Annotated in this window: 48 protein-coding genes, 1 tRNA gene and 1 pseudogene; 24 read left to right on the top strand and 26 right to left on the bottom strand. The window is 65.0% G+C overall.

The annotated features are described in order from the left end of the window. Positions 1-116: 116 nt before the first annotated feature. Positions 117-329: a hypothetical protein gene (locus ACFC25_RS20420; RefSeq protein ID WP_337349175.1), complete on the bottom strand. Its 213-nt coding sequence runs from the start codon at positions 327-329 to the stop codon at positions 117-119. A 394-nt stretch (positions 330-723) separates the two neighbouring features. Between ACFC25_RS20420 and ACFC25_RS20415 the strand changes: the two genes are divergently transcribed. Beyond that, entirely contained in the window at positions 724-987 is a 264-nt protein-coding gene (locus tag ACFC25_RS20415) for a hypothetical protein (protein WP_337349168.1), read from the top strand. A 76-nt stretch (positions 988-1,063) separates the two neighbouring features. Here ACFC25_RS20415 and ACFC25_RS20410 read toward each other — a convergent pair whose 3' ends face one another. The 6 genes from ACFC25_RS20410 to ACFC25_RS20385 form a co-directional block, all read right to left on the bottom strand. Continuing rightward, a complete protein-coding gene (locus ACFC25_RS20410; RefSeq protein ID WP_376048509.1) occupies positions 1,064-3,553 on the bottom strand; it encodes a glycoside hydrolase family 2 TIM barrel-domain containing protein in 2,490 nt (829 codons plus the stop codon). A gap of 227 nt (positions 3,554-3,780) precedes the next feature. Beyond that, the gene (locus tag ACFC25_RS20405; RefSeq protein WP_337352270.1) at positions 3,781-4,077 is read right to left on the bottom strand and encodes a winged helix-turn-helix domain-containing protein; all 297 of its coding nucleotides are present in this window, start codon (positions 4,075-4,077) and stop codon (positions 3,781-3,783) included. 13 nt (positions 4,078-4,090) lie between these two features. Next, the gene (locus ACFC25_RS20400; RefSeq protein ID WP_376048507.1) at positions 4,091-5,401 is read right to left on the bottom strand and encodes a dicarboxylate/amino acid:cation symporter; all 1,311 of its coding nucleotides are present in this window, start codon (positions 5,399-5,401) and stop codon (positions 4,091-4,093) included. A 223-nt stretch (positions 5,402-5,624) separates the two neighbouring features. Then, positions 5,625-7,070: an aspartate ammonia-lyase gene (locus ACFC25_RS20395; protein WP_337352272.1), complete on the bottom strand. Its 1,446-nt coding sequence runs from the start codon at positions 7,068-7,070 to the stop codon at positions 5,625-5,627. A 120-nt stretch (positions 7,071-7,190) separates the two neighbouring features. Continuing rightward, entirely contained in the window at positions 7,191-7,919 is a 729-nt protein-coding gene (locus ACFC25_RS20390; protein WP_337349163.1) for a FadR/GntR family transcriptional regulator, read from the bottom strand. Between the two features lie 67 nt (positions 7,920-7,986). Continuing rightward, entirely contained in the window at positions 7,987-8,985 is a 999-nt protein-coding gene (locus ACFC25_RS20385) for a LacI family DNA-binding transcriptional regulator (RefSeq protein ID WP_376048502.1), read from the bottom strand. A gap of 126 nt (positions 8,986-9,111) precedes the next feature. Here ACFC25_RS20385 and ACFC25_RS20380 point away from each other — a divergent pair, with 126 nt between their 5' ends. From ACFC25_RS20380 to ACFC25_RS20370, 3 genes are all read left to right on the top strand, one after another. Further along, the gene (locus tag ACFC25_RS20380; protein WP_376048498.1) at positions 9,112-9,444 is read left to right on the top strand and encodes an ArsR/SmtB family transcription factor; all 333 of its coding nucleotides are present in this window, start codon (positions 9,112-9,114) and stop codon (positions 9,442-9,444) included. Between the two features lie 12 nt (positions 9,445-9,456). Then, positions 9,457-9,954 carry an SRPBCC domain-containing protein gene (locus ACFC25_RS20375; RefSeq protein ID WP_376048496.1) on the top strand — a complete coding sequence of 166 codons (498 nt, stop codon included), beginning with the start codon at positions 9,457-9,459 and terminating at the stop codon, positions 9,952-9,954. Between the two features lie 181 nt (positions 9,955-10,135). Beyond that, a complete protein-coding gene (locus ACFC25_RS20370) occupies positions 10,136-10,720 on the top strand; it encodes an adenylate kinase (protein ID WP_376048570.1) in 585 nt (194 codons plus the stop codon). Between the two features lie 63 nt (positions 10,721-10,783). On the opposite strand, the gene ACFC25_RS20365 is transcribed toward ACFC25_RS20370, so the two are convergent. Then, positions 10,784-11,455, bottom strand: coding sequence for a GntR family transcriptional regulator (locus tag ACFC25_RS20365; protein WP_337352274.1), 672 nt, complete (start codon positions 11,453-11,455; stop codon positions 10,784-10,786). A 157-nt stretch (positions 11,456-11,612) separates the two neighbouring features. Between ACFC25_RS20365 and ACFC25_RS20360 the strand changes: the two genes are divergently transcribed. Next, on the top strand, positions 11,613-13,286 hold the full coding sequence (locus ACFC25_RS20360) for a DUF222 domain-containing protein (protein WP_337352275.1): 1,674 nt from the start codon (positions 11,613-11,615) through the stop codon (positions 13,284-13,286). 50 nt (positions 13,287-13,336) lie between these two features. On the opposite strand, the gene ACFC25_RS20355 is transcribed toward ACFC25_RS20360, so the two are convergent. Beyond that, positions 13,337-13,410 (bottom strand) — tRNA-Cys (locus ACFC25_RS20355). A 302-nt stretch (positions 13,411-13,712) separates the two neighbouring features. Between ACFC25_RS20355 and ACFC25_RS20350 the strand changes: the two genes are divergently transcribed. The 5 genes from ACFC25_RS20350 to ACFC25_RS20330 all read left to right on the top strand — a co-directional run bounded on the left by ACFC25_RS20350 (position 13,713) and on the right by ACFC25_RS20330 (position 16,780). After that, positions 13,713-14,231 (top strand): flavin reductase family protein, encoded by a 519-nt coding sequence (locus tag ACFC25_RS20350; RefSeq protein WP_337352276.1) that lies wholly within the window; start codon positions 13,713-13,715, stop codon positions 14,229-14,231. After that, positions 14,228-14,539 (top strand): hypothetical protein, encoded by a 312-nt coding sequence (locus ACFC25_RS20345; RefSeq protein WP_337348809.1) that lies wholly within the window; start codon positions 14,228-14,230, stop codon positions 14,537-14,539. Before ACFC25_RS20350 ends, ACFC25_RS20345 begins: the two co-directional genes overlap by 4 nt. Before the next feature lie 105 nt (positions 14,540-14,644). After that, positions 14,645-14,980 (top strand): hypothetical protein, encoded by a 336-nt coding sequence (locus ACFC25_RS20340; RefSeq protein ID WP_376048492.1) that lies wholly within the window; start codon positions 14,645-14,647, stop codon positions 14,978-14,980. Positions 14,981-15,436: 456 nt separating this feature from the next. Then, positions 15,437-16,036 carry a DUF1992 domain-containing protein gene (locus ACFC25_RS20335; protein ID WP_337352278.1) on the top strand — a complete coding sequence of 200 codons (600 nt, stop codon included), beginning with the start codon at positions 15,437-15,439 and terminating at the stop codon, positions 16,034-16,036. A 132-nt stretch (positions 16,037-16,168) separates the two neighbouring features. Then, entirely contained in the window at positions 16,169-16,780 is a 612-nt protein-coding gene (locus ACFC25_RS20330) for a PadR family transcriptional regulator (RefSeq protein ID WP_337352279.1), read from the top strand. Positions 16,781-16,832: 52 nt separating this feature from the next. On the opposite strand, the gene ACFC25_RS20325 is transcribed toward ACFC25_RS20330, so the two are convergent. From ACFC25_RS20325 to ACFC25_RS20315, 3 genes are all read right to left on the bottom strand, one after another. Further along, positions 16,833-17,372 carry a GNAT family N-acetyltransferase gene (locus ACFC25_RS20325; RefSeq protein ID WP_337352280.1) on the bottom strand — a complete coding sequence of 180 codons (540 nt, stop codon included), beginning with the start codon at positions 17,370-17,372 and terminating at the stop codon, positions 16,833-16,835. Positions 17,373-17,413: 41 nt separating this feature from the next. Further along, on the bottom strand, positions 17,414-19,588 hold the full coding sequence (locus tag ACFC25_RS20320) for a transglycosylase domain-containing protein (RefSeq protein WP_337348814.1): 2,175 nt from the start codon (positions 19,586-19,588) through the stop codon (positions 17,414-17,416). 130 nt (positions 19,589-19,718) lie between these two features. After that, entirely contained in the window at positions 19,719-21,038 is a 1,320-nt protein-coding gene (locus ACFC25_RS20315) for an ammonium transporter (protein ID WP_337348815.1), read from the bottom strand. Between the two features lie 353 nt (positions 21,039-21,391). Between ACFC25_RS20315 and ACFC25_RS20310 the strand changes: the two genes are divergently transcribed. Beyond that, complete coding sequence (locus ACFC25_RS20310) at positions 21,392-22,186, top strand: alpha/beta hydrolase (protein WP_337352281.1); 795 nt, start codon at positions 21,392-21,394, stop codon at positions 22,184-22,186. 22 nt (positions 22,187-22,208) lie between these two features. Here the strand turns inward: ACFC25_RS20310 and ACFC25_RS20305 are convergent, their stop codons facing one another. After that, complete coding sequence (locus ACFC25_RS20305) at positions 22,209-23,003, bottom strand: carbon-nitrogen hydrolase family protein (protein ID WP_376048486.1); 795 nt, start codon at positions 23,001-23,003, stop codon at positions 22,209-22,211. Between the two features lie 32 nt (positions 23,004-23,035). On the opposite strand from ACFC25_RS20305, the gene ACFC25_RS20300 reads away from it, so the two are divergent. Continuing rightward, entirely contained in the window at positions 23,036-23,692 is a 657-nt protein-coding gene (locus tag ACFC25_RS20300) for a GntR family transcriptional regulator (RefSeq protein WP_376048484.1), read from the top strand. Positions 23,693-23,761: 69 nt separating this feature from the next. Here ACFC25_RS20300 and ACFC25_RS20295 read toward each other — a convergent pair whose 3' ends face one another. Further along, positions 23,762-25,153 (bottom strand): MFS transporter, encoded by a 1,392-nt coding sequence (locus tag ACFC25_RS20295; RefSeq protein ID WP_376048481.1) that lies wholly within the window; start codon positions 25,151-25,153, stop codon positions 23,762-23,764. Between the two features lie 150 nt (positions 25,154-25,303). Between ACFC25_RS20295 and ACFC25_RS20290 the strand changes: the two genes are divergently transcribed. Both ACFC25_RS20290 and ACFC25_RS20285 read left to right on the top strand, forming a co-directional pair. Continuing rightward, positions 25,304-25,990: a DUF2848 domain-containing protein gene (locus ACFC25_RS20290; RefSeq protein ID WP_376048479.1), complete on the top strand. Its 687-nt coding sequence runs from the start codon at positions 25,304-25,306 to the stop codon at positions 25,988-25,990. Positions 25,991-26,023: 33 nt separating this feature from the next. Next, complete coding sequence (locus ACFC25_RS20285) at positions 26,024-26,422, top strand: DUF3592 domain-containing protein (protein ID WP_337348821.1); 399 nt, start codon at positions 26,024-26,026, stop codon at positions 26,420-26,422. A 19-nt stretch (positions 26,423-26,441) separates the two neighbouring features. On the opposite strand, the gene ACFC25_RS20280 is transcribed toward ACFC25_RS20285, so the two are convergent. The 3 genes from ACFC25_RS20280 to ACFC25_RS20270 all read right to left on the bottom strand — a co-directional run bounded on the left by ACFC25_RS20280 (position 26,442) and on the right by ACFC25_RS20270 (position 27,630). Continuing rightward, positions 26,442-26,780, bottom strand: coding sequence for a DUF202 domain-containing protein (locus ACFC25_RS20280; protein WP_337348822.1), 339 nt, complete (start codon positions 26,778-26,780; stop codon positions 26,442-26,444). Between the two features lie 3 nt (positions 26,781-26,783). Beyond that, positions 26,784-27,188, bottom strand: a complete 405-nt coding sequence (locus tag ACFC25_RS20275) for a DUF202 domain-containing protein (protein WP_337348823.1) — start codon at positions 27,186-27,188, stop codon at positions 26,784-26,786. An 82-nt stretch (positions 27,189-27,270) separates the two neighbouring features. Beyond that, on the bottom strand, positions 27,271-27,630 hold the full coding sequence (locus tag ACFC25_RS20270) for a YnfA family protein (protein WP_337352283.1): 360 nt from the start codon (positions 27,628-27,630) through the stop codon (positions 27,271-27,273). A 54-nt stretch (positions 27,631-27,684) separates the two neighbouring features. Between ACFC25_RS20270 and ACFC25_RS20265 the strand changes: the two genes are divergently transcribed. The 4 genes from ACFC25_RS20265 to ACFC25_RS20250 all read left to right on the top strand — a co-directional run bounded on the left by ACFC25_RS20265 (position 27,685) and on the right by ACFC25_RS20250 (position 31,525). Further along, positions 27,685-28,719 (top strand): LLM class flavin-dependent oxidoreductase, encoded by a 1,035-nt coding sequence (locus ACFC25_RS20265; RefSeq protein ID WP_337348880.1) that lies wholly within the window; start codon positions 27,685-27,687, stop codon positions 28,717-28,719. 100 nt (positions 28,720-28,819) lie between these two features. Beyond that, complete coding sequence (locus ACFC25_RS20260; protein ID WP_337348825.1) at positions 28,820-29,023, top strand: hypothetical protein; 204 nt, start codon at positions 28,820-28,822, stop codon at positions 29,021-29,023. A gap of 221 nt (positions 29,024-29,244) precedes the next feature. Then, a complete protein-coding gene (locus ACFC25_RS20255) occupies positions 29,245-30,342 on the top strand; it encodes a ferredoxin reductase (RefSeq protein ID WP_337348826.1) in 1,098 nt (365 codons plus the stop codon). Positions 30,343-30,355: 13 nt separating this feature from the next. Then, entirely contained in the window at positions 30,356-31,525 is a 1,170-nt protein-coding gene (locus ACFC25_RS20250; protein ID WP_337348827.1) for an acyl-CoA desaturase, read from the top strand. A gap of 80 nt (positions 31,526-31,605) precedes the next feature. Here the strand turns inward: ACFC25_RS20250 and ACFC25_RS20245 are convergent, their stop codons facing one another. The 3 genes from ACFC25_RS20245 to ACFC25_RS20235 all read right to left on the bottom strand — a co-directional run bounded on the left by ACFC25_RS20245 (position 31,606) and on the right by ACFC25_RS20235 (position 33,053). Next, the gene (locus tag ACFC25_RS20245; RefSeq protein ID WP_376048472.1) at positions 31,606-32,442 is read right to left on the bottom strand and encodes an alpha/beta fold hydrolase; all 837 of its coding nucleotides are present in this window, start codon (positions 32,440-32,442) and stop codon (positions 31,606-31,608) included. 107 nt (positions 32,443-32,549) lie between these two features. Next, positions 32,550-32,747: a hypothetical protein gene (locus ACFC25_RS20240; protein ID WP_337348829.1), complete on the bottom strand. Its 198-nt coding sequence runs from the start codon at positions 32,745-32,747 to the stop codon at positions 32,550-32,552. 99 nt (positions 32,748-32,846) lie between these two features. Next, positions 32,847-33,053 carry a hypothetical protein gene (locus ACFC25_RS20235; RefSeq protein ID WP_376048575.1) on the bottom strand — a complete coding sequence of 69 codons (207 nt, stop codon included), beginning with the start codon at positions 33,051-33,053 and terminating at the stop codon, positions 32,847-32,849. Here ACFC25_RS20235 and ACFC25_RS20230 point away from each other — a divergent pair. Then, positions 33,012-33,260, top strand: a pseudogene (locus ACFC25_RS20230) (DUF488 family protein); the annotation flags it as partial. The gene ACFC25_RS20235 and the pseudogene ACFC25_RS20230 overlap by 42 nt on opposite strands. On the opposite strand, the gene ACFC25_RS20225 reads toward ACFC25_RS20230, so the two are convergent. The 5 genes from ACFC25_RS20225 to ACFC25_RS20205 all read right to left on the bottom strand — a co-directional run bounded on the left by ACFC25_RS20225 (position 33,207) and on the right by ACFC25_RS20205 (position 37,303). Further along, positions 33,207-33,389 (bottom strand): hypothetical protein, encoded by a 183-nt coding sequence (locus tag ACFC25_RS20225; protein WP_376048572.1) that lies wholly within the window; start codon positions 33,387-33,389, stop codon positions 33,207-33,209. The pseudogene ACFC25_RS20230 and the gene ACFC25_RS20225 sit on opposite strands and share 54 nt — an antisense overlap. A 146-nt stretch (positions 33,390-33,535) precedes the next feature. Beyond that, positions 33,536-34,171: a methyltransferase gene (locus ACFC25_RS20220; RefSeq protein WP_376048469.1), complete on the bottom strand. Its 636-nt coding sequence runs from the start codon at positions 34,169-34,171 to the stop codon at positions 33,536-33,538. Positions 34,172-34,173: 2 nt separating this feature from the next. Further along, on the bottom strand, positions 34,174-35,184 hold the full coding sequence (locus ACFC25_RS20215; protein ID WP_337352286.1) for a tripartite tricarboxylate transporter substrate binding protein: 1,011 nt from the start codon (positions 35,182-35,184) through the stop codon (positions 34,174-34,176). Continuing rightward, positions 35,181-36,704 carry a tripartite tricarboxylate transporter permease gene (locus ACFC25_RS20210; RefSeq protein ID WP_337348832.1) on the bottom strand — a complete coding sequence of 508 codons (1,524 nt, stop codon included), beginning with the start codon at positions 36,702-36,704 and terminating at the stop codon, positions 35,181-35,183. The genes ACFC25_RS20215 and ACFC25_RS20210 overlap by 4 nt, the downstream gene beginning before the upstream one ends. Positions 36,705-36,706: 2 nt before the next feature. Continuing rightward, positions 36,707-37,303: a tripartite tricarboxylate transporter TctB family protein gene (locus ACFC25_RS20205; RefSeq protein ID WP_337348833.1), complete on the bottom strand. Its 597-nt coding sequence runs from the start codon at positions 37,301-37,303 to the stop codon at positions 36,707-36,709. Between the two features lie 153 nt (positions 37,304-37,456). Here ACFC25_RS20205 and ACFC25_RS20200 point away from each other — a divergent pair, with 153 nt between their 5' ends. Together ACFC25_RS20200 and ACFC25_RS20195 are read left to right on the top strand one after the other, a co-directional pair. Continuing rightward, positions 37,457-38,299 carry a MurR/RpiR family transcriptional regulator gene (locus ACFC25_RS20200; protein WP_376048465.1) on the top strand — a complete coding sequence of 281 codons (843 nt, stop codon included), beginning with the start codon at positions 37,457-37,459 and terminating at the stop codon, positions 38,297-38,299. Then, the gene (locus tag ACFC25_RS20195; protein ID WP_337352288.1) at positions 38,296-39,492 is read left to right on the top strand and encodes an MFS transporter; all 1,197 of its coding nucleotides are present in this window, start codon (positions 38,296-38,298) and stop codon (positions 39,490-39,492) included. Before ACFC25_RS20200 ends, ACFC25_RS20195 begins: the two co-directional genes overlap by 4 nt. Positions 39,493-39,554: 62 nt before the next feature. Here the strand turns inward: ACFC25_RS20195 and ACFC25_RS20190 are convergent, their stop codons facing one another. Then, positions 39,555-40,298 carry a GAF and ANTAR domain-containing protein gene (locus ACFC25_RS20190; RefSeq protein ID WP_337348882.1) on the bottom strand — a complete coding sequence of 248 codons (744 nt, stop codon included), beginning with the start codon at positions 40,296-40,298 and terminating at the stop codon, positions 39,555-39,557. A gap of 551 nt (positions 40,299-40,849) precedes the next feature. Here ACFC25_RS20190 and ACFC25_RS20185 point away from each other — a divergent pair. The 3 genes from ACFC25_RS20185 (at position 40,850) to ACFC25_RS20175 (ending at position 44,382) form a co-directional block, all read left to right on the top strand. Continuing rightward, positions 40,850-41,446 carry an adenylate kinase gene (locus ACFC25_RS20185; protein ID WP_376048462.1) on the top strand — a complete coding sequence of 199 codons (597 nt, stop codon included), beginning with the start codon at positions 40,850-40,852 and terminating at the stop codon, positions 41,444-41,446. Then, complete coding sequence (locus ACFC25_RS20180) at positions 41,443-42,315, top strand: NAD-dependent epimerase/dehydratase family protein (RefSeq protein WP_376048459.1); 873 nt, start codon at positions 41,443-41,445, stop codon at positions 42,313-42,315. The genes ACFC25_RS20185 and ACFC25_RS20180 overlap by 4 nt, the downstream gene beginning before the upstream one ends. A gap of 243 nt (positions 42,316-42,558) precedes the next feature. Continuing rightward, complete coding sequence (locus ACFC25_RS20175) at positions 42,559-44,382, top strand: S8 family serine peptidase (RefSeq protein ID WP_376048456.1); 1,824 nt, start codon at positions 42,559-42,561, stop codon at positions 44,380-44,382. The last annotated feature ends 53 nt before the right edge of the window (positions 44,383-44,435 follow it).

Here is a 44,435-nt window from a genome sequence, read left to right as displayed (position 1 = left end):
TTTTTTGTTTTTTTTGGCCTATATTTTGGGGGCGTTGGGTTTTTTGGGGGCTAAATCTCTATAACCAATCGTTGGGGGGGGGGGGGGGCCCCCCCCCCCCACCCCTGTAATGGTTCCTAGCGGGTGACTTCCTCGAACGTGGCTCCCTGCGGAACGTTGCGGCTCAGGCCAACCGTGAAGGTGTTGGGTCCGCTGCGGGTGACGGCGATTCCGCATTTGGCGGCCTTGGCGCGGGGAGTCAGGTCCTGGACGGCGGCGTCGATGGTGTGATCGATGGCCGAGCGGTCCCAGATTTTCAGCGTTACGGAATCAGTGGTTTCAAACATCATTGTCAGTACTTTCACTCATGCAGTCGACGGCCCCACGTCGTTGTTTGGAGCCGCATCCTCGTCGGTGAGGATTGCTGGTTCAGGTAGGCGGGAAACGAATTCCCTCATTCATGGTTCACGGTTGCGAGAGGGGTTGACAACCGAAATGCCCAAAGTGTGACCGATTACACGCCCGCCATGGACGCAAAAATTCAACGGCGGTAATCTTTCCCAAGGGCACGCCAAACCAGTGCCCTGTCTGCAAAGGCGCCGCCGTAGCGGCGGGCGCCGCGTTTCGGCCCACGCCCTGGGGGCAACGGTCAGGCCATCCTGCGCCGAGCCGGCGAAGCCGCGGCCCGGCCGCACAAACTGCCACACATCCTTTGATGGAAACCGATCTTTCCAGGGGCAAACAATGAACACTTACGTCCGTCGATTCGCCATGTTGTCCGCAGCGACGCTTGTCGCCCTCACGATGGGTCTGCCGGCAGCACAGGCAGCCAACCACCACGCCAGTTGCGTAGGGCTCATCGTCTCCGCGGAGGCCACCGCCGGTGTGCTCGACGTCAACACCTACAAGGCAATCGCCGAAGCTGGCGGGTTCGCCACATTCGGGGAGTTCGTCAAAGGCGGAGCGCAAATCCACCTCGGCTCCGCGGAGGCCTGCTTCCCGCAGTAGGCCCTCCCATGGAGACTGACGACGGCGGGAATATCCCGCCGTCGTCCCGTTCCTGTTTGCCTCGTGGCCCGGTTTCTCAGGCGAGGGCGCCCACCTCGTTGCCGAGGACGGCGGCTTCGCCGGCGTCAGCTGCGGAGGCAAGCAGGCTGACGGTGACGGGCTCAAACCCATCTGCGCTGACGTGCACGGTAATCGCGCCCGCCATCGTGGGCCGGACGACGGCGAGCAGCCGGCCGTCGAATGACGTGTGGCTCGTCCCGGTGTAGGTTTCGGTAGTGTCGGGCCGGGCGCTGCCCAGCCCCTGCAGCACGCCGGCGCCCTCCACCGTCACAGCGACTCGACGTTCAACGTTCGTGGCCAGCGTGCCGTTGGCATCACGGAACTCGATGGCCACATAGCTGAGGTCCGAGTGATCGGCGTGCAGCTCGGTGCGGTCGGCATTGGCGGTCAGGCAGACATCCGCGGTGGCCGTGCAAAGCGTAGTGCGGCCCTGCTCGGCACCGCCGACGTAGCCGACCGCCACCAGTTCGCCGGGCTCATATGTGAGCTCGAAGTGCGCCCGGAACCGGTGGTTCGGTCCGGCAGGGACGCGGCCCACGGGGCTTCCGTTCAGGAGCAGCTCCACCTCGTCGGCGTCGCTGTAGACCTCCACCTTGATGGGTGAGCCCGCCGGGACATCCCAGCTCCAGCTGGAGATGCTGTCCGTCCACGTCCAGGGGCCCATGCCGTGTTCGCGGGCGTAGTTCCCGGGGCGCTGGACGGCAATGTAGGGCTCGTGGCGCAGCCCAAAGACCGTCTGGCGGTAGTAGGAGGCGGGCCGGCGGTAGCCGGTGATGTCGATGTCACCGCACCAGGCCAGCAGCCACGGATACGGCGCTCCCAATGCGGGTGCCCCCTCGCTCTCATCGGTGTACTGCACCCGGCCGATGCCTGCTTCGCCGAGGTAGTCCCAGCCGGTCCAGGTGAAGTCGCCGATCACGTGCGGGTTTTCATCCACAAGCTTCCAGAGGACATCGATGCGATCCGGGAACGTTTCGGTTCCAACGATGATCCTGTTGGGGAAGAGTTCCTTGTCCTGGACATAGCGCCCGTCGCCGTAGTTAATGCCGGCAACATCCACCGCCGCATGCGATTCCGCGGTCCGTTCCGAGACGAGGGCAGAGGCGCTGATGCGGCCCATCGCTTCGCCGGCCTCGCTCATCATGGCGTTAACGCCCTGGCTGTCGTCTCCTGCTCCAGCCTGCTTCATCATCTCCGCAGCATCTGCGATGACCGATACGAAACCGTTGATGCCGTTGGTGGTGTACCGGGTGGGATCAAGGGACCTGATCTTCTCGGCGATCCGGCGTCCCCAGCCGGAGCCCAGTCCGCTGCCGGTTTCCGGGATCTCGTTGCCGATGGAGTAGAGCACCACGGACGGGTGGTTGAAGTCTTTGGCCACCATGGCCTCGACGTCGCGTTCCCACCATTCGGGGAAGGATAGCGAGTAATCGAAGGAGGACTTTCCTTCAGTCCACACGTCGAAGGTTTCGTCCATGACCAGCATGCCGTGTTTGTCGCAGGCGTCCAGCATCGCCTGGCTGACAGGGTTGTGGGCGCTCCGGATGGAGTTGAAGCCGGCCTCCTTGAGCAGCTGGATCCGGCGCTCCTCCGCGCGGGCGATGGTGGCCGCGCCGAGGACGCCGTTGTCGTGGTGGATGCAGGCGCCGCGCAGTTTGACGGTCTCGCCGTTGATCTGGAGGCCGTTGAACGGGTCAAGCTGGAGGGACCGGATGCCGAAGATGGTGGTGTCTTCGTGCAGCACCTCCAGGACGTCGCGCAGTTTGGTCCGCGCCGAATAAAGATGCGGGCTGTCCACGCCCCACAGTTTTGGTTCGGTGACGTAGAGGCGTTGGCGGACGACGGCGGTGCTGCCCGCCTTCAGCGTCACGGGGGCGGAGCCGACGGCGACCACCTTGCCATCGCCGTCGTGCAGTTCCGTTCCCACCGTCACGGTGGCGGTAGACAGTCCCTCGTTCTCCACGGTGGTGGCGACGTCGACGACGGCACGCCCGGCCGTGATGTCCGGCGTCGCGATCCGGACCCCGTTAGGCGCGAGGTGCACCAGTTCGGTCACTGACAGGAAAGTGTCCCGGTAGATGCCGGCGCCGGAGTACCAGCGTGAGTCCTGGTGGACGCGCGCATCAACGCGGATGGTGTTGGGCTGGCCGTACTTCAGGAATGGGTCCAGCCGGATGTTGAACGTTGAGTAGCCGAAGGGGCGCTGGCCGGCGAAGTCCCCGTTGACGAAGACCATCGCATCCCGGTAAACGCCCTGAAACTCGAGGGCGATGCGCTTTCCCCGGTAGTCCTCGGGCACGTCGAAAGTCTTGGAGTACTCGAAGGTGCCGTCAGGGAAGTAGCCGGTGTGCGAACCCTGGGCGGAATCGGCCGAACGCGGCAGCCCGATCAGCGCATCGTGCGGCAGCGTGACGGGCTGCGGCGGGGCGAGGGGGCCCGAAAACTCAGCGAAGAGGCTGACCTTCGGCCGTACGGCCCATCCTGCATTGAACGAAGCGCGGGTCATCGGTTTCTCCCTTGTAAGCGATGTGGGTCCAGCCCGCGGGAAGCAGGTGGCGGTCCAAAGTCTGTTTCGGTGATTCCTGGATTTAGTATCACGTGTCAATGAAGGAGATCATTGATTGGTATCACGTGTCAACCATCCGGAAAGAGAGTCTGGCGTTCCGGGCCATACCTCCGGCGGTCCCCAAATGCAGATGAGCTGCCAGCAACCGCTGGCAGCTCATCTGGGGTCTAGGTGGACGTCTTGTCCGCAACCCGGTTTCCCGGGACCAGCGCGTAAAAGGGCGTGCAGCCCTCCCGGGTCCCGGGGGAGATGTTGGAACGGACGATGGCTGCGCGTTCCAGCGCAGCCAGGTGGTACCTGACGCAGTTCCGCGAAGCCGTGACTGCGGCGCTGATATCGGCCACCTTGCTGGCCCCGTTGCTTGCAAGGTAGTCGATGATGAGGGATCTGACCGTGGTGCGCCGCCCATCGTTGCTGCTGTCGGCGGGGCGTACCAGTGTTCGGGTCTGAACTTCGAGGGACATGTGCCGCAGCCTTTCAGCGAACTGTCGCGTGCTCGCGTTCCTGGTGCTCTGCCGCCGTATCGGTGGGAGGGGCGCCGTCGGCGGATGCCGCCGTCGTGCTGTCCACGAGTGCGGATTCCCGATCGTGGTTCCGGCCGATCACCGCGGTGGCGATCGCGTTGCCAAGGATGTTGGTGGCCGTGCGGCCCATGTCCAGGAGCTGGTCGATCACCAGCAGAACGCCGGTGCCTGCTGCGGGAATGCCAAAGGCAGGCACGACGGCGGCAACCACCACGAGTGAGCCGCGCGGCACACCGGCCATCCCCTTGCTGCTGAGCAGCAGCATGGCGGTCATCGCGATCTGCTGGCCCAGGTCCATGTCGATGCCGTAGGCGTTGATCAGGAAGACCGACGCGAACGTCATGTACATCATGGAACCGTCCACGTTGAAGGAGTAGCCCAGGGGCAGCACAAAGCCGGTAGTGCGCTTTTCGATGCCAAACCTGGTGAGGCCCTCGATGAGCTTAGGCAGGGCGGCCTCGCTGCTGGACGTGGCGAAGGCGATGACCATCGGTTCGCGAACAATGCGGACCAGCCGGAAGGCGGCCTTACCCAGGAAGGCGACTGCCACGGCGATCATGACCACCCAGAGTGCGGAGAGTGACACGTAGAAGCCGCCGATGAACGACGCGTACGTGGCGAAAGCGTCCAGGCCCTCGGCGGTGAAGGCCGCTGCGATACCGGCGAAGACACCAACCGGGGCCGCCTTCATCACGTAGCCGGTGACCTTGAGCATGACGCCCATCAGTTCATCGATGGCATCCGCGATCGAGGAGCGGCCCTTCTTCCGGAGGTTCAGCAGGGCGATGCCAAAGAGCGCGCCGAACACCAGGATCTGCAGGGGGTTGTTGGCCGTCAGGGCCGCGAAGACGCTCGTGGGGATGATGTTGGTGACGAACTCCGCGTAATCGAGGGTCTTCGTTTCCATCCCAGCATCGCCGCCCGCCACGAGGTTGAGGCCGTCGCCCACATTGAGCACGTGCGCGGTGATGAAACCGAAGGCGCCCACCAGGACGGAGGCGGAGAGGAACCAGATCATCGATCGGCCGAAGAGCTTCCCCACACCGGCGGACTTGGCAGCGCCGGCGATGCCGGAGACCAGGGTGGCGAAGATCAGCGGGGCGATGATCATCTTGATCAGGTTCAGGAACATGTGGGTCACGGTGTCCAGGACAGATACCACCGATCCGCGGGTGGCGTCCGGCAATAGCCAGTGGAACACCAGCCCGGTGATGATTCCGATAACGAGTGCTGCCAGGATCCACATGGTTGATTTGTTTTTCATGATCACTCCTTGGGTGAGGCCGGGCTGGTGGCCCGGTAGCGGAACGGCCTTCATCATTGAGTGCCGCTTTCTCTCTGGCCGGTCCGGGAATCTGGGCACGTCGGTGTGCCCCTGCTCCCTGGATGGGCGGGGTTGTGATGGGTGTTGTTCCTAAGCGGGCCCGCGGGTCAGCGGGCGGTTGATGGGCCCACGACCGCTGGGTTCCCTGGCCGAGCTTGCGAGGTTAGGGGGCGGTTGGGGACTCTTTGCTCAGGTTGGCGAGGCGTTCGGGGCTGAGGAGTTCCAGGAGTTGGGTGTGGGTGAGGAGGCCGTGTTCGAGGACGAGTTCGGCGACGCCTTTGCCGGTGGCAAGGGCTTCCTGGGCGATCGCTGTGGCGGTGGCGTAGCCGAGGTGGGGGTTCAGGGCGGTGACCAGGCCGATGGATTGTTCGACCGTGCGGCGGAGGTGATCGGTGTTGGCGGTGATGCCGCGGATGCAGCGTGCGGTGAGGGTGCGGCTGGCTGCTTCCAGGTGCGAGATGCTCTTGTGGAGGCTGTGGACGATGATGGGTTCGAAGGCGTTGAGCTGGAGCTGCCCGGCTTCGGCGGCCATCGTAATGGTGACGTCGTTGCCGATGACCTCATAGGCAACCTGGGAGACCACTTCCGGGATGACCGGGTTGATCTTGCCGGGCATGATCGAGGAGCCGGACTGCACGGCCGGGAGGTTGATTTCGCCGAAACCGGCCCGGGGGCCGGAGGAGAGCAGGCGCAGGTCGTTGCAGATTTTGGAGAGCTTCACGGCGACGCGTTTGAGGACTCCGGAGAGGTGGACGAAGGCGCCGACGTCCTGGGTGGCTTCGATCAGGTCCGGCGCGGTGAGCAGCGGCAGGCCGGTGATGTGGGCCAGGTGCCGGCAGGCGGTTTCGGCGTAGCCGGCGGGGGCGTTCAGGCCGGTGCCGATGGCGGTGGCGCCAAGGTTGATCTCATGGATAAGGAGCTCGGCTTCGGCGAGGCGCAGGCGGTCTTCGCCGATAGTGACGGCGTACGTACCGAATTCCTGGCCCAGGGTCATCGGGACGGCGTCCTGGAGCTGGGTGCGGCCCATCTTGACGACAGTGCGGAATTCCAGGGCCTTTGAGGCGCAAGCTTCCTCGAGTTCGGCGAGGGCGTCGAGCAGTTCCCGGGCGGCGAAAATAGTGCCCAGTTTCACCGCGGTGGGGTAGACGTCGTTGGTGGACTGGGAGAGGTTCACGTGGTCGTTGGGGTGCAGGCGTGTGTAGTCGCCTTTGGGGTGGCCAAGGATCTCCAGGGCGCGGTTGGCGATGACCTCGTTGGCGTTCATGTTCGAGGAGGTGCCGGCGCCGCCTTGGATGACGTCGACGACGAATTGGTCGGCCAGGTGCCCGTTCATGACGTCCGTGCAGGCGGCTTCGATGGCTGTGGCCCGTTCGGTGTCGAGGAGGCCAAGTTCGTGGTTGGTGCGGGCGGCTGCAAGTTTGACGGCGGCAAGGCCGCGGACCAGGTGCATGTTGGAGGACAGCGGCTGGCCGGTGATGGGGAAGTTTTCGACGGCGCGAAGGGTGTGGACGCCCCAGTAGGCGGTGGCGGGGACATCGCGGTCACCGAGGAGATCGTGCTCGGAGCGGGTCTCCGGAAGGGCATCAAGGGTGGGCAGGTCGGTGGTCATGGGGTCCTCACAGGGCTTCGTTGACGGGCGTGGACGGCATGCTGGGAGCCGTTTTGGGGCGTAGTTGATGGCACCGCGGGATGGCGGAGGCATGGGTGGACTGCGGAATAGCGGGCGTATTTAGCCGGTACGGCCTGCCCCGGTGGGACCACCGCCCGGGACGATGGTGCCGAGGGCACACTCCACCCCGTGCAGGTGCATGGTCATCGCTTGGGACGCATCCTCGGCGGAGCCGCGCTCAATGGCCTCGAAGATTCGGGCGTGTTCATCGCCTGATTCCTTGCGCCGGTCGGCAACGAGGTTGAGGGTGTTGGACTGGTTCGCCATCGCCTCACAGATGTCCGAGAGGAATGATTCGAAGACGCCGTTGCCGCTGGACCGGGCGATGGTGACATGGAACTCGGTGTTAAGCTGCACCCACTGTTGCAGGTTCTCAGCTTCCGACATTTCGCGGAGAATTTCCCGGAGGGCTTCCAGGTCCTCGTTGGTGCGGCGTTGGGCGGCCAGGCCTGCGGCCGGAACCTCTACATGGGGGCGGGCCTCAACGAGGGCGCTGGCGGAGTACTTGCCGAGCTTGAGGTCCTGGGCCACTTTGTCGGCGATGACAAAGGTGCCCTTGCCGGTGTGGGTGGCGGTCAGTCCGAGGGCCGTGCAGGAACGCAGGGCCTCGCGGACCATGGTCCGGCTGACTCCGTACTGCTTGGCCAGGGATGCCTCTGAATCCAACCGCGTACCGACAGGGATTTTGCCGGCTTCGATGGCACCGCGGAGCGAAGCAAAAACCGCTTCGGCCGCACCGACGCGTACCACCCGGTCTTGTCTAGCTGTCCAGCTGTCCAACAGGTCCATGTAACGAGCATGTCACTAGTAACACCGCATGTCAACGCACCGCCGGAGTGTTGCCGAAAATGAGGCCTCAGGTGGTCTCGCCCTGGATGATTCTGACCATCGGCCGCGGGTCATGCACCTGCTGCGTTGCCTCTTTCTGGTGCAGCTCAGCCAGGTCTGCCGCGATCTGCTCCATGAGTGCGTCGTCCTGCATGAGCACAGTTGTCAGTCGGGGGGAGACGAGCTGTCCCACCTCCGTCGCATCCACGCCAACCACCGAGAGATCGCCCGGGGTCTTGAGCCCGAGAGCCCGGCCGGCGGCCAGAACGGCGATGGCAACGTCGTCGTTGTAGCAGCCAATTCCCATCGGCGTGCCCTGCGCTGCGAAGGCTTCGAGGGCCGCCTTCGCCCCTGCCAGCTTGAGTGGAATGTCCAGCCGTTCCGGCGTTGGCAGTCCCCGGGCGCGCACCGCAGCTTTCATCCCCGCATAACGTGGCGGCCCGAAGGGGTCCTGCCGTTCGTCAACCAAGGCGGCGAAGGCCAGTCGGCGGGGTCCGTCGCGAAGCAGTTCATCCGCCATGGCCCTCCCCACGAGGAAGTTGAGGTCCCCTTCAGGTTCCCGTGACTGCCTGTACCGCGGAATGGCCACCGCTCCGGTCGCCTCCAGCGTTTCGCGGTCTTCGGGGGACAGGACTCCAATGTCCACCACGGCCACCGGCCGGAAGTGCAGGATGGCGGCAAGGGTTTCCGCCGCATCGCGCCCGGCGAAGCGCACCACCACGCTCAGGCCGTGGCGGGCCGCCTGGGCGCTGACGCTGTCCACGAGATCCTGCAAGTTCGTGCCGAAAGTCGCGTTTGGTATGAGTACCACAAGGATGTCGCTGCGTCCGGTCACCAGGGCTCGTCCGGCGGGCGACGGTTTGTACTGAAGCTCAGCTGCGGCCTTGAGCACCTTTTGCTGGGTCTGCTCCGGGAAGCGGGAACCCTGGCCGTTCAGCACGTGGCTGACCGTGGCGCGGGAAACCCCGGCCCTCTTGGCGACATCAAAGCTGGTGGGTCGCTTGTTGGGTTTCGTCTCCGCGGTCACAGTCCGATCATCGCATAGATCCCATTGACACGTGATACCCCGAAACGCAGCTGCCGGAGCCAGGTTCCGCCACGGAGCAAAAATATCCGTTGACACCCCTCAGCGGCCGGCGTATCGTACAACCAAATGGTTGTAGATCAGATGAGTGATGCCGACGTCGACCGCCTCTTCCAGGCGTTCGCGGACGCCACCCGCCGGGACATTGTCCGCAGGGTCACGGTGGCGGAGTATTCGGTGTCCGGCCTCGCGGCCCTCTACGCCATGAGTTTCGCCGCCGTCCAAAAGCATGTGGCGGTGTTGGAGCGCGCTTCCCTGGTCACCAAGGAGAAGCGCGGAAGGGAGCAGATCGTGCGGGGCAATCACGAAGGTTTGGCGAAGGCCCGCCGCCTGCTGGACGAGTACGAGAAGATCTGGCGGCAGCGTGCCGAACGGATCGCGGACATCCTGGCTGAAGGATAGGAAGGTACGGCCATGCCTGTTATCAGTTCCACCACCAATCTCGAGGCACTCAGCCTCACCCTCGTTGCCGAGTTCGATGCCGCCGTCAAGCGCGTCTGGCGGATCTGGGAAGACCCCCGGCAGCTCGAGCGCTGGTGGGGGCCTCCTGGCTACCCCGCTACGTTCGAGGGCTTTGATTTCCAGCCCGGCGGGAAGGCCAGCTATTACATGACCACTCCTGAAGGGGAGAAGCCCAGAGGATGGTGGAAATTCACCGCCATCGACGCGCCCCGGAAGCTCGAGTTCGATGACGGTTTTGCCGACGACTCCGGCGCTCCGGTGGATGCCTTGGGAAGCGCCCATGCCAGCGTGGACCTCGAAGACATCGGCGGCCGCACGCGGATGACCATCATGTCCACCTTCGAATCCGAAGAGCAGATGGAAGAAATGATCAAGATGGGCATGGAGGAAGGCATGAAGGAGGCAGCCGGCCAGATCGATGCCGTGCTCGCCGAGCACGCCCGGACCTGACCGCCCACTGCGCCAGGACTACCGGTAACAGCACAAAAGGAAAGAGTACGACGGCGGGTGCGTCCCGCCGTCGTACTCTGCTCTCAGGTGCCGATGCAGCCCGTTCGCAACCTTTGGATCCGTAGCATCGGGCCAGGACGACGACGTCCCATAACCCAGTGAGGGGTACTGAATGACGAGAATGCTGATTATCGGGCCGCCCGGTTCGGGCAAGGGAACGCAGGCCGAAAGGATCTCCGAGCGCCTCGGTGTTGCCGCGATCTCCACCGGAGATATCTTCCGCGCCCACGTCAAGGGCGGGACCCCGCTCGGGGTCGAGGCTATGAAGTACATGGACAATGGCGATTTCGTACCGGACACCGTCACCAACGAAATGGTCCGAAACCGCCTTTGCCAGGACGACGTCGGGAGCGGCTTCCTACTGGACGGCTACCCGCGCACATCCGCGCAGGTGGACTACCTCGACGGGCTCCTGGCCGCCCGCGAGCAGGAACTGGGCGTAGTGCTCCAGCTGACGGCCGACGACGAGGAGCTTGTCCGCCGACTCCTCTTCCGGGCCAAGGAAGCCGGCCGGAGCGACGACAACGAAACCGTCATCCGCCACCGGCTGGACCTGTATCACCAGCAGACCGAAGCTGTGGTGGCCAGGTATGCCGGACGCGGGATCCTGGCCCAGGTGGACGGAATTGGCGGAATCGACGAGGTTACGGACAGGATCCTTGGCGCCTTGGCGAAAATGCTTGGCGTGCCCGTCAACGGACGGTAAGCAACGGCAACTGCAAGAACACACGGCTGAAGGACGACGGCGGGACTTCCCGCCGTCGTCCTCTTACGTCAGGCGGGCGACGCTCCGCCGTATGGGCCGACGTACTGCGCCGTCGGAAAAGAGCTCCGGAGTTTTCTCCTGGATGCGCTGAACGTCCTCGAAGACGCCCCGCAGGTGGAGGCGCAATGAGCTGTCCGCATCCGTCAGGTTGTTGGCTTCCAGCGCGTCCACCACGGCCGTATGCTGCTCAATCAACGTGGCCACAGGCCTGGTATCCAGTAGGCTCAAGCGCCGCGCGCGGTCCAGGTGGGCCTTGGCTGAGTTGACGGCTGCCCAGGCGGACTCATGACCCGCCTGTCGCAGGAGTTCGCGGTGGAAGTCCTCGTCCAGGCGGAAGAATTCCTCGACATCTCCGCTGGCTTCTGCATCTGACTGGCTCCGCAGTATTTCGCGGAGGCCCGCGAGGCCGGCCGCATCCACGGCAACGTCCTTGAGGGACGCGCATTCGATGGCCTCCCGGACGAACTGGGCCTCCGAGACCCGTCCAAGATCCACCAGCGAGACGAATGAGCCGATTTGGGGGAAGACCTGAACCAGCCCTTCCTCCCGGAGGAGTATGAGGCTTTCCCGCACCGGAGTCCGGCTCACGCCCAGTTCCTGCGCCAGTTCATTCTCTGAGAGCGGCTCACCCGGAGGGAGCGCTGGCTTTCCCTCGTTTTTTCCCCTCCGTTTCATTCTTCATCGCCTGCAAAGGAGCAACTGATGAGCGCAAGCATCGCGCCGGCGGCCCGGCCGGAAACAGTCCCGAGGTTCGGGTAGCGGGGCCGGGAGGTTATCCACATAGGCGATGTGCTGTGGTGTTCTTGTTGGCGCCTCGCTGGATGATGGGGGTATGGGGATCCCGGGTGTTGACGAGGCGGTTGAGGCTTTCGAGGCTGCTGCTGCGGAGTTTGCTGCCTGTATGCGCCGGGGGCTGGGTGGCCGCGGTTCCCAGACGGGTTTCCAGACGGGTTCCGGGGGTGGTGATCCTTTGCGGGGGCAGGCGGATGCTTGCTTGGACGGGCTGGGCGGTTCGGTCCGGGTGGACGCGATGGTGGCGGCGTTCAGGGTGCGCCTGGCCGCCGCGTACGCGGGAAAGGCTGCGGCCCTGGACGGCCCGGTCAGGAGCCCTGGGGAGCACACGGCCCAGGAGATGGGTGTGGTGTCCGAGGTCGCGTGTGCGCTGACGGTGAGTGAACGCTCGGCCTCGGCGCTGTTGGCGCAGGCCCATGAGCTGACCACTGCCTTGCCGCTGACGCTGGCTGCGCTGCAGTCCGGGGATCTGTCGTGGCAGCACGCGCGGGTCATGGTCGATGAAACCACCGGCCTGGATGCGGCCGGGGCGGCGGCGTTGGAGGCCCGTTTCCTGGGCCCGGACGTTCCGGACCGGGCCCGGGAGTGCCCGGCCGGTGACCTGGTCCCGTCCCGGTTCCGGCACAAGGCCAGGACCTGGCGGGAACGGCACCATCCGGTGAGTATCGAAAAGCGCCACGCCAGGAGTGTGTTGGACCGGCGGCTGGAGTACGTCCCGGACCGGGACGGCATGGCCTGGCTTTCGGCTTACCTGCCCGCGGACCGGGCAGCCGGGATCTGGAACGGCATCACCGCCACCGCCCGCACCCTCCAGGGCCCGGCCGAGACCCGCACCATGACCCAGCTCCGCGCCGACATCGCCGCCCAACTGCTCCTCAGCGGTGGATTCCCCACGGGCAGCCCCGCCGAGGCCCGCACAGACACAGCAGCTGGCAACAGCGCCGGCACCAGCAGTGTGAGCGTCAATAGTGGCGGGGCCCGCAGCACCAGCGACGGCACCAAAACGAGTACCGGCTTCAGCGACGGAACTGCCCCCAGCTCCAGTGATGTCGTGGCTGGTGGCGTTCCGGCCGCCGACTCGGCCACCGCCAGTGATGTCATGACGGGCCGGGTCCCGTTACCGGCGGCGCAGGTCCTCGTGACCGTGCCGGTGTTCGCGCTGATGGGCCTCACCGACGAACCAGCCACCCTCGACGGGTACGGGCCGATCCCGGCGTCGATGGCCCGCAACCTGGTCGCCGACGGCGCCGGCTCGTTCCACCGCGTCCTGACCGACCCCCGCAACGGGGCGCCGCTGGAGATCGGCCGCCAAAGCTACCGGATCCCCGCCGCGATGCGCCAATGGCTCCGGCTCCGGGACGGCAAATGCCCCTTCCCCGGCTGCAACAACCAATCCCTGGACAACGAAGCAGACCACCTCCTGGCCTGGGCCGACGGCGGCACCACCGGCATCAGCAACCTCGGCCAGCCCTGCCCCAAACACCACCGGCTGAAACACACCACCGCCTGGACACCCACCGAAGCCAGCATCGACAAACCACCCGGCTGGACCTCACCCACCGGACGCCACTACCAAAGCGAACACCAAGACTGGGAACCACCCCAATGGCCACCCCGCATCATGGACGAACTGGCGCGCCACGAACCAGATCCGTCACCAGTTGACGGCAGGCTGCCCGGCGATGCTCTCCCTGATGACGCGCTGCGTCTGTGACCCTTTGCTGGACTGCCGGCAGCCACCTGAGATCCGCGCGGCTTGCGGAGTGGACGTGATGGCGGGATTCGAACCCGCGTCAGCGGTTTTGCAGACCGCTCCCTGGCCTCTCGGGCACATCACGTAGCAGTAGCTTAAGCACCAGCCGCGGCATTGTCCCGCTCTGTTAACCAATCCTGCGGACGATTGCGGTGTACGACGTTTGGCGTCGCTCGATGAACCGGCCACCGCTGACTGACGCGATGGGGCCCGAATCCGCAACGGTGGTGAACGCACTGGTCAAGGCAGTGTTTCCAGGCTTTTTCGTTACCCCATGCTTCGGGCCGTGAAGCCAGGTTTCTCTGCGCGTCGGTGCGTTTCACCTGTGGTTGAAAGGGTCGTGGACGGGTGGTTGGTTTGGATTATCGGCCTTGAAAGGAAAAGAACATGACGGAACATTTTGATCTCAGCCCCCAGCGCCTGCGTCACGTCCTGGGCCACTTTGCCTCCGGTTTGACGGTGATCACCGCGGTGACGGACAACGGCCCGGCCGGCTTCACTTGCCAGTCCTTCTCCTCCCTCTCCCTGGATCCGGCGTTGGTTACTTTCAGCCCCGCCCGCAGTTCCGGCACCTGGCCGCAACTCCGGAAAGCCGGACGGTTCACGGTGAACATCCTGCCCGCCGGGCACCAGCACCTCGCCGCCCAGTTCGCCCGGTCCGGAACCGACAGGTTTGCCGGCGTCGACTACACCGCCTCGCCGCTGGGCAGTCCGGTGCTGGATCAGGCCCTCGCATGGGTGGATTGCGAACTGCATGATGAATACGACGGCGGTGACCACACCATCGTGGTGGGCGCGGTGCGCGCACTCGGTGCCAGGGATGGCGCAGAGCCGCTGCTCTTCTTCAAGGGCGGCTACTTCGAGGGCGTGCCGTCCCGGGCCAAGTTGCTGGAGAGCGTTGCATGACGCCGGTCAAGTCAGGCTCCCGCAGGCGGGGCCGGCGCCCGCTCCAGCGGGATCCTGCCGACGGGCCGGGTGCTGGCCTCCACTATGACGCCGTTCAGGACCACGCCGTCCAGGACTGGTCCGCGATCGGGGTGGGGTCGACCGTCAGGGTCACACCTCCGGCGGGCATGCCCTACTTCGGCCGGGTTGACGCCAAAACGCCCGACTCCGAAATTGTCTGGGTGCTTAGCCTCGAAGGATCCGGCCGCCAAATGCACGGCAACCTAGACGGGGTCAGCCTGCTTCCTGCCGCGAGGTGGCCGTTGTGATCGGGGCACTCACCCGCAGGATCCAAGTGAGCTGCGGAGACGAACTGTCCCTGCTTCGCCGGCAGATGTACGCACTCGCCAGGCAGGACATCCACGAGGGTGCGGGTGGACAGCGCCGCCACAGCAATGGCCCGCAAGCCCTCTTGCGTGAACCACGGCGTCAGCGTGGACGTGGTGTGCTTCGCCCTCCGTCCTACCAACGAGGATGCCACGTTCATGATCTCGGTGGCGATGCACGTGCATCCCGACCGCCGGTCCGGGGATGTGTACTGGGAGGAAGCCGACGCCTGGGCGCAGGCCGTCGCCGGCCATGAATGGTTCAGGGTGGAGCCACGCGGCCGGCTGGAAAACCCCGACAGCCGGGTCTTCCACTACGCACTGACCGAGACCGAGCATGATGCCGAGCTGGCGTCGTCCTGGATTCGGCAGCCCACAGCTTGAGCACTGCAGGACCAGTTCCTGCACGCCCAGGCCCCGGGCGCTTTCCTCGACCTTCTTCAGCGCCTGCTGAACCAGGGCTTTCCGCCGGAAATCGGAGATGGAAAACGCGTAAGACCTCCCAATAGCCCGGGTTCCGCGTCCATCTGCCCACGCAGCCCTGCTGCCACGGGTGGTCCAACCGGTCTGGACCTAACTCACGCTCTGTCGCGGGACGCGAATCGCATGCCAGCGTTCCTTTGACAGCCACTGTAGGAGCAGCCATAGGCGCGAGCCCAGCTGGTCAGGCAAAGCTGTCACGGGGTGAAACCAGGCGTCAGCGGGTGCGATGCGCGGTCACGAACGGCAACAAAAAGCTCCATCAGGTCTCGATGATGATGAATTAGCCCGTTGAAACCGAATGCGGACACTTGAATACTGGAAGTCAGGAGCGGCGCAGTTCAGGGGCGGTGACGGGACATGGGTGAAGCTGACAACGCCTTCAGGCGGCGGCTGGAACGCGGTGCGGAGCTGCGTTCCTACCGGGGCGCGGGCATTAGCGCCGAGGAAGAGGTACAACTGGAGGCCGCTGAGGAAAACGAGCGGCAAAAACGACGCAAGGTTGACGACGCCAAGCGGGTGGAGTACCTCATCCGCGACGCCATGGCCCAAGGCAAGTTCGACAACCTCAAGTACTCGGGCAAGCCGATTCCCGGCCTGGGCGAGGCCTACGATCCAGACTGGTGGGTCAAGGGCCTGATCCAGCGCGAGAACATCAGTGGCCTGGGGCCCAAGGCCATCCTGCTGCGCACCGAGGACGCCGAACTGGATGACCGCCTGGATGCCCAGTTCACCGAAAAGCAGGTCCGGGACATCCTGAAGGACTTCAACGCCCGTGTCGTCGACGCCCGGCGGCAGCTGCAGGGCGGCCCGCCCGTCGTCACCAAGACCCGGGACATCGACGTCGAAGTGGCGCGCTGGCACCAGCGCCGCACCGCCCGCGCCAAGGCCGCCAGCCCTGAGCCGCAGCCGGAAGCGAGGCGCACGTGGTGGCAGCGGCTGTGGAACGGCACCGGTTAGCGGGATAACGACGGCGGCACCTTGCCGCCGTCGTCGGCTATTGCCAAGCGATACTCAGCGATATATCGTTAAGTATCGCTCGCCGGTGTGGTGGGCGACTGGAATCTCCACAACCGGAAGGACAATGCCGCTATGAAAGGCATGTACGAAGACAACAAATATGCAGAGAATGAGCCGCACCGCGGACGCTTCGGACGCGGGCACGGCCGCCGCGGACCGCATGGCCACGGCGGCGGTGGCTTCGGGCCGCGCGGCTTCGGGCCCCGAGGTTTCGGCCCGGGCTTTGGGCCGGGGTTCGGACCGGGCGGTCCCAGGCGGGCCAACAGGGGTGATGTCAGAGCAGCCATCCTGTCCCTCCTGGCGGAGGCGCCGTCGAACGGGTACGGGCTGATCAAGACGATCGCCGAAAAGACCTCCGGCGCGTGGCGCCCCAGCCCGGGCTCGGTCTATCCCACCCTTCAGCAGTTGGTTGACGAGGAACTCATCAGCCCTGTTGGCGAGGGCCGTCGTACCGAATTCGCGCTTACCGACGCAGGCCGGGAGTATGTGGCAGAGAACAGTGAGGAACTGGACAACGCCTGGAACGCCGCCGGAGACGCCACGGGACCGGCTTTTCACGAGAGCATCGGAAAACTCATGGGGGTCATCCACCAGTTCCGCGGCGCCACCGAGGAGCAACGCACTGCCGCCATCGAAAAGCTCGATGAAACCCGGCGGGCGCTTTACCTCATCCTCGCTGACTGAAGCATCTGCTGAAACACCCGACAGTATCTGTTGAAATGCACGACGACGGCGGCTACGGCTGCGGGGCAGTCGCCTCGAAAAGCTCGCAGAGCGAGTTGTAGTACCGGGGGGTCTGCCCCAGATGCCGCATACCGATCCTGATGCAGACTTTCTGGGAGGCAGCATTGGCCGGCGCCGTCACCGCCACCACCCGCCTGAGTCCGCTGGCAAAGGCGAAGTTCAGGGCAGCGGCCGCTGCCTCGGTCGCGAAACCGTGGCCCCAATGGTCGGGATGGAAGTGCCAGCCGATTTCCGTATCGCCGGACGGCTGCAGCGGCAGGGAAGGCCCGGACGCGGGGATGGATTTCAGGAGCAGGTTTCCCGCCAGCTGGCCGGACCCCTTGAGTTGCACAACCCAGACCGCGTGCACTGGGTGGTCCATCTGCCGCCAGTCCCGTATCCGCCCCTCTGCCTCGGCCCGCCCGGCCATCACGCGGGGAGGATTGCCGATGAACCGCTGCACTTCCCAGCGGGAGTACAGGTCGAAGGCGAAGTCAGCGTCCTCCGGCTCCCACGGTCGCAAGATCAGCCGGTTGGTCTCAATGGTTGGCATTGGATCATTTTCGCACCCTCGCTTGCGACCAGGCCGGACTCCTAGGGCTTTGCTGAGGGAGCGGGTGAAGGGGACGACATCGAAGCAGGCGGCGGCGGGAACGGATTTGCAGGGTAGAGCTTCACCACTTGCAGCATGTAGTTGACCCACTGCGGGCCGGCGATCATGTAGCCGTCCAAGCGGGGGTAGAACACGCCGTTGATGGTGACGTTCTGGCCGGGCCGCTTCTGGCCCTCCAAAGCATCACCGAAGAAGGACGCGGTGGCCAGGCCTGACGTGTAGCCAACAATCCAGGTGGCGCCGTTGTTGTTCGAGGTTCCGGTCTTTGCCGCGGTGGGCACCACAGTGTGGATCTTGGGATTGATCCACACGCCTGAGCCCACTTTCAGGACGTCCTGGAGAACTGCGTTGACACCACGTGCCACTTCGGGTTTGACCGCGTTGCGGCATTCGCTGGCCTGGGCGGGAAGCTTGCCGCCGTTCACGTCCGTCACGTCCACCACTGCGATGGGGACGCAGTAACGGCCGTCATTGGCGAAGGTCGCAAAGGCATTCGCCAGGTGGAGCGGGGCCACGCCGATGGCCCCCAGCAGGTTGCCCAGCTGGTGCATGTTGATCTGCGCGCCGTCCAGGCCGCTGTGCAGCCCCACAGCGTCCACCATTTTCTGGATGCCGCAGAAATCAAGCTGGGCGGCGGAGGCGAACGTGGCGGTGTTGATGGAGTTGTAGAGGCCGTAGTTCACGGGCATGCGGCGGTAGTAGCCCTCGTCCGCGTTCTGCAGGTCGTCGGCGGCGCCCAGCTCGGGATTGTTCTGGGCCGTGCTGTACGCGCCCAGGACCCTGCCGCAGCTGGACCGCCAGGGGAATCCCAACGGATATACCCGCCGGGAAGCGTCCACTTCGGCCGTCATGGACTTGCCTTCATTAAGCCATTCCGCGAAGGTAAACGGCTTCATGGTAGATCCCGGCTGGAATCCGCCAGCGCCATTGAGGTCATTGCCCTGTGGATCGCGGGCGTCCACGTTGAAATTCAGCTGCGTGTCGAACTTCCCTTCCTCCGGCAGGAACACAGTGTTCTGGGCCATCGCGAGGATGTTGCCGGTACCAGGCTGGATCGTCACCAGCGCCGCCCCCCACCTGTCGGGATTTGCACCCGCCGTGCTGTCCACCTGTGCCTGCGCCGCAGCCTGCAGCCTTGGATCCAGCGTGGTCTTGATGGTCAGGCCACCCCGGTAGAGCCTCCGTTCGCGTTCAATCAGGCTTGCCCCGTACGCCGGGTTGTTGAGGATGAGGTGGGAAATGTAGTCGCAGAAGTACGGCGCCATCGTGGCGTTGGCGCAGCCCTGCCTGCCGGGGTTCAGCTTCAGTTCGATGGGCGTTGCAACAGCGGCGTCATGCTCGGCCTGGGTGATTTTTTCCGTGGCAAGCATCTCGGAAAGCACCTGGTTGCGCCGGACGATCGATTTGTCCGGGTTGACCGCGGGGTTATAAAAGCTAGGGCTGTTCACCAGTCCGGCCAGGAGCGCGGCCTGCGGCAGTGTGAGGTCCTTCGCCGAGGTGCTGAAGAAGTACTGCGAAGCGGCCTCGATGCCATACGCATCCCGGTTGAAGAACACGATGTTGAGGTAACCCTCGAGGATCTGCTCCTTGCTGAACTTCTTCTCCAACGCGACGGCAAGCTTCATCTCCCGGAGCTTGTCAGCCATGCTCTTTTGGCCGCTGAGAATCACCTCGTCCGTCTTGTCCTGGGACAGGTAGGCCTCGTTGATCACATTGGTGACGTACTGCTGGGTGATAGTGGACGCACCCTGCCTGCCGCCACTGGTCATGTTGGAGATCGCAGCGCGCAGGATCCCTTGGGGGTCGATTCCGGCGTGCTCGTAGTAGCGGCTGTCCTCGATGGCTACGACGGCGTCACGGATGTAGGGCGACATCTGGTCCAGCGGGACTTTGATCCGGTTCTCGGCATAGAACGTTGCAATGAGCTGGCCATCGGAGGCCAGGACCTTGGTGGATTGCGACGGCGGCGCGACCACAAGTTCCTCAGGCAGGCGGTCGAAGAAACTGATGGAACTGCTGACCCCGAAGCCTGCGGCTGCCACCGCCGGAACCACCAGGCTCGCAACAAGAACGCCGCATAATGCGCTCGCGGTGAAGAACCCGATGACCCTTCCGAGGGTCGCGACCAGACCGTGTCCGCGTTTCTTCTTCGCCATTTTTTCAGCTCTCAGGCTAGCGACGTGACATCAGCATACGCCGCCCGTCTTCGCATCCTCCAGAGCCGTTATCACATAGAAACCGATCCTTTGTGGCGCAACAAAGGCGCAACAGAATGGGGTCGCAGTGTCAGGCGAAGCTGTCTTCCTTGGCGCGCTGGGAGGCGGACTCCTGGGCTGCCGGCTGCGCGGCAGCGAGGTGGCCGGACGGGTTGAAACGGCTGCCCAGTTCCCCGAAGGAGTAGGCGCTCTCGGCGTGCTCGGCGAGGTCCACGCCCACGGTCTCGGCCTCGTGGCTGACCCGGAAACCGATGGTCTTGTTGATCGCGCGCCCAATCACCAGCGTCATACCGCCGGAGAGGACCAGGGTGACCACCACTGCGGCGGTCTGGGCGATCAGCTGCTGCACGCCTCCGCCGTACAACAGTCCACCACCCACGCCGTCCACGGGAAGGGCGATGAATCCCAGGGCCAACGTCCCGATAAGGCCCGCGCCGAGGTGGACACCCACAACGTCGAGGGAATCGTCCAGGCCGAAGCGGTACTTCAGGTCCACAAACCAGCAGCAGGCTGCGCCGGCCACCAGGCCCAGGCCGATGGCGGCCACCGGGCTGATGTTGGCGCAGGACGGGGTGATTGCCACCAGGCCTGCCACCACGCCGGAGGCAGCGCCGAGGGACGTCGGGTGGCCGTGCCGTACCTTTTCGACGACCAGCCAGCTGAGCATGGCTGCGGCGGGGGTCACCAGGGTGTTGACCCAGATGAGGCCGGCCTGTTCCGCCGTCGTCGCCGCGCCGCCGTTGAAGCCGAACCAACCGAACCACAGGATGGCGGCACCAAGCATGATGAAGGGGACGTTGTGCGGTCGGTGGTTGGGATCCTTGGCGAAGCCGTGCCGCTGGCCCACGATCAGGGCAAGGACCAGGGCAGCAGTGCCGGAGCTGATTTCTACTACTGCGCCGCCGGCGAAGTCGATGACTTGGCCGAAGATCGACGTCAGGGCGCCGCCGGCACTGAGGAGTCCGCCGCCCCAGATCATGTAGGCGAGCGGGCAGTAGACGAGCGTGATCCACACAGGAACGAAGACTGCCCAGGCGCTGAACCGGGCACGGTCCGCGATGGCGCCGCTGATCAGGGCCACGGTGATGATGGCGAAAGTGGCGCTGTAGCCGGCCTTGATGAGCTCGGGCGAGCCCATGAGGTTCTGCAGGCCGAAGTTGGCAAACGGATTGCCGAAGAGGCCCAGGATGCCTTCGCCGGTGGTCATCGAGTAGCCCCAGAGCACCCAGACCACACCGACGATTCCCGCGGAGATGAAGCTCATCAGGATCATGTTGAGGGCCGCCTTGGCGCGGGTCATGCCCCCGTAGAAGAGGCCTAGCCCAGGGGTCATGAACAGTACCATTGCCGCTGAAATCATCAGCCAGACGTGTTGCGCAGTGATTTCCACCTGCGGGTCCCTTCGCGTTGAGCCTGCAATACGGGACTCTCCAGTTCGGCCCTCGCATTCCCCCTGGTCAATATTTGCCGCCGTGTGTTTCCGTTTCTGCTTCGCTAAGTTGCAGGCAGGTTACGCAAACGTCGCCTACGTGAAGATCGCATGACCGATATGTTTCCGAAATGTTAACGAAGCCTGTTGAGCTGTCCGGAGAACCCCGGATCAGCATGCTGGATGCCACCAGCGGCGCGAAATTGGGTGCACGGAGGGTGAGAAGCCGCCGACGGACGCTAAAGGCCAGAAGGTTTCGTGAAAATGAACGGCAGCTCACCGGGCCCGCGGTGGGATTCACGTACGGTGATGGGATGCCCACGTCAATCCAAGGATTTACTGTTACCGCCGGGCAGGGAGTGGAACTGCGTTGCTATGACACAGGCGGCAGCGGGCCCAACGTAGTGATCCTCCACGGCCTCGCCGGCAGCGCCCGCGAATTCTTGCCGACGGCGGCAGCGCTCCCCGAATGCCGCACAGTGCTGGTGGACCAGCGCGGCCACGGCGCCAGCACCCGCCACCCAAGGGATGTCTCGCGCGCTGCTTACGTGTCCGACGTCGTGCGTGTGCTTGAGGCGGTGGGCCCGCCGGCAGCCTTGGTGGGGCAGTCGATGGGTGGCCATACGGCCATGCTCGTGGCCGCAGCGAGGCCGGACTTGGTATCCAGGCTGGTGCTGCTGGAGGCGGACGCCGGCGGGGGAGGGGCGGAGGACCGCGCGGCGATGGGGGATTATTTCCGGTCCTGGCCCGTGCCGTTCCCCAGCCGGGCCGCGGCCCAGGCCTTCCTTGGCGATGCACCGCTCGCACTTGCCTGGGCGGCGGATCTGGAGGAGCGCGACGGCGGCTTTTGGCCGCGGTTCGACGCCGATGTCATGGTGGCGGCCATCAGTGCGGTGGCCGTCCCGCGCTGGGGGGAGTGGGAAAGCGTGGCTGTGCCCACCCTGGTGGCCTACGGGGAAGCCGGCATGTTTGACGAAGCGGGCAAGGCCGGGTTTGTCCGGCGAGGCAGGAATGCGACGCGCGTTGACCTCCCCGGGGCCTCCCATGACGCCCACCTGGACTGTTTCGGGCCGTGGATGGCCGCACTCAGGGGATTTGTGCTTCCGTGAACGCGGCCATCTCCCGCACGCCCTAGAAGGACCGGGCGTTCTCCAGGACGGGCAGTTTTCCGCGGACCTCGGCAACGACGGACGGGTCAATGTCGACGACGGCGAGTTCCGGTTCGCCGCCAAGCGCCACCAAGGCTGAACCCAACGGAGAGATGACGGCACTGTGCCCGATGCCCGTGGGTGCATTGCCGGCGGTGGTGATGCCGACGCTGGCCGGATCACCCTGGCCGCAGGCCACCACAAAGGTGGTGCTGTCCAGGGCCCGGGCCCGGACCAGAAGGTCCCACTGCTCCGCCTTGCCCTCGCCGGCGCCCCACGAGGCGCAGACGATGTTGACCTGGGCGCCTGCCTTGGCGTTGGCGGTGAACAGGGCGGGGAAGCGGACGTCGTAGCAGGTGGCGAGGCCGAAGGTGGTGCCATCCACCTCAAAGGTCACGGGACCGGTTCCGGCGTCCACGGTGTCTGACTCGGCGAAACCGAATGCGTCAAAGAGGTGGATCTTGTCGTAGGAGGTTTCCACATGAGGTCCAGTAACCAGCAGGGTGTTGCGGACGCGCCCGTCCCGCCCTGGAGTGAACATGCCCGCCACTACCGTGATGTCCAACTCCTTGGCGAGGCTGCGCACACTGCCGGCCCAGGCGCCGTCGACCGTTTCAGCGATATCCGTCAGCCGGTGGCCGAAGGCGCGCATGGCGGCTTCCGGGAACACCACGAGTTCCGCCCCGGCTGCTTTTGCGCGGGTGGCGTATTCTCGGATCAGTTCCAGGTTGGCGGCCAGATCGGCTCCGGTGATGATTTGGGCCACTGCTAAACGCATGAAATTACTCCATTCTGTTGTATACATAATGTATGCGAAAAATGTCGGGAACGGCGGCCTCTGGCCGGGAAAAAGCGTACGCGTACCTGCGCGAAAACATCCTGACCGATCCGGACATGCAGGGCCGGTTCCTGAACGAACAGGAGCTTGCCGCCGAAATCGGCGTTTCGCGGACCCCTGTGCGTGAGGCCCTCCTGCTGCTCGTCTCCGACGGCCTGGTGGAACTGATCCCGCAGCGCGGCGCCTACGTTCCGCCGGTGACCGGCCGTGAGATGTCCGAACTCATGGAGCTGCGTGGTGTCCTGGAAAGCCATTCCGCCCGGTTGGTGATTGAACAGGGCGTGGTACCCGCCCGGACCATGCAGGACACTCTCGACCAGCAGGCAGCCCTTCCTGATGAACTGAATCCTGAGGCTGCGCGCGAGTTCATCCGGCTGGACACCCTCTTCCACCAGCAGTTGATCGACGCTGCCGGCAACGAACTGATCTCCCGCACTTACAGCAAGCTGCATGTCCGCCAGATCCTGGTGGGCGTGTCCGCGCTGTTCCGCACCGGTGGCCGGCGGGAGCAGGTATGCGCCGAACACCAGGACATCCTCGATGCCCTGGTGTCCGGCGATTCCGCGAAGGCCCAGCAAGCCATTGACCATCACCTGGCTGTCACGCGGGACATCCTGCTCCGCAACTGAAGGAGTTCTTGTCCACATGGCTTCCACGGCGCGTTTTGGGCGACTTCCCTGGACAAAAACTCCGGGTTCTCACTCCGTTTCGCGGATTCCGGACGGCTGCGGTGCGGCCCCGGTGCCTTCCAGCAGGAGCCGGTAGTCCTCGTCCTCCACGGTGTTCGAATCCCGGCCCAGGGCCAGTCCCACCAAGGTGACGGCGCCTGCAACGGCAACGTAAATCGCCACGGGAATCCAGGTGCCGAACTGGGACAGCAGCACCGTGAACATCAGCGGGGCAATGGCGCCGCCGATCACGCCGGCAAACGTGTAGGCAAGTGAGCTGCCGGTGGAGCGGAGTCGCGGCGAGAACTGCTCCACGATGAACGCGGCCTGCGGCCCGTACATAAAGGAGTGCGCCATAAGTCCCAGCACGATGCCAATGATCAGCACCGGCTCGTTGTCGCCGCCGAGGATCCCGAAGAAGACGAACGTCCACAGGGCGCCCAGGACCGCGGCGGTGCCATAGACCACGCGGCGGTTGTAGCGGTCGGACACGGCGCCGGCCAGGGGGATCATGAACAGCTGGAACGCCGAACCGATCAGGACTGCGGTGAGCACCTGGTTGCGCTCGTAGCCGAGGGTCTGGATGCCGTACGTCAGCGTGAACACCGTAAAGAGCGCGTAGAGGACGTCCGGGCCGACGCGGCACAGGATGGCGGCGATCAGCGGGCGGAGCTCTTTGCTGAAGACTTCGCGGACCGGGGCGTTGGGCTGTTCGCCGTGCGCCTCGATGGCCTTGAAGATGGGGGTGTCCTCCAGCTTGAGCCGGATCCAGAGGCCGAATCCCACCAGTACGGCGGAGACCAGGAACGCGATCCGCCAGCCGAAGCTGAGGAACTGCTCCTCGGTCAGGGCCAGGGTCAGGATCGCCAGGGCGCCGTTGGCCAGCAGGTTGCCGGCCGGTGGGCCGACCTGCGCGGCCGAGGCCCAGAAACCACGGCGGTGCGGGTCACCGTATTCGCTGGAGAGCAGCACTGCGCCGCCCCATTCGCCGCCCACGCCAACGCCCTGGGCGAACCGCAGCAGCACCAGGATGATGGGAGCGGTGATGCCGATGCTGCCGTATCCGGGCAGGACACCGATGAGGACGGTGGCCACACCGATGATCATCAGCGTGGTCACGAGGACCTTTTTGCGGCCGATGCGGTCTCCGAGCCGGCCGAAGATGATGCCGCCCACAGGGCGGGAAACGTAGCCCACCGCATAAGTGGAGAACGCCAGGATGGTGCCCGTCAGCGGATCCGAGGACGGGAAGAAAACGATGGGGAATACGACGGCGGCCGCGGCGGAGTAGACGGCGAAGTCGTACCACTCGAGTGCGGTGCCGGTGAGGCTGGCGGCGAAGGCCTTGTACAGGCCCTTGGGATGAATCGGCTTGTCCTGATGCGGCGCTGCGCCGGAAACCGGAACTGGGACTCTAGCCATGGTGTTTGTCCTCCACGAGTAATTTCAGGGTGACGCCTGTCACGCTGGCGTTAAATGTATACATTACGCATACTGGATGTACATAGGCGACTGTTTCCGGTTTCCGGTTTGTAAATTTTCCCCGCAGCACACGCAAAGGATGGATCCACCATGACGGTTCTCAGCTTCGAACTTCCCGACGGCAGCACGCGGGATGTACAGGTCAATCACCTCCTCAACGCAGGCTACGCAGGGCGCGAGCAGGAAGAAGTGCAGGCCCATATTGCCGAACTGGCAGAACTTGGCGTGCCGGGACCTGCAACAACTCCGGCCCTCTACCCAGTGTCCCCCTACTTGGCCCAGCAGGTCACGGAAGTCCGGGTCCAGCATGCCCGGACGTCAGGGGAAGCCGAATGGGCGGTGGTCATCACCGACGACGGCGTGCTGCTGACGGTTGCCTGCGACCACACCGACCGCGAACTCGAGGTCCACGGCGTTGCCTGGAGCAAGAACGCCAGCCCGGATGTCCTGGGCCGTAAGGCATGGCGCCTGGAGGAAGTGCGCGGCCACCTGGACCAGATCACGCTGAAGGGCTGGGTGGGGGAGGGCGACACCCCGGACACCCTGATACAGGACAGTTCCCTGGGAGCCCTGCTGACCCCTGATTACTGGCTCGAAGTGCTCGCCGAACGCGGCCTGAACGAACCGGGAACGGTACTCATTTCGGGCACGGTCGCCATGACCAGCGGGGTGAACCAATTCGCCCGCAGCTGGAGGGTGGAAATGACGGACCCAGTCACAGGATCCACCGTGGACGCCCAGTACGTGGTGGAGCAGATGGCCGAACCAATCGGCTGATTCCGTTAACCCGTTCCCTGTAGCATCTTGACTATGCCAACTGCGCTCGAAATGGCAGGTCCCATCCTGGAAATGCTGACCTGGTTATGCCTGCCTGCCGGGCTGATGCTGCTGGTCTATGCCGGGTTCCTGCGGCGATTCGTGAACCCGTGGGTGGTCGCCGAGGGCGTGGTCTATTCAGATGCGAGCGGGACGGGCTTTCGGTGGTTTGACCACAAGTACCGGATCCATCATGCGCCCATGTCCCCGCACGACATCAAGGACATGGCAGTGGGCGACACCCTTCCCATCTACTACCACCCCAAACGTCCCACCCAGTGGCAGACCGCCGCACCGGAAGCGGCCGGGAAGACTGCCGTAGTGGTGGGGCGGATCCTTACCGGTGTCGGCACAGTGGCGTTTTTGGCGGGGTTCATCCTCCCCATGTTCTGAACCGGCGCCGGGGGGCGGACTAGGTGACGAGTACCACCAGGATGCCCAGGCCGCCCAGCGCAACTGCGGAGGCCGCGGTCCACAGCACAGCGGATGTGTCGGCGTCGACGGTTTCCTGCCTAATCCCGCGCGTGCTGGTGCGGTAGCGGCGGCGCTGCGTGAAGTAGATGGCACCGGCAGCGCCGGCCGAGACAGCAAAAAGCAGCAGGATGGGGAGCCCGTGGTGCGGGAGCCAGCGCAGGAAAATAGCGCTCACAGTCACCAGCGCCATCATGGTCCGGCCCCACGCCAGCGTGGTCCGCTCAGGCTGGAGGCCCGGATCATCATGTCCGGGCGGTGCCGCCCTGGTGCGGGCCACGGGTCAGCGCCAGAGGATAAAGATGAGGACGACGGCGGCGGCCAGCGCCCCAGCGCCGGCCAGCAGCGGCACGATGAGCGGCAGCGGGAGCGGGGTCTTGTTGCGCATGCTCCGTTCCACCCTGATCCAGCGCACCGCGGCACCGGCGCTCAGCAGCATGCCGAGAAGGAGCAGCAGGATTGCAAGGCCCTTGCGGACCGGTTCGAGGAACAGGTCCGAGGTGAAGGCCTCGATGGCGATTCCCCCGGCCAGGAGCGCCAGCGAGGTCCTGATCCAGGCCAGGAACGTGCGCTCGTTGGCCAGCGTGAAGCGGGGATCCGGCTCCGTGCCGCCTGGCAGCAGCCGTTCGGCGATTTTCCCCCGCTGCGGAGGGGCGGGATCGCCGGGCGGTGGCTGTTTGGTGGACACGGGGACAGTTTAGCCTTTGGCCGGGGCTGATCCGCCGGATCCGGCTGCCTGGGGCATGTCCGTCACCTGAGGCCAGGGGTGCTCAGCCCGCGTTCCTCGGGGCAAACATGATCACTGCCACGCCGAGCAGGCAGATGACGGAGCCGGCAATGTCCCAGCGGTCAGGCCGGAAACCGTCAAAGATCATTCCCCAGGCAAGGGAGCCAGCTACAAAGACACCGCCGTAAGCGGCAAGAATGCGGCCGAAATGGGCATCGGGCTGCAGCGTGGCCACAAAACCGTAAAGGCCCAGGGCAATGACGCCCGCCCCGGCCCACCACCAGTCCTTGCCCTCCCGGACGGATTGCCACACCAGCCACGCGCCGCCGATCTCAGCGGCCGCCGCCAGGGCGAACAGCACTACTGTCTTCGCAATCGAGACGGTTTCAGCTGGAACATTCACAGCCCCATCATGCCAGCCGGGAATGCGGGCGCGTGCCGGGTGGTTGCCCCCTACATGCAGCGCATCGGATTCCTCTCCTTCGGCCATTGGGGCCCCGGCCAGGGTTCCCGCACCAGGAGCGCAGGGGATGCCCTGCTCCAGGGCATCGAGCTGGCGGTAGCGGCAGAGGAGCTCGGAATCGACGGCGCCTTCTTCCGGGTACACCACTTCGCGCGTCAACAGGCGTCCCCCTTCCCGCTCCTGGCGGCCATCGCGGCCCGGACCAGCCGGTTAGAGCTGGGCACCGGCGTGATCGACATGCGCTACGAGAACCCGCTCTACATGGCCGAGGAAGCCGCCGCGACGGACCTGATCAGCGGCGGCCGGCTGCAGTTGGGAATCAGCCGCGGTTCACCCGAGCCGGCCCGCAACGGGGCCGCAGCGTTCGGTCACGTCCCGGAACCAGGGGAAACGGACGCGGACATGGCCCGCCGCCACACTGAACTCTTTCGCCAGGCCATCAGCGGTGCCGGGGTGGCGGAGGCGGACCCGCGTTACGCCGGCGGAACGCGGGGACTGCTGCCCGTCCAGCCACAATCGCCCGGCCTTGCGGAACGCATCTGGTGGGGAGCCGGTAGCCGGAAGACGGCGGTGTGGGCCGCAGGACTGGGGATGAACCTGATGAGCTCCACTTTGCTGACCGAAGACACCGGCGTCCCCTTCGACCAGCTGCAGGCGGAGCAGATCCAGCTCTTCCGCGACGCCTGGGCTGCCGCCGGGCATAGCCATCAGCCGCGGGTTTCGGTCAGCCGCAGTATCCTGCCGATCGTTGACGAAGAGGACAACAGGTATTTTGCGGGCAGCGCCCTTCGCGACAGCAGGGACCAAGTAGGTGTCATCGACGGCCTGACAGCAAGGTTTGGGAAGACCTACGCCGGTGCCCCTGATCTGCTTGCCCAACAGTTGGCCGCCGACGCCGCTGTCCAGGCCGCGGATACGCTTCTGGTGACGGTCCCCAACCAGCTCGGCGTCGACTTCAACGCCAAGATGCTGGGCAATATCGCCCGTCATATTGCCCCCGCGATCGGATGGAGCGCGGCCCGTTCCTGATCCGGCGCAGATTCGGCTGTGTGATCTGACCGGGAGGGAATATCCTGAGAGTGTGCGGGCCACTGCAGCCCGGACATCCTGACAGCCCAGAGAGGCTCCCATGTCTGACAAACTCCACCTGTCGCCGGACGACGACTTCCCCGAAGATCTCTCGGTGGTGCCGGACCAGGACCTGCAGGTCCTGGACAGCCAGGTCCAGCGCCAGCTGGACTACGAGTACGTGGTCGAGGGTGAGCCCAACCCGGAGACCGAATTCAGGCACTTCGACCTCGATGAGGAATTCCAGGAACGCGACGCCCGCTGAGAATGCGGGCCCTCTCCGTCGACCCCGGACCCTGGCGCGGCAGCCCTATTGGCTAATAATCAGTAACCTTACTAAAATCCCCATGGAACCATCCAACGACAGCAGCCGTTATTCTTGTAGCGGCTTGGGGGCTTAGCGTCCATCATCAGAAGCGTGACTGCGGGAAACGGTCATGTGACGGGAGAGAGAAAAATGGCTCGCGCCGCTTTAGGCTTGACCGCATGATCCGGCTACGTCAGCTGGCCCAGGCGGCCTCTGTTTTAACCACGCCCTTGGCGCCCGAAGATATTCTGGCGCTGTTCAACCCTGTCTTCTCCGCGAGGCAGCTCCGCGGTGTGGTTACACGCGTGGTGCAGGAGACGGCCCAGTCGGCAACGATCTTCTTCCGGCCAGGCCGCGGCTGGCATTCACACCTGGCAGGCCAGTGGGCCCGCATCGGTGTTGAGCTGGATGGCGTGCGCCACTGGCGCTCCTATTCCCTCAGTGCCCCCGCGGGCAAGGACCCTGCCATCACGGTCACCGACGTCGGAGCTGTTTCCGGGACACTCGTACGCACCACCCGGCCCGGCGACGTCCTGTTCCTGGCCCCGCCGCAGGGCGACTTCGTTCTGCCGGAGCACCCGCGCCCGCTGCTGATGGTCACCGCAGGGAGCGGCATCACCCCGGTGATGTCCATGATCCGTACGCTGGTGCCGCGTCGCCGGGATGCCGACGTCGTACTCATCCACTCGGCCCGCACCCCCTCGGACAGCCTCTTCCGCGAGGAACTCGACGAGCTGGCAGACCAGTTCCCCAACTTCCGGCTGGCGCACTGGTTCACCGGCCAGCAGGGCCGCCTGGACTTCACCACCACCGCCGAGCTGGACGACCTCTGCCCGGACTGGAAGGAACGCGCGGCCTACGCCTGCGGTCCGGACAGCTTCCTGGACGATGCCGAGGCGCTCTGGAAGCAGGCTGCACTCACCGCCGGGGCCCCGGGCACCGCCGTCGCGATTGCCGGCGATCCCGGCAACCTCATGATTGAACGGTTCAACACCACCTTCGCCGGCGGTCTGGGACACGACGGCGGCCTGGTCACCTTTGAAGCGTCGGACCGGGAAGTGGACGCCGACGGCGACACCCCCCTGCTCGATGTGGGCGAGGACGCCGGGGTGCTGATGCCCAGCGGCTGCCGCATGGGTATCTGCCACAGCTGCCTGACCCCGCTCCTTGCCGGTCAGGTCCGCGACCTCCGCACGAACGAAGTCCATGGTGAACCCGGCCAACTGATCCAAACGTGTGTCTCGGCAGCCGCCGGACCCGTCAACCTCGAACTCTGAGGAGCAATACCGCATGTCAGTAGTTTCAGAAACCAAAACCGCCCCCACTGGAGCGGCAAAGACGCGCCCCGGCGCACTGGCGGAATCCGGCAGCCCGTTGGTCCGTCCGCCCGCCGCAGCCCACCTGTCCGACGAACAGGTGGCGGAGCTGGGCCGTGAACTCGATGCGATCCGCGACGAGATCCTGGCCAAGCGCGGCGCCTCAGACGCCGCCTATATCCGTCGCATGATCAAGATCCAGCGCGGGCTGGAGATCTCGGGCCGCGCGGCACTGCTGGTCAGCAAGAACAAGGCGGCCTGGGTTACGGGCACTACGCTCCTGAGCCTCGCCAAGATCCTGGAAAACATGGAACTGGGCCACAACATCCTGCACGGCCAGTGGGACTGGATGCGGGACCCGGACATCCACTCCACCACCTGGGAATGGGACTTCGTCACGCCCTCGCGCTCCTGGCAGCACACCCACAACGACCTGCACCACCGCTGGACTAACGTGGTGGGCAAGGACAACGACGTCGGGTACAACCTCCTGCGCATGGACGAGAACCAGCCGTGGAAGCCCATCAACCTGGCCAACCCGCTGTTCAATGCCATCCTGGCGCCCATCTTCGAGTGGGGCATTGCCATCTATGACCTCGAGCTGACCGAGTATAAGGAAGGCAAGAAGTCCAAGGAGGCGTTGAACAAGGACCTCAAGGCCCTGGGCCGCAAGGTCATCACCCAGTTCACCAAGGACTATGCTGCTACCCCCGCCGTCGCCATGCTCACCGGCTCCGGCAAGCAAGCCCTCTACGGCACCTTGGCCGCCAACGCCGTACGCAACGTCTGGGCGCACGCTGTCATCTTCTGCGGTCACTTCCCCGAGGGCACCGACACCTTCACCGAGGAAATGGTGGAAGGCGAAACCCGCGGCGACTGGTACGTCCGCCAGATGATCGGCTCCGCCAACATCTCCGGTTCAAAGTTCATGCACCTCATGACCGGCAACCTGTCGCACCAGATCGAGCATCACCTCTTCCCGGACCTGCCGTCGAACCGGTACGCCGAGGTTGCTCCGCGGGTCCGCGAGATCTGCCAGCGCTACGGCCTGAAGTACACCACGGGGCCGCTGCTGAAGCAGGTGGGATCGTCCTGGGCCAAGGTCTTCAAGCTGGCCCTGCCGGGCAAGGCTGCCAGGGCCTGACCCAGGCGGTATCCGTACAGCACAGCGGAGGGGCCAGGCGTGATGCCTGGCCCCTCCGCTGTGCTGGTTACAACCGGCCTTTACTTCTTAAGGAACGCGAGCAGGGCTTCGTTGACTTCCGCAGCGTGGGTCCATAGCAGGCCGTGCGGGGCGCCGTCGATCTCCACGTAGTCGGCGCTGGGCAGGGCCTTGGCAAACAGGCGCCCGGTGGAGTCAATCGGCAGGATGTTGTCCGCCGTGCCGTGGACAATCAGGGCGGGAACATCGATCCGCGGGATGTCGGCGCGGAAATCGGTGAGCCAGGTGGGCTGGGCAGCCACCGATGCGGTGGCTCCTGCTCCGGCGGCAAGGTTCCAGCTTGCGGTCAGGGCTTCCTGGCTGAGTCGCGGCGTGCCCAGGAACGTATCGGTGTTGTAGAAGTTCTTGAAGAATTCCGTGAAGAACGCGAAGCGGTCCGCCGTAACCGCCTCCGTGAGTCCGTCGAAGACCTCCTGCGGAACGCCGTCGGGGTTGTCGTCCGTCTTCAGGAGGAACGGTTCCAGGGAACCCAGGAACGCGGCCCTGGCCACCCGGGCCGAACCGTAGGTGCTGAGGTAGCGGGCAATTTCGCCGGTACCCATGGAAAAGCCCACCAGCACCGCGTTGTTGAGGTCCAGCGTGTTCAGGATGGTATTGAGGTCGGCGGCGAACGTGCCGTAGTCGTAGCCTCCGGTGGGCTTGCTGGACTTGCCGAAACCGCGGCGGTCGTAGGTGATGACGCGGTAGCCTGCCTTCAGGAGGGCGGCCGTCTGCTTTTCCCAGGAGGAACCGTCCAGCGGGTAGCCATGGATCAGGACAACAGGCTGTCCGCTCCCGTGATCTTCGTAGTAGAGATCGATATTGGTGCTGTTCTCGGTTCCAACGGTGACGAATGCCATCGTGGCAGTCCTTTCGAGGCTTCGGAATCAGGTTCAGGGCGCAACCAAAAGGCCACGCCAAGCATTCCCTACTCTAGGGAACGCCCGACGCGGCACCAAGGACCGGGTTACTGGGATGGCTGGGGCAGCTCGCACGCAACCTGCGGGTTGACCCCCATGTAGTTCAGGGGCCCCGCCACGATGGTCACGGCCACCGTCCCAACCTGGGCGCAGGACCCCGGAGCTCCGCCGAAGTAACCTCGCTGCCAGGCGGCGATTCCTCCGATGATCAGCCAGATAATGATCAGTGCTCCGAGAAACTTCATGGTGTCCTCCGTTGGCATCGCCGCCTGTGCATTCAATTATGCGCCGTTAACCGGAATCCAGACAGCGCCGGTCAAATCCATCATTTCCAGGCAGCCAAGCTAGCGCTTCGATTTGCCGAGTAGGTGCTGAGCCTGTGAAAGGCTGGGCCCATGGAGGACACGGGCGTGGCGGGCGGCGTGCCGCGGTTGCTGACGGTGGGCCACGGAACCGCAAGCCATGATGAATTCGGGGAACTGTTGGCCGGTGCAGGAGTCCAGGCCCTTGTGGACGTCCGGATTGCTCCCGGCAGCCGCAAGTTTCCGCATTTCGGCAAGTGTCTGCTCGCGGAATGGCTGCCCCGCGCGGGAGTCGCGTACCGCTGGGAAAAGCGGCTGGGCGGGTTCCGGAAACTTCCCCCCGATTCACCGGACGTGGCGCTTCGCAACGACTCCTTCCGTGCGTATGCGGCCTATATGAGGTCATCGGAGTTCCTGGACGCCCTCGATGGGTTGATCACGCAGGCTTCGCAGGAGAGTGTGGTGATCATGTGCAGCGAGACCGTCTGGTGGCGGTGCCATCGGCGGCTCATCGCCGTCCACGCCGTGCTGCTGGACGGCGTGGACGTCCAGCACCTGATGCCCGGCGGGAGACTGGCTCCTCACCAGCGGACCTCTGGCGTGCGCGTCGCCGGGAAACGGGCTCGTCTACGACCAGGTGTAGCTATGGCGCCGAGTTCGCGCCGGAAGGCTGTGGGAACACCGACCTACCAGTGTTCCCACAGCCTTCTGGCAAGTGAGGGCAGTGCGGGTCAGACGGAGGCGCCCTCGAAAGCGATGCGCTTGGCGGCTTCGCGTGCCTCGATTTTCCCTGCCTCCGCCAGAACCTGTTCCGCTTCCTCGCGACGTACCACAACTACGCCGTCAGCATCTGCCACGATGATGTCGCCTGGGGCAACCACGACGCCGTCGATCGCCACCGGGAGCTGCAGCCGGCCGGGGCCGAACTTGTAGGGTCCTGCCGGGGTGACCGAGCGGGCGAAGACCGGCAGGCCGCAGTCCGCGAGGGCATCGGCATCCCGGACGGCGCCGTCGATCACAAAGCCCGCCAGCCCCAGGTTCTTGGCACGAAGCCCGATCATGTCCCCGATCAGGGCACGGGACTGGTCCCCGCCGCCGTTGACCACGATCACGTCGCCCGGCTGCGCTTCGTCGAGGGCCTTGTGGATGTAAAGGTTGTCTCCAGGGCGGGTCCACACCGTATATGCGGGCCCGGCGAGCTTGGCGCCAGGCCAACTGGGTGACAGGGCCGATGCTACGCCGATGCGTTCCTGGGCGTCGCCGATGTTGGCTGCCGGAATGGCTCCCAGGCGGCGCACGAGCTCAGCGGTGGAGAGAGTAGGGTCTTGTGCCTGCATAGTGTCGCCGGCCTTTCTGGACGTGTCCATGGCTACTGCTGCTTGAGGAGTTCGTCGATGACAGGCTTGATCAGGGTTTCGCGTTCTTCCCACATCTTGCTGACCTCGGCCGCCGGAACCCACGTAGGCTGCGTGGCCGCACCCTTGAGCTTTTCCTGCACGGCGGGAGTCTCGGCCGCGGTCTTCAGTGAGGCCTCGAGCTTCGCCACAACTTCCTTGGGCGTCTTGGACGGGACTGACAGGGCGAAGTTGCTGGCCATTGGCTTGACGTCGTAGCCGGCGCTCTTCATGGTGGGGACTTCCGGAACGAAGGGGCTTGGGTTGTCCTCGATCACGGTCAGGAGCTTGATGTCGCCGGACTTGTACTGGCCGAAGAAGCTGGACACGCCGCCCAGCGCGAAGTCCACCTCGCCCGAGACAATGGCTGCCACCTTGTCCGCTCCGCTGTTGTAATGCACGATGTTGAAGTCCAGGCCCAGCTGGTCTTCCAGGAGGCGCAGGTTGATGTGGTCGTCACCGGCGCGTGAGTCGGTGCCCACGGTGATCTTCCCGGGCTCCGCCTTGACGGCGTCGAACAGTTCCTTGAGGGTCTTGTACTTGCTGTCCTTGTTCACGCCGATCACTACCGAGTTGGTGGCGAAGGAGCCGATCGGGGTGAAGCTGCTGCGGTCGAAGGCTGCCTTCTTGCTGGGGTCCAGGTAGCGGCCCAGGATGGACGGGATGTTGGTGTTTCCGAAAGTCAGGCCGTCCGCCTTGGACTGGGCGACGTAGTTCAGGCCTACCACCTGGCTGCCGCCTTCCTTGTTGACCACTTTGATGGTGGCGCCCAGGTCCTCCTGCATGGCCGGTGCAACGATGCGGGCCAGGATGTCGTTGCCGGCGCCGGCTGCGGAGGGGACGATCCACTCGATAGTGGAGCCTGCCTTGGGGAAGTCCGCGGCGGCAGTGGTGGTGCTGCTGCCGGCCTGGCCGCCGCAGCCTGTGAGGGCCAGGGCAACTGATGCAGCGAGGGCGGTGGTGGTCAGTGCGGTCATTTTTTTCATTTCGCAAGCTCCTTTGGTGCGATGGGGGTGGGGGTCTTTTTCTTCAGCATTGAAGCAATGAGGGGGCGGACTGCGCCGAACAGGATGGCCAGGACAATCACGCCGATCAACGTGAGGCTGATGGGGCCTTGCAGGAATACGTTGTAGTCGCCGCGGGAGAGCGCCAGGGACCGCTGAAAATTCTCTTCCAGCAGAGGGCCCAGGATGAGTCCCAGGACCAGCGGGGTGAGCGGTACTTTGACCAGCTGGAAAATGTAGCCGAGGATGCCGGCGCCCAGCATGATCAGGATGTCGAACGCGCTGCCGTTGATGGAGTAGGTGCCCAGGAACATAAACGCCAGGATGGCGGCCATGAGGTAATGGAACGGAACCTTCAGCACAGCGATCCAGACCCGGGCCAGCGGGACGTTCAGGACCAGCAGGATCAGGTTGCCCACGATCAGGCTGGCGATGATGGCCCACGCAACGTCGGGGTTGTCACGGAACAGCAGGGGTCCGGGGATGAGGCCGTTCATGGTGAACGCGCCGGCCATGATGGCCACGGTGGCGGAGGTGGGGATGCCCAGGGTGAACAACGGGATCATGGACGAGACGGCCAGGGCATTGTTCGCCGCCTCCGGCCCGGCGATGCCTTCCACTGCGCCCTTGCCGAATTCCTTGCTGCGCTTGGAGATCCGCTTTTCGGCGGCGTAGGAGGCCAGCGACGTTGCCGCGCCGGGGGAGCCCGGCAGGAGGCCCATGAAGAAGCCGATCACTGATCCGCGCAGCGACGGAAAGGCTGAGCGCTGCAGGTCCGTGCGGGTGGGCAGGAGCCTGGCGACCTTGAGCGGAGAAGGGACCCCCAATGGGCCCTTCTGGGCCTGGCCGAGGACTTCGCTGAGGCCAAAGACGCCCATCACGATCGCTACTAGTCCGAGGCCGTCGAACAGTTCCGGCATGTCGAAGGTGAAGCGGGCAATGCCGACGCCGGAGTCCACTCCCACGGTGGCGATCGCCAGGCCGGCTGCCGCGCTGAGCAGGGCCTTGGCCGGGTTGTTGCCGGCGAAGCTGGTGATCAGGGCGAAACCGAGGAGGGACACCAGGAACAGTTCGGGGGCACCGAATTCCAGGGCGAGCCTGCTGAAGGGTGCCACCACCACGAAGCCGATGACGCCGATCAGGCCGCCCACGAACGAGGCGAGCGCCGCAATCACCAGCGCCGGGCCGCCGCGTCCCCTTTTGGCCATCTGGTAGCCGTCGAGCGTGGTGGCGATGGAGGATGCCTCACCGGGAATCCTGAGCAGGACCGCCGTCGTGGTTCCGCCGTACGCTGCGCCGTAGAGGATGGCGGCCAGCATGATGATGGCGGAGGTGGCATCCAGGCCGAAGGTTACCGGGATAAGGAGTGACACGGCGGCAGCCGGGCCGAAGCCGGGGAGCACACCCACCAGCATGCCCAGGACACAACCGAGCAGCGCGAAGAGGAGGTGTTCGGGCGTAAATACGGTAGCCAGGCCACCGAGGAGCTGATCGAATCCCACGGCTACAGCCCCAGTCCTGCGAGGAAGTCGATGCTGGCGGTCGGCAGGGCCGTTCCCAGCCAGACCTCAAAGACCAGGCGTGAAGCCAACGCGGACCCAACGGCCACCAGGGCGGCCATCCAGAGTTTGCGCTTGCTGACGAAGAAGAGGATGGTTCCAAGCATCAGCGTCATGACGATGGTGTATCCCAGCAAGGGGAGGAGCAGGGCGGCCAGGAGGATTGCTCCTGAGATGATCCCCACCCGGGCCCACCCCTGGCGGTCCGGGAAATCCGGGGCGTCAGGCTCGTCGCTGTTGTCGTCATCGAGCAGGGAAACCAGTGCCGATTCTGACTCGTGGTGCGGCGGCAGCGATTCTACGGTGTCGCCCGTGACGTGTGCCGGCGCCGAAGTCCGGCGTGCGGCCACGAGCTGGAAGGCCCACAGGACTCCGGCCAAAGCCATCAGCGTCCCAGCCACCGTGGGAAAGAATCCGGCCCCCACACCGGAGGTGTTCGTCAGCCCGTAGCCGGCGCCCACCACTGCCATGGTCAGGCCCCCGCCAACAGCCGCTGCGGCCACCGTCCATTCAAGCGCAACTGGTGCGTTGAGGGTTTGCATCTTCGTTGTCCGCCTCTCTGCGGCAAAGTGGAGAAAATAGGGAAAGCAGGATGGGTCAAAACCTCACTTGCAATCTTGCACAGGATTGCATGTTCGTGAGAGAGTGTCAAGCATCACAGTTATTCCGTAGAGGAATCTCAAAGGAGAGCCAGAGTGAGTTTCAAAGCAGTAGTGGCCAGCAGTACGGTCAGGCTCAGTGCCTCCGAAGAGCGCGTCATGAACGTCCTCATGGGGGACGACATGTCCGGAATTCCAGCAGCCGAAGTTGCGGACCGGGCCAAGACCCACGAATCAACGGTGGTGCGGCTGGCAAAGAAGCTGGGCTACCGCGGCTATCCGGACCTGCGCAATGACCTGCGCAAGGACGAAACCGAGATCCATGACCACCACGGAGGAATCATGCGCGGGGACACAGGCTACGACCTGGCCGCTTTCGTCGCCGATGAAATCGTCGCGCTGAAGCGGCTGCCGCATTTTGTTTCGCAGGACGATTTGGACGCCGCCGCCAGGACGCTGCATGGATCACGGACGATTTACCTATTCTCAAGGGACGACGAAAAGCCCACGCGTGACCTGATGGCACGCCGCCTGCGGCGGTTGGGCTTGACGACAGTAACGCTGGGGACAACACCGAAAGACCTGGCCGAGCGCTTCGTCAGCTTCGATGAAAACAGCACCCTCATTGGTTTTGCGCTGCGCGAGGCGCCACGCCAGCTTGCCGCGCTGGTGACCGAGGCAGCCCGGAGGGGAGGCAAGAGCATCCTGATCTCTGATGTGCCGGGCTACCGCTTCCGCCCCAGCCCGGACCATCTCATCACCGCCAGACGCGGTGACGACGGCGAGTACCGGACCCAGCTGATTCCCGTTCTCCTGGCCTATGCCCTGCAGTTGGCGATCTTCCACTTGGACCCGGCCCGGTACCGGGCAGCCAGGGACAGCATCGAGGATCTGACCCGCCTCTTGGGCGGGGCGGACGAAATTCCGCTGCGGGCGTGAACCCCGGCTGGCGGACAGCACTCAGCGCGCAGGCAGTCCTCGCCCAGGCTGCCTGGGTGGGTATCCGGCTCATCATCGGCTATCGGGCGCTTGCTGAAGGTGCCGACCCCGTTTTCCTGGGCGTCCTGGCTTCGAGCTTTGCGCTGCCCGCTCTGCTGACCGCCCTGCCTGCAGGGCGCCTGGCTGACAGGTTCGGGGGCACCGCCATGGCCTTTATCGGACTGCTGACGGCCGCTGCCGGGACCCTGACCATGCTGGCGGTCAGGGGGCTTCCCATCCTGCTGGCGGCCAGTGCCCTCATCGGCCTGGGTCATCTCATGGTGATGGTGGGCCAGCAGGCATTTGTGGCACACGTCAGCAGTGAAGGATCCACTGACAGCGCGTTCGGCACGCTGACCGCCGCCGCTTCGATCGGCCAGCTCATCGGCCCGCCCGCCGTCACGCTCGTGGCTTCCCTGGGCATCCGGGACGGGGCCGCGCCGGACACTACGCTGGGGCTCCTGGTGTGCCTCGGATTCAGCGCCCTGGCCACACCCGCCTACTTCTTCCTGCGGCGGACGGACGCCGGGCTGCGCAAGGGCCGGCGTAAAACAGCGGCTGAACCCGTCAGCGTGGCAGGGGTCCTGAAGGCTCCAGGACTGTGGCGCTCGCTGGTGGTCAGCGGGGCGGTGCTGGTGACGGTGGACCTGATGTACGCGTTCGTCCCGGTCTGGGCCACCGAACAAAACGTCAGTGCCGCCGTCGTGGGTATGCTCCTGGCGCTCAGGGCCGCCGTCTCGGTCGCGAGCAGGGTGGGCCTCACCCGCCTGATCGCGCGCTTCGGACGCAAGGCGATGCTGATCGCCTCCATTGGTGCGGCGGTCCTCTCACTCGCCGCCCTGCCGCTGGTGGGCCCTTTGGGCGCCATAGCCGTGATGATCGGGCTGGGGCTCGGGCTCGGCATCCCGCAGCCGCTCACCATGGCCTGGGTGGTGTCGCTGACCGCATCATCGAGCCACGGTGCAGTCCTGGGACTGAGGATGACCGTCAACCGGCTGGCGCAGATCACGCTGCCCATCGCCGTCGGCTCCTTTGCGGCGCCCCTTGGCGTGCTGGGGATTTTCTGGGCCAATGCCGCGCTGCTCCTGGGAGCCATCGCGGTGGTGGCAGGATCCGACGCCGGGAAGCCGCCTGGGGCGGATACCGTCACCTGACGCAGGGCGCCTGCGGCACCAACCCCCGGAACGCCCGACGTCGGCCTGCCGCCGTTGGTGGGTTACCCGTCGTAGTGGGTGCGCGCCGGCCCCTGCCCCAAGGAGTTGACCACGGCCGCCGCCACATCGTGAAGCTTGGAATTACGGGTGCTGGAGGCAGTCTTCAGGATTTCGAAGGCGTCCAGCTGGCTGCAGCGGTTCTGCGCCATGATGATTCCCACGGCCATGTCGATGACAGTGCGGGATTCCAGCGTTGCCCTCAGGTTCTTTGCCGTCTCGCTGTAGTGGGCGAACCGCACGGCGAGCCGGAGGGCAAGGGACGTCTGGCTGACGAAGTTCGCCGCGAATTCAAGGACACGGCCGTCGAACCGGTGGGGCCGCCGTGAATACAGCTGCAGGGCGGCTTTTGTTTCACCCTCCAGTTCGAACGGCAGGGAGAGCACGGAGCGGACCCCCTGGCCCAGGACAGCTGCGGCGTAATCCGGCCAGCGGTCATCCTCGGTCACATCAGGAATGTGTATGGTTGCCTGCTCAAGGGACGCGGCCATGCCAGGGCTGTCGCTGAACTGGTACTCGATCTGGCCGATGGCCTGGGCCTCCGGCCCGCTGCTGGCAACCGTGGCAGTCTTGCGCTCGCGCAGCAGGGTGATGGTGCAGAAGACCTCGTCGTCAAGGTCCGAGAGGCCGCGTACGGACACGCGGGCGAGCTCGTTGAGGAAGTCCTCAACATCGGAGCTGTTGAGGACGAGTTCATGGAGGTGCTCGGTGATGGATGTATCGGATTTTGCTGTTGACTCGCTGGCCACGATTCTTGGTGCCATTCGCTCAGGTCAAAACGAGCCGGCAACGTTCCGCCAACCCTCAAGGGGACCTGGCGGTAAGGGTCGCTGGATCGACGAACTTTCCAACGGCCTGCTGCTAAACCGATATCCAGAAGTATATACACGCTCCGGCCCCTGAAAACGTCACCTTGGGCCTGCGCACCGCCCTGGCAGGCAGTCCTTGGGTATGTGCCCGAATGTGACCCCGCAAGCCAGGCTCCGGCTTGTTGGCTTGAAGTTACAAGGAATTTGTGAGGTCCCGCGGACCTGAGGCTTCCGCTGAAATAATCCTGCGTTTTGCGAGTAATACAGAGCACTCGGCCTGTAGTCCAAGCAGCGGCCGCCAGTGTGACCTCAAACGTTGCGGGTTGTCTTCCGGCCTGGTGCTAGGCTCCCCTCAACTCAAAGCCAGGCCCCGGATCGCCTACCGGAGGCTGGCATTGTGTTGCCTCTTATGGGCAGAATGAAGCACGCGTTGGCGTTGCCGGCGACGGACCCGAAACCAGCGGCGATGGCGCCGCGGAGGGACGTAGAACATGACCAGACTGCTCATCATCGGTCCGCCCGGCTCCGGCAAAGGCACCCAGGCCGTGCACATCGCGCGGCATTTCAAGATCCCTGCCGTCTCAACCGGCGAGATCTTCCGTGACAATGCCAGCCGGGAAACACCGCTGGGCAAGGAAGCCTCCAAATACCTGGACGACGGACTCTTTGTTCCCGACCACCTGACCAACGCTCTGGTTAAGGACCGCTTGCTGGCCGCCGACGTGCAGGATGGTTTCCTGCTGGACGGCTACCCCCGGACGGCGCCGCAGGTCACGGAGCTGGACAACATGCTGGCGGCCCGCGACCAGCGCGTGGACGCAGTCATCGAACTCCGGGCGCCCGACTCCGAACTGGAACAGCGGATGCTCAAGCGCGCCCAGGACCAGGGCCGCAAGGACGACACGGTGGATGTGTTCCGCCGAAGGCTGGATCTGTACCATCGCGAAACGCATGAGGTAGTGTCCGTTTACGCAGGCCGGGGGCTGGTTGTCTCCGTTGACGGCAGCGGAAGCCCCGGCGAAATCACCGAAGCGGCCATCGCCGCCGTCGAGAAATTCCTCGCGACCCAGGACAGGAAGATCCCATGAGAATTGCAGTGACCGGCGGTAGCGGGAAGTTGGGGCGGCATGTTGTCCGCAGGCTCACAGCGGACGGGCACCAGGTGCTGAACCTGGACCGTGCCGGGGACCGGAGCCCGGGGCTGGCCATTGTGGACCTGCGTGACTATGGCCAGGTCCTGGATGTGCTGCTGGGACTGGATGACAGGCACACCGGTTTTGACGCCGTCGTCCATCTCGGTGCCATCCCCGCGCCGGGCATCCTGCCGGACGCTGCCACGTTCGAGAACAACATGCTCTCCACCTACAACGTCTTCCAGGCGGCCCGCCGGGCGGGCATCAAGAAGGTGGTGTATGCCTCCAGTGAAACGGTGTTGGGGCTGCCGTTCGACGTCGACCCGCCCTACATCCCCGTGGACGAGGAATACCCCGCCCGCCCGGAGAGCACGTATTCGCTGGTGAAGCATCTCGAAGAGCAGATGGCCATCGAACTGACGCGCTGGGACCCTGAATTGAGCATTGTGGCTTTGCGGTTCTCCAACGTGATGGATGCCGAGGACTACGAACGCTTCCCGTCGTTCGATTCCGACGCCATGCTCCGCAAGTGGAACCTGTGGGGCTACATCGATGGCCGTGATGGCGCCCAGGCCGTGGCGCGGGCGCTGGAGAACGGCACGCCTGGCTTTGAGGCCTTCATCATCGCGAACGCTGACACCGTGATGAGCCGTTCCAGCGCCAGCCTCGCCGCGGAGGTGTTCCCGAATGTCGCGGTGACCAGGGAACTGGGTGAACACGAGACCCTGCTCGGCATTGGCAAAGCCAGGAGGCTGCTGGGCTTCGAACCCGAGCACAGCTGGCGGACCTACCACCCCAGCAGGACCACGCCCACGGAAGACTGAAACCGGCGAGACCCAGCTCTGGGGATTGACCGGCGCGAGGGGCGTTTTCCTCAGGACAAACCACAGGTTTGCGCAGCTGATTAAGGCTTGGCGCAGGATCGGCGAAGTTCCGGGCAACGGTATGCCGCGGGCTCCTATTCTGGTGGTGGGCGGGGCTTCCCCGCCCGCCAATACCAAGCCCCAGCGCCCCGCAAGGACCCCAAAATTCCACTTTCACGCCTGCTCCGGCCCGCCGCCACAGCGATGCTTGTTTCCGCCGTCGCACTGACCGTCCCCGGCCTTCCCGCCGCAGCCGTTGCACCCGCCGCCCACGAGGCCAGCGTCCGCTACATCGTCCGCTACGCCGCAGACGCCGACGTCGCCGCCGAGACTGCGGCCATCCGTTCCCAGGGCCTCGGGGTGGGCCGGACGTTTTCGCACGCGGTGCGCGGCGCCGTCGTGACAGCAACCCCTGGCCAGGCCGAGGCACTGTCCCGTTCAGGGCGCGTCGTTTCGGTGGAGGCGGACGCTCCGGTCACCCTTTCCGAAACGCAGCAGCCTGCGCCCTGGGGGCTGGACCGGGTGGACCAGCGGGCCCTGCCCCTGTCGGGCTCCTACAACTGGACCTCGGCGGGCGCCGGGGTCAGCGCCTACGTGGTGGACACCGGCGTGCTCGGATCGCATAACGAGTTCGCTGGCCGCATCACGGCGGGCTGGACGGCCGTGGCCGACGGCCGCGGCTCCACGGACTGCAATGGCCACGGAACGCACGTGGCCGGAACAGTGGCAGGGACCACTTACGGTGTGGCAAAGTCCGCGACTGTGGTCCCCGTCAGGGTCCTGGATTGCAACGGTTCCGGGTACAACTCCGATGTGGTTGCCGGCCTGGACTGGATTGCAGGCAACCACACTGCCGGCACGCCGGCCGTGGTCAACATGAGCCTCGGCGGTGCCGCCAGCTCGGCCGTGGACGCGGCGCTCCAAAGCGTCATTAACGACGGCGTTGCCGCCTTCGTGGCCGCCGGTAACTCCGCCGTTGATGCCTGCGGCACTTCACCCGCCCGTGTCCCCGCCGCCGTCACCATCGCCGCCAGCGATTTCGCCGACCGGCAAGCCAGCTTCTCGAACTACGGATCCTGCGTCGACCTCTACGCGCCCGGGGTGGGCATCACCTCAGCGTCCTACACCTCCACCAACGCAACCGCCTCGATGTCCGGCACTTCCATGGCAGCGCCCCACGCTGCGGGAGCGGGGGCGGTACTGCTCGCCCAGAATCCGGCACTCACTCCGGCGCAGGTTGCGGCGACGCTGGCCTCCAACTCGACTGCCGGCGTCGTGATCGGGACCGGCGCCGGCACGCCAAACCGCCTGCTGTACTCAGCCGGCACAGCGCCCGCTCCAACCCCCTCACCTGCGCCGGCCCCCGTGGTTACTGCCCCGGCGGCTCCTGCTCCAACAGTCACGGCCAAATCACCCGCTGCAACTTCGACGGCGGTGGCTCCGGGCAGCAACGTCACTGCCACCTTCAGCGGCGCTGTCCAGGGCGTGGGCAGCGGAACTTTCATCCTCAAGAACGCCGCGGGTTCCCTTATCCCATCCACGATCACCTACAACGCCACGACGATGACTGCCACCCTTGACCCCGTGTCGAACCTGGCGGCAGACTCAAAGTTCACGGCGACGCTGGTGGGCGGAACCACCGGCATCCGCGACGCCGTCGGCACCCCGCTGGCCACCACCAGCTGGACTTTCACCACCGGGCCGGTGCCCACCGTTACCGGATTCACCCCCGGCAGCAACGCCATCCTGGTCCGGCGCTCCAACAACGTTTCCGTGACGTTCAGCGAAGCCGTTCAAGGCGTCACCACGTCCACCTTCACGGTGAAGAATGCCACTACCGGCGCGGTCGTTGCCGCGACGGTCTTCCGCAACGGCAGCACCAACCAGTGGATCCTTGATCCGCAAGCGGCCCTCGCCGCCAAGACCAAATACACCGTGACAGTCTCCGGCGGGGAAGCAGCCATCCGCGACCTTGCCGGGAACCAGTTGGGCACCAAAACCTGGCAGTTCACCACAGGTTCCTTCTGACTGGTTTTCCAACACAACGAAGGGAGGCCGACGGCGGCACGCGCGTGCCGCCG

Source organism: Pseudarthrobacter sp. NPDC055928 (genome assembly GCF_042270935.1).
Lineage (GTDB): Bacteria > Actinomycetota > Actinomycetes > Actinomycetales > Micrococcaceae > Arthrobacter.
Note: the sequence above shows the minus strand (reverse complement) of the source record. Positions and strands in the feature narration are given on the sequence as shown.

Excerpts from the sequence above, each read along its gene's own strand:
- ACFC25_RS20420 (WP_337349175.1), bottom strand. The coding sequence starts at position 329 with ATGATGTTTGAAACCACTGATTCCGTAACGCTGAAAATCTGGGACCGC.
- ACFC25_RS20415 (WP_337349168.1), top strand. The coding sequence starts at position 724 with ATGAACACTTACGTCCGTCGATTCGCCATGTTGTCCGCAGCGACGCTT.
- ACFC25_RS20410 (WP_376048509.1), bottom strand. The coding sequence starts at position 3,553 with ATGACCCGCGCTTCGTTCAATGCAGGATGGGCCGTACGGCCGAAGGTC.
- ACFC25_RS20405 (WP_337352270.1), bottom strand. The coding sequence starts at position 4,077 with ATGTCCCTCGAAGTTCAGACCCGAACACTGGTACGCCCCGCCGACAGC.
- ACFC25_RS20400 (WP_376048507.1), bottom strand. The coding sequence starts at position 5,401 with ATGAAAAACAAATCAACCATGTGGATCCTGGCAGCACTCGTTATCGGA.
- ACFC25_RS20395 (WP_337352272.1), bottom strand. The coding sequence starts at position 7,070 with ATGACCACCGACCTGCCCACCCTTGATGCCCTTCCGGAGACCCGCTCC.
- ACFC25_RS20390 (WP_337349163.1), bottom strand. The coding sequence starts at position 7,919 with ATGGACCTGTTGGACAGCTGGACAGCTAGACAAGACCGGGTGGTACGC.
- ACFC25_RS20380 (WP_376048498.1), top strand. The coding sequence starts at position 9,112 with ATGGTTGTAGATCAGATGAGTGATGCCGACGTCGACCGCCTCTTCCAG.
- ACFC25_RS20375 (WP_376048496.1), top strand. The coding sequence starts at position 9,457 with ATGCCTGTTATCAGTTCCACCACCAATCTCGAGGCACTCAGCCTCACC.
- ACFC25_RS20370 (WP_376048570.1), top strand. The coding sequence starts at position 10,136 with ATGCTGATTATCGGGCCGCCCGGTTCGGGCAAGGGAACGCAGGCCGAA.
- ACFC25_RS20365 (WP_337352274.1), bottom strand. The coding sequence starts at position 11,455 with ATGAAACGGAGGGGAAAAAACGAGGGAAAGCCAGCGCTCCCTCCGGGT.
- ACFC25_RS20360 (WP_337352275.1), top strand. The coding sequence starts at position 11,613 with ATGGGGATCCCGGGTGTTGACGAGGCGGTTGAGGCTTTCGAGGCTGCT.
- ACFC25_RS20350 (WP_337352276.1), top strand. The coding sequence starts at position 13,713 with ATGACGGAACATTTTGATCTCAGCCCCCAGCGCCTGCGTCACGTCCTG.
- ACFC25_RS20345 (WP_337348809.1), top strand. The coding sequence starts at position 14,228 with ATGACGCCGGTCAAGTCAGGCTCCCGCAGGCGGGGCCGGCGCCCGCTC.
- ACFC25_RS20335 (WP_337352278.1), top strand. The coding sequence starts at position 15,437 with ATGGGTGAAGCTGACAACGCCTTCAGGCGGCGGCTGGAACGCGGTGCG.
- ACFC25_RS20330 (WP_337352279.1), top strand. The coding sequence starts at position 16,169 with ATGAAAGGCATGTACGAAGACAACAAATATGCAGAGAATGAGCCGCAC.
- ACFC25_RS20325 (WP_337352280.1), bottom strand. The coding sequence starts at position 17,372 with ATGCCAACCATTGAGACCAACCGGCTGATCTTGCGACCGTGGGAGCCG.
- ACFC25_RS20320 (WP_337348814.1), bottom strand. The coding sequence starts at position 19,588 with ATGGCGAAGAAGAAACGCGGACACGGTCTGGTCGCGACCCTCGGAAGG.
- ACFC25_RS20310 (WP_337352281.1), top strand. The coding sequence starts at position 21,392 with ATGCCCACGTCAATCCAAGGATTTACTGTTACCGCCGGGCAGGGAGTG.
- ACFC25_RS20305 (WP_376048486.1), bottom strand. The coding sequence starts at position 23,003 with ATGCGTTTAGCAGTGGCCCAAATCATCACCGGAGCCGATCTGGCCGCC.
- ACFC25_RS20300 (WP_376048484.1), top strand. The coding sequence starts at position 23,036 with ATGCGAAAAATGTCGGGAACGGCGGCCTCTGGCCGGGAAAAAGCGTAC.
- ACFC25_RS20295 (WP_376048481.1), bottom strand. The coding sequence starts at position 25,153 with ATGGCTAGAGTCCCAGTTCCGGTTTCCGGCGCAGCGCCGCATCAGGAC.
- ACFC25_RS20290 (WP_376048479.1), top strand. The coding sequence starts at position 25,304 with ATGACGGTTCTCAGCTTCGAACTTCCCGACGGCAGCACGCGGGATGTA.
- ACFC25_RS20285 (WP_337348821.1), top strand. The coding sequence starts at position 26,024 with ATGCCAACTGCGCTCGAAATGGCAGGTCCCATCCTGGAAATGCTGACC.
- ACFC25_RS20265 (WP_337348880.1), top strand. The coding sequence starts at position 27,685 with ATGCAGCGCATCGGATTCCTCTCCTTCGGCCATTGGGGCCCCGGCCAG.
- ACFC25_RS20260 (WP_337348825.1), top strand. The coding sequence starts at position 28,820 with ATGTCTGACAAACTCCACCTGTCGCCGGACGACGACTTCCCCGAAGAT.
- ACFC25_RS20255 (WP_337348826.1), top strand. The coding sequence starts at position 29,245 with ATGATCCGGCTACGTCAGCTGGCCCAGGCGGCCTCTGTTTTAACCACG.
- ACFC25_RS20250 (WP_337348827.1), top strand. The coding sequence starts at position 30,356 with ATGTCAGTAGTTTCAGAAACCAAAACCGCCCCCACTGGAGCGGCAAAG.
- ACFC25_RS20245 (WP_376048472.1), bottom strand. The coding sequence starts at position 32,442 with ATGGCATTCGTCACCGTTGGAACCGAGAACAGCACCAATATCGATCTC.
- ACFC25_RS20240 (WP_337348829.1), bottom strand. The coding sequence starts at position 32,747 with ATGAAGTTTCTCGGAGCACTGATCATTATCTGGCTGATCATCGGAGGA.
- ACFC25_RS20235 (WP_376048575.1), bottom strand. The coding sequence starts at position 33,053 with ATGCGGAAACTTGCGGCTGCCGGGAGCAATCCGGACGTCCACAAGGGC.
- ACFC25_RS20220 (WP_376048469.1), bottom strand. The coding sequence starts at position 34,171 with ATGGACACGTCCAGAAAGGCCGGCGACACTATGCAGGCACAAGACCCT.
- ACFC25_RS20215 (WP_337352286.1), bottom strand. The coding sequence starts at position 35,184 with ATGAAAAAAATGACCGCACTGACCACCACCGCCCTCGCTGCATCAGTT.
- ACFC25_RS20205 (WP_337348833.1), bottom strand. The coding sequence starts at position 37,303 with ATGCAAACCCTCAACGCACCAGTTGCGCTTGAATGGACGGTGGCCGCA.
- ACFC25_RS20185 (WP_376048462.1), top strand. The coding sequence starts at position 40,850 with ATGACCAGACTGCTCATCATCGGTCCGCCCGGCTCCGGCAAAGGCACC.
- ACFC25_RS20180 (WP_376048459.1), top strand. The coding sequence starts at position 41,443 with ATGAGAATTGCAGTGACCGGCGGTAGCGGGAAGTTGGGGCGGCATGTT.
- ACFC25_RS20175 (WP_376048456.1), top strand. The coding sequence starts at position 42,559 with ATGCTTGTTTCCGCCGTCGCACTGACCGTCCCCGGCCTTCCCGCCGCA.